Origin of the sequence: Clostridium sp. D46t1_190503_E9, assembly GCF_015555225.1 — a bacterium.
Classification (GTDB): domain Bacteria; phylum Bacillota; class Clostridia; order Clostridiales; family Clostridiaceae; genus Clostridium.
This window is the reverse complement of sequence record NZ_JADNKB010000010.1, coordinates 115,343-173,013: the sequence shown is the minus strand read 5'-3', so window position 1 is coordinate 173,013 and position 57,671 is coordinate 115,343. Positions and strand designations below refer to the sequence as shown.

At 28.8% G+C, this 57,671-nt stretch carries 45 protein-coding genes, 1 other RNA gene and 1 other annotated feature (1 of these 47 cut by a window edge); of the genes, 3 read left to right on the top strand and 43 right to left on the bottom strand.

Annotated features, from left to right (window positions below; translation table 11 throughout):
- Positions 1-35 precede the first annotated feature (35 nt).
- From I2E83_RS12960 to I2E83_RS12940, 5 genes are all read right to left on the bottom strand, one after another.
- On the bottom strand, positions 36-1,889 hold the full coding sequence (locus I2E83_RS12960) for an ABC transporter ATP-binding protein (RefSeq protein WP_195430190.1): 1,854 nt from the start codon (positions 1,887-1,889) through the stop codon (positions 36-38).
- A gap of 2 nt (positions 1,890-1,891) precedes the next feature.
- Positions 1,892-3,610: an ABC transporter ATP-binding protein gene (locus tag I2E83_RS12955; RefSeq protein ID WP_195430188.1), complete on the bottom strand. Its 1,719-nt coding sequence runs from the start codon at positions 3,608-3,610 to the stop codon at positions 1,892-1,894.
- A 160-nt stretch (positions 3,611-3,770) separates the two neighbouring features.
- Positions 3,771-4,211, bottom strand: coding sequence for a DUF5616 domain-containing protein (locus tag I2E83_RS12950; RefSeq protein WP_347708065.1), 441 nt, complete (start codon positions 4,209-4,211; stop codon positions 3,771-3,773).
- 84 nt (positions 4,212-4,295) lie between these two features.
- Entirely contained in the window at positions 4,296-4,751 is a 456-nt protein-coding gene (locus tag I2E83_RS12945) for a HepT-like ribonuclease domain-containing protein (protein WP_195430186.1), read from the bottom strand.
- Complete coding sequence (locus I2E83_RS12940) at positions 4,735-5,166, bottom strand: nucleotidyltransferase domain-containing protein (RefSeq protein ID WP_195430184.1); 432 nt, start codon at positions 5,164-5,166, stop codon at positions 4,735-4,737. Before I2E83_RS12940 ends, I2E83_RS12945 begins: the two co-directional genes overlap by 17 nt.
- 924 nt (positions 5,167-6,090) lie before the next feature.
- Between I2E83_RS12940 and I2E83_RS12935 the strand changes: the two genes are divergently transcribed.
- Positions 6,091-7,482 carry a hypothetical protein gene (locus tag I2E83_RS12935; RefSeq protein ID WP_195430183.1) on the top strand — a complete coding sequence of 464 codons (1,392 nt, stop codon included), beginning with the start codon at positions 6,091-6,093 and terminating at the stop codon, positions 7,480-7,482.
- Positions 7,483-7,707: 225 nt separating this feature from the next.
- Here the strand turns inward: I2E83_RS12935 and I2E83_RS12930 are convergent, their stop codons facing one another.
- The 6 genes from I2E83_RS12930 to I2E83_RS12905 all read right to left on the bottom strand — a co-directional run bounded on the left by I2E83_RS12930 (position 7,708) and on the right by I2E83_RS12905 (position 13,914).
- Positions 7,708-9,576: a DUF3732 domain-containing protein gene (locus I2E83_RS12930; protein ID WP_195430181.1), complete on the bottom strand. Its 1,869-nt coding sequence runs from the start codon at positions 9,574-9,576 to the stop codon at positions 7,708-7,710.
- On the bottom strand, positions 9,573-10,019 hold the full coding sequence (locus tag I2E83_RS12925; protein ID WP_195430179.1) for a three component ABC system middle component: 447 nt from the start codon (positions 10,017-10,019) through the stop codon (positions 9,573-9,575). Before I2E83_RS12925 ends, I2E83_RS12930 begins: the two co-directional genes overlap by 4 nt.
- Positions 10,019-11,266, bottom strand: a complete 1,248-nt coding sequence (locus I2E83_RS12920; RefSeq protein ID WP_195430177.1) for a hypothetical protein — start codon at positions 11,264-11,266, stop codon at positions 10,019-10,021. The genes I2E83_RS12925 and I2E83_RS12920 overlap by 1 nt, the downstream gene beginning before the upstream one ends.
- A 114-nt stretch (positions 11,267-11,380) precedes the next feature.
- Positions 11,381-11,734, bottom strand: a transfer-messenger RNA (tmRNA) gene (gene ssrA / locus I2E83_RS12915).
- A 690-nt stretch (positions 11,735-12,424) separates the two neighbouring features.
- Positions 12,425-12,769 carry an N-acetyltransferase gene (locus I2E83_RS18075; RefSeq protein ID WP_243249641.1) on the bottom strand — a complete coding sequence of 115 codons (345 nt, stop codon included), beginning with the start codon at positions 12,767-12,769 and terminating at the stop codon, positions 12,425-12,427.
- Positions 12,770-12,933: 164 nt separating this feature from the next.
- Positions 12,934-13,914, bottom strand: coding sequence for a Gfo/Idh/MocA family oxidoreductase (locus I2E83_RS12905; protein WP_195430175.1), 981 nt, complete (start codon positions 13,912-13,914; stop codon positions 12,934-12,936).
- 241 nt (positions 13,915-14,155) lie between these two features.
- Here I2E83_RS12905 and I2E83_RS12900 point away from each other — a divergent pair, with 241 nt between their 5' ends.
- Complete coding sequence (locus I2E83_RS12900) at positions 14,156-15,421, top strand: amidase domain-containing protein (protein ID WP_195430173.1); 1,266 nt, start codon at positions 14,156-14,158, stop codon at positions 15,419-15,421.
- A gap of 92 nt (positions 15,422-15,513) precedes the next feature.
- On the opposite strand, the gene I2E83_RS12895 is transcribed toward I2E83_RS12900, so the two are convergent.
- The 28 genes from I2E83_RS12895 to I2E83_RS12760 all read right to left on the bottom strand — a co-directional run bounded on the left by I2E83_RS12895 (position 15,514) and on the right by I2E83_RS12760 (position 51,591).
- On the bottom strand, positions 15,514-15,912 hold the full coding sequence (locus tag I2E83_RS12895) for an Rrf2 family transcriptional regulator (RefSeq protein WP_195262852.1): 399 nt from the start codon (positions 15,910-15,912) through the stop codon (positions 15,514-15,516).
- Positions 15,913-16,231: 319 nt separating this feature from the next.
- The gene (gene gltA, locus I2E83_RS12890) at positions 16,232-17,620 is read right to left on the bottom strand and encodes an NADPH-dependent glutamate synthase (RefSeq protein ID WP_195430172.1); all 1,389 of its coding nucleotides are present in this window, start codon (positions 17,618-17,620) and stop codon (positions 16,232-16,234) included.
- Positions 17,621-17,622: 2 nt separating this feature from the next.
- Positions 17,623-18,510, bottom strand: coding sequence for a sulfide/dihydroorotate dehydrogenase-like FAD/NAD-binding protein (locus I2E83_RS12885; RefSeq protein ID WP_195430170.1), 888 nt, complete (start codon positions 18,508-18,510; stop codon positions 17,623-17,625).
- 270 nt (positions 18,511-18,780) lie between these two features.
- The gene (locus I2E83_RS12880; RefSeq protein WP_195262849.1) at positions 18,781-19,947 is read right to left on the bottom strand and encodes an iron-containing alcohol dehydrogenase; all 1,167 of its coding nucleotides are present in this window, start codon (positions 19,945-19,947) and stop codon (positions 18,781-18,783) included.
- 513 nt (positions 19,948-20,460) lie between these two features.
- A complete protein-coding gene (locus tag I2E83_RS12875; protein WP_195430167.1) occupies positions 20,461-22,362 on the bottom strand; it encodes a sigma 54-interacting transcriptional regulator in 1,902 nt (633 codons plus the stop codon).
- A 150-nt stretch (positions 22,363-22,512) separates the two neighbouring features.
- On the bottom strand, positions 22,513-22,983 hold the full coding sequence (smpB, locus tag I2E83_RS12870; protein ID WP_195262847.1) for an SsrA-binding protein SmpB: 471 nt from the start codon (positions 22,981-22,983) through the stop codon (positions 22,513-22,515).
- A gap of 220 nt (positions 22,984-23,203) precedes the next feature.
- Positions 23,204-25,441 carry a ribonuclease R gene (gene rnr, locus I2E83_RS12865; protein WP_195262846.1) on the bottom strand — a complete coding sequence of 746 codons (2,238 nt, stop codon included), beginning with the start codon at positions 25,439-25,441 and terminating at the stop codon, positions 23,204-23,206.
- 579 nt (positions 25,442-26,020) lie between these two features.
- Complete coding sequence (locus tag I2E83_RS12860) at positions 26,021-26,398, bottom strand: PH domain-containing protein (RefSeq protein ID WP_195262845.1); 378 nt, start codon at positions 26,396-26,398, stop codon at positions 26,021-26,023.
- Between the two features lie 76 nt (positions 26,399-26,474).
- The gene (gene secG, locus I2E83_RS12855) at positions 26,475-26,705 is read right to left on the bottom strand and encodes a preprotein translocase subunit SecG (protein ID WP_195262844.1); all 231 of its coding nucleotides are present in this window, start codon (positions 26,703-26,705) and stop codon (positions 26,475-26,477) included.
- Positions 26,706-26,869: 164 nt separating this feature from the next.
- Positions 26,870-28,165 (bottom strand): phosphopyruvate hydratase, encoded by a 1,296-nt coding sequence (eno, locus tag I2E83_RS12850; protein WP_195262843.1) that lies wholly within the window; start codon positions 28,163-28,165, stop codon positions 26,870-26,872.
- 321 nt (positions 28,166-28,486) lie between these two features.
- On the bottom strand, positions 28,487-29,701 hold the full coding sequence (mmsB, locus tag I2E83_RS12845) for a multiple monosaccharide ABC transporter permease (protein WP_195430165.1): 1,215 nt from the start codon (positions 29,699-29,701) through the stop codon (positions 28,487-28,489).
- An 11-nt stretch (positions 29,702-29,712) separates the two neighbouring features.
- Positions 29,713-31,236 carry a multiple monosaccharide ABC transporter ATP-binding protein gene (mmsA, locus tag I2E83_RS12840; protein WP_195430163.1) on the bottom strand — a complete coding sequence of 508 codons (1,524 nt, stop codon included), beginning with the start codon at positions 31,234-31,236 and terminating at the stop codon, positions 29,713-29,715.
- A gap of 98 nt (positions 31,237-31,334) precedes the next feature.
- Entirely contained in the window at positions 31,335-32,423 is a 1,089-nt protein-coding gene (gene chvE / locus I2E83_RS12835; protein ID WP_195430161.1) for a multiple monosaccharide ABC transporter substrate-binding protein, read from the bottom strand.
- Positions 32,424-32,659: 236 nt separating this feature from the next.
- Entirely contained in the window at positions 32,660-33,250 is a 591-nt protein-coding gene (locus tag I2E83_RS12830) for a protein kinase (protein ID WP_195262836.1), read from the bottom strand.
- A gap of 191 nt (positions 33,251-33,441) precedes the next feature.
- On the bottom strand, positions 33,442-34,269 hold the full coding sequence (locus I2E83_RS12825) for a cysteine ABC transporter substrate-binding protein (RefSeq protein WP_195262835.1): 828 nt from the start codon (positions 34,267-34,269) through the stop codon (positions 33,442-33,444).
- 21 nt (positions 34,270-34,290) lie between these two features.
- Positions 34,291-35,037, bottom strand: a complete 747-nt coding sequence (locus I2E83_RS12820; RefSeq protein WP_279325020.1) for an amino acid ABC transporter ATP-binding protein — start codon at positions 35,035-35,037, stop codon at positions 34,291-34,293.
- A 10-nt stretch (positions 35,038-35,047) separates the two neighbouring features.
- A complete protein-coding gene (locus I2E83_RS12815) occupies positions 35,048-35,722 on the bottom strand; it encodes an amino acid ABC transporter permease (protein WP_195430159.1) in 675 nt (224 codons plus the stop codon).
- Positions 35,703-36,368 carry an amino acid ABC transporter permease gene (locus tag I2E83_RS12810; protein ID WP_195430157.1) on the bottom strand — a complete coding sequence of 222 codons (666 nt, stop codon included), beginning with the start codon at positions 36,366-36,368 and terminating at the stop codon, positions 35,703-35,705. Before I2E83_RS12810 ends, I2E83_RS12815 begins: the two co-directional genes overlap by 20 nt.
- 158 nt (positions 36,369-36,526) lie before the next feature.
- Positions 36,527-36,740: a binding site (T-box leader), on the bottom strand.
- A 311-nt stretch (positions 36,741-37,051) separates the two neighbouring features.
- Positions 37,052-37,918 (bottom strand): DegV family protein, encoded by an 867-nt coding sequence (locus I2E83_RS12805; RefSeq protein ID WP_195430155.1) that lies wholly within the window; start codon positions 37,916-37,918, stop codon positions 37,052-37,054.
- A gap of 265 nt (positions 37,919-38,183) precedes the next feature.
- Positions 38,184-39,572 carry a hypothetical protein gene (locus I2E83_RS12800; protein ID WP_142418740.1) on the bottom strand — a complete coding sequence of 463 codons (1,389 nt, stop codon included), beginning with the start codon at positions 39,570-39,572 and terminating at the stop codon, positions 38,184-38,186.
- Between the two features lie 413 nt (positions 39,573-39,985).
- Entirely contained in the window at positions 39,986-41,512 is a 1,527-nt protein-coding gene (gpmI, locus tag I2E83_RS12795; protein WP_097033113.1) for a 2,3-bisphosphoglycerate-independent phosphoglycerate mutase, read from the bottom strand.
- Positions 41,513-41,802: 290 nt separating this feature from the next.
- Positions 41,803-43,281 carry a glycoside hydrolase family 43 protein gene (locus tag I2E83_RS12790; RefSeq protein ID WP_195430153.1) on the bottom strand — a complete coding sequence of 493 codons (1,479 nt, stop codon included), beginning with the start codon at positions 43,279-43,281 and terminating at the stop codon, positions 41,803-41,805.
- A gap of 85 nt (positions 43,282-43,366) precedes the next feature.
- The gene (locus tag I2E83_RS12785) at positions 43,367-45,691 is read right to left on the bottom strand and encodes a family 43 glycosylhydrolase (RefSeq protein WP_195430151.1); all 2,325 of its coding nucleotides are present in this window, start codon (positions 45,689-45,691) and stop codon (positions 43,367-43,369) included.
- Between the two features lie 372 nt (positions 45,692-46,063).
- Positions 46,064-46,486, bottom strand: a complete 423-nt coding sequence (locus I2E83_RS12780; protein ID WP_195430148.1) for a hypothetical protein — start codon at positions 46,484-46,486, stop codon at positions 46,064-46,066.
- Positions 46,487-46,576: 90 nt separating this feature from the next.
- Complete coding sequence (locus tag I2E83_RS12775) at positions 46,577-48,355, bottom strand: sugar-binding domain-containing protein (protein ID WP_195430145.1); 1,779 nt, start codon at positions 48,353-48,355, stop codon at positions 46,577-46,579.
- A gap of 18 nt (positions 48,356-48,373) precedes the next feature.
- Entirely contained in the window at positions 48,374-49,228 is an 855-nt protein-coding gene (locus tag I2E83_RS12770) for a carbohydrate ABC transporter permease (RefSeq protein WP_195430142.1), read from the bottom strand.
- Between the two features lies 1 nt (position 49,229).
- A complete protein-coding gene (locus I2E83_RS12765) occupies positions 49,230-50,201 on the bottom strand; it encodes a sugar ABC transporter permease (protein ID WP_195430139.1) in 972 nt (323 codons plus the stop codon).
- 136 nt (positions 50,202-50,337) lie between these two features.
- Complete coding sequence (locus I2E83_RS12760; protein ID WP_195430136.1) at positions 50,338-51,591, bottom strand: ABC transporter substrate-binding protein; 1,254 nt, start codon at positions 51,589-51,591, stop codon at positions 50,338-50,340.
- A gap of 342 nt (positions 51,592-51,933) precedes the next feature.
- Here I2E83_RS12760 and I2E83_RS12755 point away from each other — a divergent pair, with 342 nt between their 5' ends.
- Positions 51,934-52,866, top strand: coding sequence for an ArsR family transcriptional regulator (locus I2E83_RS12755; protein ID WP_195430133.1), 933 nt, complete (start codon positions 51,934-51,936; stop codon positions 52,864-52,866).
- Between the two features lie 142 nt (positions 52,867-53,008).
- Here the strand turns inward: I2E83_RS12755 and I2E83_RS12750 are convergent, their stop codons facing one another.
- The 4 genes from I2E83_RS12750 to gap all read right to left on the bottom strand — a co-directional run.
- Positions 53,009-54,058 carry an aldose epimerase family protein gene (locus tag I2E83_RS12750; protein WP_195430130.1) on the bottom strand — a complete coding sequence of 350 codons (1,050 nt, stop codon included), beginning with the start codon at positions 54,056-54,058 and terminating at the stop codon, positions 53,009-53,011.
- A 309-nt stretch (positions 54,059-54,367) separates the two neighbouring features.
- Positions 54,368-55,114 carry a triose-phosphate isomerase gene (tpiA, locus tag I2E83_RS12745; RefSeq protein WP_097033114.1) on the bottom strand — a complete coding sequence of 249 codons (747 nt, stop codon included), beginning with the start codon at positions 55,112-55,114 and terminating at the stop codon, positions 54,368-54,370.
- A 225-nt stretch (positions 55,115-55,339) separates the two neighbouring features.
- Positions 55,340-56,518: a phosphoglycerate kinase gene (locus tag I2E83_RS12740; protein WP_142418739.1), complete on the bottom strand. Its 1,179-nt coding sequence runs from the start codon at positions 56,516-56,518 to the stop codon at positions 55,340-55,342.
- Between the two features lie 181 nt (positions 56,519-56,699).
- On the bottom strand, positions 56,700-57,671 hold the 3' portion of the coding sequence (gene gap, locus I2E83_RS12735) for a type I glyceraldehyde-3-phosphate dehydrogenase (RefSeq protein ID WP_195262830.1). The gene runs 27 nt beyond the window's last position; only the last 972 of its 999 coding nucleotides appear in the window; its start codon lies beyond the right edge, outside the window; the stop codon is at positions 56,700-56,702.

Below are 57,671 nucleotides of genomic sequence, written 5' to 3'. Positions count from 1 at the left end.
TTCTAACTTCTTACTTCTAATTCTCCCTGTATAATTTATTCATTCTCTACATTTAACTTTCCCATCTGGCTCATTACCATTTCGAAGTAATATCCTCTTTTCTCCATTAAAGTTTTATGATCTCCACTTTCAAGTATTTTACCATCACCAATAACCATAATGTTATCAGAATCTCTAATTGTAGAAAGTCTATGAGCAATTAAGAAGCTAGTTCTATTTTTCATTAATCTAACTAAGGCATTTTGAATCTCCTTCTCTGTCTTAGTATCAACACTGCTGGTTGCCTCATCTAAAATAAGAATTGAACTATTACATAAAACTGCTCTAGCAATGGATATAAGCTGGCGCTGTCCCTGACTTAAATTATCAGTGGCTCCAGAAACCTTTGTGTTATATCCCTTTGGCAATTTACTTATAAACTCATGTGCATGTGCTATTTTAGCAGCATTAATCACCTCTTCATCAGATGCAGAACTTTGAGAATATCTTATATTATCCATGATTGTTCCTGTAAATAAACATGTATCTTGAAGAACTACGGAAAAACATTTTCTAAGGCTGTCTCTTTTTAAATTTGTTATTGGCTCATTATCTATAAGAATCTCACCACTGTCACTGTCATAAAAACGTGTAAGAAGATTAACTATTGTTGTCTTACCTGAACCAGTTTCTCCAACTAATGCCACAGTTTCTCCCGCCTTAACCTTAAAACTAATATTCTTTAAAATAGGAGTAGATTTATCATAAGAAAAGCATACATCCTTAAATTCTACATCTCCCTTTGGATCTTCAAGCTCTATTGCTCCTTCTATATCTTCTTTTTCCTCTAATGTATCTAAAACTTCAAAAACTCTTTCAGCCCCAGCAAGAGCGGATTGTATTGTATTAAACATTCCAGCTACAGAGTTTAAAGGCTGGGCAAACTGCTTTGAATAGCTTAAAAAACTAACAACAGTACCTACCGCTAAGCCGTATCCTACAGATAGTATTCCTCCAACAATGGAAACTACAGTAAATATAAAATTATTTATAACATTCATTAAAGGCATCATATAACCAGACCATATTTGAGCCTTATTACTACTTGCATAAAGATTCTCATTAATTTCTTTAAAATTCTCTAAAATATCCTTTTGCTTTCCAAAAGCCTTAACCATTTTTAATCCTAAAATATTTTCTTCAATAACTCCATTTAAAGCACCAAGACTTTTTTGCTGAGCTAGGAAATAGGATCTGCTTCTAGATGCAATTGTTTTAGTTAATAAAACTACCAAAGGAACACATAAAAGCACAACTAAAGTAAGCTGAAGATTTAAGTTTATCATTACTAAAAATGAACCAACCAAAGTTAAAATACTTGATATAAGCTGTGTAGTGGTTTGAGCTATTGTAGAGCTAATATTATCTACATCATTAGTAATTCTGCTCATTGTATCACCATGGGATCTGGTATCATAAAATTCTAAAGGCAAACGTTGCATCTTATTAAAAAACTCAGTTCTTAAAGCATGGACTAGTTTTTGAGATACTTTAAGCATAATTACTCCATTAATGCTTGAAATAATTAAATTAGATAAATGAAGAGCTGCTATAATCATTAAAAGTGTTATAAACATATTACTATCTACAGTTCTAGTGCTTATATTAAGATAGTTAAATGTCTTTCCAACAAAATAAGGAATAGAAACAGTTATTAAAGAAGCCATAGCTGTTAAAATCATGGCTAATAATATGGTTTTTCCCCACCTCATATATATTTTTACAATCCTTCTTAATGTGCCTTTAGCATTTCTCGGCTTTGCCTTAGGAGCAAACCTGCTTGGTCCCCCACCGCCTACTCTTCCCATTGAAGGCATTTGCATTTCTTGTTTCTTATATATTTGTCCCATTATTATGCCTCCTTGCTACTTTCCATTTGAGTTTTATAAATATCTTTATAAATAGGGCAACTTTTCATAAGATCGCTATGGGTTCCAAAACCAACTTTCTCCCCATTATCCATAACAAGTATCTTATCTGAGAACATAGCAGTCCCACAACGCTGTGTAATAGTAATAATAGTTCTATTATCTTCCAAGGAATTAAGATTATCTCTAACTCTAGCTTCAGTAACTGCATCTAAAGCACTAGTAGCATCATCTAAAATAATGATTTTAGATGCCTTAATAATTCCACGTGCAATAGAAATTCTTTGCTTTTGCCCTCCTGATAAGTTAACTCCTCCTCCACCTAAAAGAGTATTAAACCCATCTGACATATTCTCTATAAAAGAAGCTTCTGCTTTTTCCAATGCTAATTTGACTTCTTTATTAGAGGCATTATTATCACCCCATTTAATATTTTCAATAATTGACCCTGAGAATAACATTGGCTTTTGAGGAACAATAGAAACATTATCTCTAAGAGTATCCACTCTTATATCTTTAATATTCTTTCCATTAATTAATATACTTCCTTCGTTAACATCATAAAACCTTAATAATAGCCATGCTATTGTGGACTTTCCACTACCTGTAGGTCCTATTATCGCAAGGTTCTCTCCAGACTTTAATGAAAAAGATAAATCTTTAATAGCAGGCAAACCACTTCCATTAGGATAAGCAAAGGTAACTTTTTTAAATTCCACTGCTCCATTTAACTCTGAATCTTCTCCAATAGAAGGAAAATCCTCTTCACAATTTAAAATTTCTTCAATCCGAGCAGTAGATGCTTTTGTTCTAACAAAGGTATTAAATATATTAGTTATCATTATTAAAGATGTAAGAATTTGAGCCATATAAATTGTAAATGCTGTTATGTCTCCAGGATTCACAAGGTTTAATGAAAAAAGCCCACTTCCAACAAATAGTATAAGTACGGTTCCAATACCAACAATAAATGTCATTAGAGGTGCTGTTAAGGTTATAATCATTTGAGAAGAAATACCCTTCTCCATTAAATTGTCGTTAGTTTCCCCAAACTTCTCCTGTTCCTTATCATAAGTACCAAATGCCTTAACTAATCTAACACCAATAAGATACTCCTGAACAACTGAGTTTACCTTATCCATAGCCTTTTGCAGTTTATAAAAACGTGAATAACTAAGTTTCATGCTAATAACTATAAGAATACCAACTATGGCTACAACCCCATAAATAACTAAAGAAAGCCTAAAATTAAGAATACTTGCAAGGATAATACTTCCTATACAGGTTATTGGAGCCTTTAGGAAAATACGCATAATTCCATTTATAAATTGAACAACCTGAGAAGTATCATTAGTCATACGAGTAATAAGGGAACCACTTTCAATTTTATCAGCTCCATTTTCCGAAAAGTGTAATATCTTTTCAAATAAATCATATCTTAAATCTGCACCAACTCTTTGAGAAACCTTAGATGCAAGAATGTTTCTGGTTATAGCAAAGCAAGCCCCAAGAACTGTAACCATAAGCATTAAAGTCCCCCAGTAATAAACACTTGAAAGACTTCCTCCATCTATTCCTGAATTAATTATATTAGACATAAGGGTTGGTCCCAGCAAATCACATATAGACTCCAAGGTTACACAAATAACAGCAGTTAAAAAAGGAATTTTATATTTTTTGATATATTTATTATATAAATTCACTACTTCATCTCCTTCTTTATTTAATACTTTATATTTTATTTTATATTATACTCCTTAATTTATTCGTATTGCTAAAAATCCAAGAAAAAATACCCATAACATATTCATATAATTCCATATTGCTCGCCGCCTTGTATTATAGTTGTGGTCGGCAAACATACTATAACTTAGTAAAATCTATACAATTTTTATTTGATATCTTCTCTTGAATAATATACATATTTAAATTAATCCAACTAATACAATTATCAAGAATTATTGCATCACTAGATACTACATTTTCCTTTGATTTTAAAACACTATCTACATTATCAATATTCCATACTTCAATTTGAAGTTCTAAACCTTCAAGTACCTCAAGAATTTTCATTTTTAATCTACCTGAATTAGAAACTGGCTTATCTAAATAAAATATAGCTTTTTCAATTTTATGTTTTAATAAAAATTCACCTATCAGCTTAATTGCAACTTCAGTTTTATCTATAACTGAATAAGTACCCCTAAGTCCCGCTAAATCTCTTATGGTTTCATCCATAGACTTAATAATTAAAGAATTACATAAAGCAACCTCTAAAGTTATTATTGTATTAACCCCATCTATATGTACTTCTTCAATGTTTGAAAGATTAGTAATTTCCTTTTAAAAAATAATAAGCTAGTAGCACTCTTCAAAGCGCTACTAGCTTTAATTTTCTTTATATCTTAAAATAACTTTATCTTTACTTTCCTCTAAAAATATATTTAAATAAGCCAGCTTTTTAAAGCAAAATTCCTCTATTAACTTCTCACTTTCTTCTCTTAAATAATAATCATGCGTATATCTATTTCTTAATTTAACAGCCATCACAAGATAACTCTTGAGCTTTTCATCAAAAAATCCCATATCATATGATTTTTCTATTAGTTGAATAGATGATGTTGTACTTTTTAATTTTCCATCATTTATTATTATATAACTTTCACACATATCTACTATATACTCAGAGAAATCTTGAAAAAATGCAAACATTGCTCTTTTTATAATTCTATTATTACTTTTCTTATACTCATTGATAGCTTCCTTAAGATCTTCTAAGTTATCATATGCACTTTGATATTTTTCTAAAAACTTTTCTTTCTTATATCTATAGTAAGGACTCATCAATAATACCTCCAAAATAACTATATTGTTCGTCTATTCTTAACGTTCTCTCTAACTTTTCGTTATTTCTTACAGATTTTAAGACATAATGATTAAAGTCATACCATCTTTCTTCATCTAAAATATATATATTATCACTGTCTACTGCAATACGTGCATATTTATTTGAAAAGTCATTAAACAATAAGAAAGTTAAATGTATTTTATTATATTTATAAAAATCAGTAGCTATTTCTTTTATTCCATCTTCTATATTAAAGGTATCTAAAAAAGTAACATTAGGCTTAGTAACAGCAATTAAATCAATATCACTTCTATCCTTAATCCAATCCTTAGTACCATAACTTCCAAATTCACATAAGGCTACAATTTCTCTATACTTATTTAATTTTTTTATAAATTCTACTTTATCCATATAGAAACTCCTTATATTTATAATTTTAGTTATATTATATACTAAACAGTTATGTTATTAAACATAAAACTCTATAGAAATCTTAAGTTTAAAGCAATAGCACTTTCTATAAATAATTAAATATATATTAGATACTTATTTTAAAATACTTCTTTATCTTATATATATATTATCAATAAGTTTTAATTCATCATCAACCATTTATGCCCCCTTCCTATTAATACCCGTACATAATCTTATACGTAAAAAGTTTGAAAATAGTTTTAAATACTTATATATTAATTATAGATTACTTTTTCACTAGCTTTATATATTAAGTAAAATAAGACCTATAAGTTAAGAAATCTCTTAACTTATAGGTCTTAAACTTTAATTGTTAAAATCTAACCTTAGTATTTTAATTTAATAAACTTCAATTCTCCTCTTATTTACTTCAATATCTACTAGAACATAAATTTGCTATGATACTTCAACTAAATATTCAATATGTACATTTCATATTTCATTTTGTAAATGATTTTGTAGTTACCATATTTTTAGGTGAAGTAACTACATTTATGTATTAGCCTTATATTTGAACTTATGATTCAACTATTTTAGCACTCTATTTTCAAATTTTCATATTCTAAGAATTACTTATAATGTAACCTTATTTTTCTACTTGCAAATCTCTTACGTTATCCCCATGTAACATTCACTGAAATTAATTTATGTTCTTATCAAACTAAATTAGACATCATTGTAATGAATAACTCTTTCTTATCATCTAATACTTAAATATTTTCCTTTTTTAAAATACACTTCTATAAATTTCACTTACCTATATATCTCTCGTAATAAAATAAGATAATTATAATTGTTATTAGCTTATTTCTATTATATTTTTTAATAAATATAGAATACTACTATTAGGAGGTGTGATTTTTGAGAACTGTAAAGATTAGAATAAAAGATAAACATATAATTAACTATCTAAAACATAAAATTTTTCTTACTCAACATTTTGAAAATATGCTAATAATTTTAATCAATCAAGATTTAAATCAGAATAATGGTAAAAACTTCGGATTATTAACTAATGGAAGAGTAATGAGAGCGGTCTTTACAAATAATACAGGTGGTAAATTAAAAGACTATGTTGACTACATTAAGAATTATTATAAAAATAATTCACTTATGAATGATATAATTAATGTTACAAGAGAACTAAAAATACATAACATTGTAGAGCAAATTAAAAATGTTAAAAAAAATTATAAATCTACATATACAAAATCACAGATTGGTGATTTTAAAGCTAATAAACCGTCTACAAAATCATTAGCTTATGCAAATCATATAACATTGTATATGGATGGATATAAATCTATTACATTTAAAAAGAAAAATACTATTGGTATAAATTTAAACGATAAAATGATTTATACACATGTAAAGCATGAACCATTATTAAAAATAGTTAAAAGCTTTGATAATATAAAGAACATTAATTTAAACTATTCAAATGGTTATATCTACATGCTAATAAATTATATTGAACCTAAAACTAATATTAATCCTGTAGAAAAAGTAAAATATGCTGGATTAGACATTGGAATTAAAAATATAGCTTCAATATATATTCACGATACTACAACTAAATCTTTAATAATTAGTGGAAAAAATTTCATTAATTATAATGCCAAATTCAATAGATTTCTTTCCAAATTGGATAACACCATTAACAATCTTGATAATCTTAATAGACTTGGAGATATTAAATATTTAACTGATTATAAAAAATTTCTTCATGAAAAGAAATATAATCACTTTTTTTCAGAATTTCATAAACTATCTAAATATATATTATTATATTTAAAAAGTAACAATGTAACACATTTAGTATTATCAAAGACTATTAATGAATTAAAAAATAATGGTAAGTGTAGAATATCACAAAAAATCAAAAATCATTTTCTCCAAATTCCAATAATAAAATTAATAAATTATCTATGCATAAAAGCCCCAGAATATAATATAAAAATAATTGAAATCGATGAATCATATACTTCAAAAACTTCTTGTTTAAGCGGAAAGATTTTTGAAGTAAAATCACTAGCTTCAAATAATTCAATTTCAATTGATGTTTTCGGAGGAAGACGAGTTAAAAGAGGATTATTTAAAGATTATAGTTTTAATAAAATAATAAATGCCGACTTAAATGCAGCTTGTAATATTTGTAGGTATGGTAGCTTTGAATTAGAAATATTTGAAAAAATTAAAATTCCATACTATAAATTATGTAACCCCATAAAGATATATACGATAGCAATCTAATTTTAGTAGCTTAATCGAATAAGAGGATTTTTCCTAACGTAAATATTTACGGCGAGGGGTCAAAGCAACTATTTATTATTTAAACATAAACATATGTATAATATATATTTTAAAAGTTATACCATTAGTATACAATTAAATATGTAAAAAAGCCGTGAATTTCTTCACGGCTTATTATGGTGGAGGTGATACATTACCTTTAAAACCCACCAATATAATACTTATTTATCTTATCTCTACATCAGAAACTCTTATTAACTTATTATCACCATAAAATTCATCTACTAGATATATATTATTAAACTCTTCTTTATTCCATATTTCTTTTGGGATATGTTCTACTATTATAATTTGAAACTCCTTCGAGTATTCTTCATTCATACGTGTTACAAAATCATTTAATAGTTTTAATGCTTGAGTTATCTTTTCTCTATCTTTCATTTTACTAGTTGCATTATCATAATAAGGTCTACTTGGTTGGTCTAACACTATATAAGGCATAATATACGGTATGTCTTTCAAAATAAATAATTCATGCAACCCTAAAAACATGCATAAATGAAGAAATAATATATTTGAACTACTTCCAACATAATGAGCTACCTTTGTTGTTCTTGGTTCTTGCAATTCTAACCTTTTATTTTTATAATTAACTACAGCTTCATATCCACCATAAGAATCTAAAGAATCCGTTACCTCATCCAAATATATTTGAATTATTTTTTCCAAAAGTCTAATCGTTGCTATTTTCAAATCATCTCTATTAGACAATTTTCCTTCTAATATTTCAATTTCTTCATTTTTTCTTTCTATATCTTTTAAATAATCCTTATTTTCAATTTTTTTATTATTTAAGTATAAGTCAATTTTAGTATTTAATTCCCCCATGACCATAAATAATTCTTTCAATTCTATACTCTTATAGTCTTCAACCGAAATTATATTAATTTTATCATTTAATTCTTGTAGCTTTAATTCCAAAGATTTTATCTCTTTTAAATAATCAAAATCCATTGGTTTTTTTTCTTTTAATTTTCTAGACATAATTGTTAATTGCTCTTCTAGCAATTCAATAAAATCTTTTACTATTGGACTTTCTATAATTTCATTATAATTATCTTTTAAATATTTTATAGGTAAAAGACTATCCTTATTTTTCTCTATTATTTTTTTTGCATATTCATATTCATACTTAAATTCTTTAAGGTTTTTTATTTGTTTTTTTATCTTTATTTTTTCCATTTGCAATTGTTTTAATTTATTATTTTCTTCCTCGAATATCTCATTAATATACTTGGTAGAATTTATATTTTGTTTTATTTTTATTAAACTTTCTCTTGAAATAGGCTCCTTTTTTTCTAATAGATTATACTTCTTAGCTAGTTTCACCAATTCTTCAATTTCACTTTTAAATATCAGTTCTCTATTTTCATTAACTAATTGTTTTTTTTCTAACACTCTAAGTTCATTATTTAATTTTTGAAGCTTTGCTTTTATAGTAACATCTTCTGGTATAGAAATACCTAATGCTAAATCAAATATTCTATCTAATGCTTCTCTATATTTTTCATCAGTTTGTCTATTAAAAAATGTTTCAGTATTTATTATCGTATTCTCATCTTGACTATTAAATAACATAAAATATCTTGCTGATACTTTACTTCCTGCTCTTATTTTTTTCCCACCATAAGGAATAACTACATTTTCATCTATAGATAATTCATAATTTATTAATCCCTTAATTTCTTTTTCATTACTATTAGTAATAGGTCTTATAGGTATATCTCCACTCCCTGAAAAATAATACTCAGCTGAAGGATTTCCATTTGAGTCTAATGCTGCTCTACATATTGTATATAACTTTCCGTTAATATAAAATCTAATTCCATACCAAACTGTATTCTCATTAATTATTCTTTCGGGAATTCTTATATTTTCACTAGAAAAAAAACAATATTCAATTATATTTAAAATTGTTGTTTTTCCAGTGTTACTATCACCTGTAATAATATTGACCTTATTTGCCTTCAAATTCAGCTCTCTTATATTACCATTTTTTGTCCATAATATTATTTTATCAAAATAGAACTTCATAAAATCACCCTCAATTGTAAATATAAACTTTCACTCTGTATCTTCAATATTTCACAAATTCCTTTAACAGACTTTAACATACTATTAGTTCTTTTACTAACATCTAAATCAAATTTTATTTCTTTTTTTATAATTCTAATAATTCCATTTTCTATCTCTATTACTTGCATTTCATTTAGTATTATTAAAGAATTAATACTAATAGGGAGCATTTCCAAATAAAATTCATTAAAATTTGTTAGAACTTGTCCTTTTTTTATTATTAGCTCCTCTATTCCTCTTACTTTTGTATTTGCTCTCCCAAGAAATTTAATCAATTTATCATTTAACATAAGCGGAAGTATCAACATCGCCTTTGAATACTCAATTTCTTCCAACTCTTTTATAACTGAATATATTGCCACTACTCCTATCGCTTCATTATTATAGATATAATTTATCATTACTTGTATTTAACCTCCCAATTTAATTTCCATCCAACCTTTTCCTCATTAGCTAAGGAATAATACTCACCATTACATAATTGTATATCTAATTCCTCTTTATTAACTTTCAATCTCTGTTTTCTAATTTCTGCAATACAAGCACACGCTTTATCATATAGCATATCTATTCTTTCATCTTCATTTAAGGTATTATTTTTTATCTTTCTTTTTATCTTTCTATATGATTCCCTATGTATATTTTCCCATAAACTTATCGCTTCTCTCTCCAAATGTTTGATTTCAGATTTAGTTGTTAGCCCTTCTTGATACATTACTTCTAAAAGCCCGTTAATATTTAACATATTTCTTGTAAACTTTATTGCTTCATTAATGTCATCTTCCTCTATATCTCCTATTTCTATCAATTCCTCTATAAATTTTTGGTTCATTATTCTATCTGGCAAATTTATATGTATTTTTCTGTCTGGAATTCCTTGTGTTTTTATCTTTTCATAACAAGGCCTTATTCTTTTATAAGATTCTTCATAATCTATTATTATTAATCCATTTCCTTTAACCGTCTCAAATTTCCATACCGCAAAATTACCAATTAACTCATTTAAAACATCATCAATTCTTTTTTTATCTATATATGCTTCACTCTCAATTTTGTCTTTAATTTTTTCAATAATATCATCAAATTCTAAATCAAACTTTATTCTTTTTAAAAACACTTCCAAAATATCATTACTTAAATCATAAAATGTTTTCATATACTTAAATAACTTCTCTTTATTATTAGTATTATCCATTAATTCCTTAACATTTTTTTTAATTTCTTCTATTGATATTTTATCTTTCCTAAAATCTTCAATATTAGATACTACTATATTTTCTCCACTTCTCCCTTTATTAGTTACTAATATAAAAGTATATTTCATTAATTTTTCTTTATTATATTTACCTTCGTCAATCTCATTTATCATATTAATCCAATTATACATTGTCTTCCACAAATCTATATCTTTAGTAGTTAAATTAGAAATACTACCATTACTTTTTTGTTTCATGCTATGTTTTAATTGCATTAGTATATATTCACCATTAGATAATTCTAAATGGACATCATCTTTTACTTCATATCCTAATTTATCACCTTTTTTTAAACCAAGTATTTTATATATAAAATAGTAAAACTGGTATTCAAATCCTATAGATGTTTTGTCAGCAGATACATTCTCTTGAAAAGAACTCATTTCTCTCATAATATCTCTCCCTCATATAACCTTATACTTTCTAATTTTACAATATTATCTATAATAAATCCATAAATAACTTAATAATAGAAAAAATCCACGACATTTCTGTCGTGGATTTGTTGGTGGAGGCGACGGGTGTCGAACCCGTGTCCGAAAGCAGACCAGCCTGACTTTCTACGAGCGTAGTTTGTGACTAAAATTTCGGTCCTTAGTTCGCTCACAAACAAACTCCTAATTCCCTAGCTTCATGAATACCCCTTTAGCTCAAAGCTTTGCTAAACTTCGTTTCCCACTTCAATGACACCAGTGATCCAGAGCGTGGGCACCCTGGGCTGATGAGCGGCTATATTAAGCTGCTAATGCAAAATTGTCTTCTGCGTTTATCTTTAATGCATACTTTATTATCGAGGTGACATGCTTGCCTCGGCTCGCTTATCAAACCCATCTTACCCCCGTCGAAGCCAAAACGCCCCCAGGTTAAGAATTAGTTTAACGCGAAATATTCAATTTTGACTACGTGTAAATTATATATTATATAGATTTCTATGTCAACTTAGATTTAATCCTTACTTTCCACAATTTTCTTTTAAAAATTTTAAAATTATAACTATCTTATTAATTTTTCTTCATTAACAAGACTAGCTAACATTTAATGAAAATTAAAGTTTATTACTAATCTAAATTTGACTTTATATAACACACAATTTCTACATACTTATATTATAACAAATTCGACTTAATTTAAACCTAATCTTATTAGCATTAAGGGAAAAAGCTTCTTATATTACTATTTTTATAATTAATTTCTTAATAAAAAGTAGTTACATATAAGTTTGCTTGTTTTGTAACTAGTTTCTAAAGAATATGCTTCACTGTAATAGCAAACCTATATAAATACTATTCCCATTGTCCTGGTAATTTCAATTTTTGCATATGAGGAAATTGCTTATCAAATTCTTCTACCTTTTCTTGATCTAGATTTTCAAATACTTTTGATTCAAAAAATTTTCCATGTACATCTTTAAGTCCATCTTTTATTAATTCTATTCCAATAAATGCAGAAAAGTTTTTAGAATCCTTAGTTGTAATTCCAAAGTTATCACAAGTTTTAAATCCAAACTTCGGATAATATTCAGGTTCCCCGTATATTATAATTGCTTTATGTCATGCTTTTCTTGCTAAATCCATAGTTGTTTCAAGTAAAGCCTTACCTATTCCCTTATTTTGATAACTTGACTCTACACATAATGGTCCAAAAGTCAGCACCTCTGTCTTATTTATCCCATCAGTTACATAAGATTTTGAATACATTATTAATCCAACAATTTCTCCATTAATCTCTGCAACCCTACTTAGCTCCTCGACATAATCATCACTTTTTCTAAGCATATGAACTAAATAATGTTCATCACATCCAGGTATATGCAAATTCCAAAATGCCTTTTTAGTCATATACTCAACATTAAAATAATCATCTTCCCTTTCTTTTCTAATTATTAAATTATCCAAATTATAACCCCAATCTTTTTCACTCTTACTTTCATAATTCAGCTTGTCTGAATTATTTTTTCAACTTTTTCACTCTTTCCCTTTTCACTCTTCACTTTCCATAATTCAGCTCGCCTGAATTATTTCATTAATTATCAATTGTCCATTATCAATTATCCATTGTTCTAGTCCGCAGGATAAACCACTCCAATTTGCTTTCTAGCTTCTTCAATAACCTCAATCACATTCCTAGAAACTTCTAATGAATTAATCTTAGATTCTCTTTCTCCACTTCTAATTAAGTTGGCAAATTCTTCTACTTCATAACACATATTTGCTTCTTTATGTTCTAATGTTAAATCTTCTTCTCTACCATCTCTATATATTATTTTTACATTATTAAATGTATTAATTCTATCTATTATAATGCTCCCCTCTTCCCCTTGAATTTCTGACGAAAGATATGAATTGCTTATTTTTGAGTATATTACAGCTCCCTCCATATCATCATAGCCAAAGACTACGCTACCTTCTCCATCAACTCCAGTTTCTAGCATTATTCCATTTGCTTTTACTGTATTTGGCTTTCCGAAAAGATTTACCATTGGTGCTATACAATAAACTCCTATATCCATAATAGCTCCATTTGAAAGTTCCTTCTTGAATGCATTTAACACTTCTCCAGCCTTATATTTATCATATCTTGAAGAGTATTGACAGTAGCTTGCAAAATACTTTCTAACCTTACCAATCTTATGAAGATTATCTTTAATAACTCTAAAGTTTGGAAGTAATGTAGTTTTCATTGCTTCCATTAAGACAACATCATTTTCCTTTGCTGCTTTTATCATTGCATCAGCTTCCTTTGTATTTGAAGCAAAAGCCTTTTCTCCAAGCACATGCTTTTTATGATTTAAAAATAATATAGCTTGTTCAGCATGCAAAGCATTAGGTGAAGCTATATAAACAGCATCTATTAAATGACTATTAGCCATTTCCTCTAAATCTGTAAATATATTTTCTATATTAAACTTATTGGCAAACTCCCTTGCCCTTTCCTCAGTCCTTGAATAAACTGCAGATATATTTACACCTTCAACTTCCCTTGCTCCAGCTATTAACCATTCAGTTATAAAATTAGTTCCTATAACACCAATATTAATCATTAATCATCCCTCCAACTCATTAGTACCTTTTATTTGCTCATTTCAATTATATATTATATTACTAATATTTTCTATCAAGACTTATGCAATCAATTCTTTCACTTTTTAATTTCTCCTCATATTTTTATTTTAACTGCACATACTACTATTATTAATTCTTGCATTTTTAATATGTATTATTTAAAAATATGAGAAAGCTTGATTGTACTTAAATATGGTCAATACTAGGGAGGTTTTTTATATGAGTAATATCTTTAAAGATAAAAATAAAAAAAAGATATTCAAAGCAAGTAGTTATTTTTTATTTTCAATTTTTCTTATAACTAATTTTTTGTTTTTTATTTCTAAGACCTCAAACTCATCTTTTGTGCCTTCTGTATTTTTTAGTGAAGTTTATGAAGGTGAACCAATTGCACATGCCGGTACTTTTATAACTGATAGTGATGAAAATTTAGAAGCTTCTATAATTTCATTTTTAAATGATCTATATAGTACTCGTAATAAGTCTTTTACTAGTGGTAATGTTGAAGAGCTTTATAAGTTTTATGATACTGCTCAAACCTTTAGTAGCTATTCATTAAAACATGAATTTAAAAGAATTGCTTTCTTAAGAGATTGGGCAAGTGAAAGAAATGTAAGTTTTAAAAATATAGAATCTACACCTAAGATTACATCTATAAAGGAAAATAATAATACATATGATTTAACTTTAAGTGAGGAATATAAATTTGATTACATATATAATGATGCACCTGAAAAAGTAAATAACTTTGGTGTTTCTTTAATACACACTTTGGAGCTTCAGAAATTAGGAAATTCATTTATAGTTACTAAGGATTATTATCAAGATTGCTTTGAAGGTGGCCTTGGTAAATATGATTTTGATTTAACTGAAAAGAATATTCCATTAACTAGATTTAAAGCTTATAATTTAAATTTTAAAATTAATCCTACACCTGAAAATAGTTCTACTTATAATAGAGAAGCTGCTGTAGATTATGCTGATAAGTATTCTGGAATATCTTTTGCAACTAACTTAGATAGTAAATATAATTCAAATTATTATACTTATGTTGCTGGCTCTGGAAATTGTACTAATTTTATATCTCAATGCTTATCTGATAGCCTTGAAGGTGGTGGAATTCCTCAAGATAAAAACTGGTCTTATAAGTTTAATGAATCTAAAGGAGTAATGGCAAGTGAAACTTGGGTTAATTCTGAAAAACTTTTAGATTATCTTTTATCTAGTAATAAAGCATTTATAGCTTTTTCAGGATCTTTTGATGAAATCTTAGATAGTATGTCTAAGTCAAGTAATGAAATAAAACTAGGTGATTTAGTCATATATAAGCAAGGTGATTATATTGAGCATAGTGCTATAATCACAGGATTTGATAATGCTGGGTATCCTTTAGTTAATTCTAATTCTATTGACAAGTATAAAGTACCTTTTGATTTAGGTTGGAATAATGATAATTCTGAATTTTACATAGTATCTTTAAAATAAATTATTAAAATAAAAATAGGCTATAGTTATTTTACTTATAGCCTATTTTTAACCATATAACTTTAAATAACTGGATTTTATACCTTTAAACTTTAGTTAAGTAAGTCTTGTAGGGTATATCTTGAGAACTCATGAAGAAATGCATTTAAAGATTCATTCATTATTCCCTTTAACTTACACCCTGAACTTATAAATGGGCAACAATCTTCCTTATTGAAACATTGTGCAATATTTAAGTTATCTTCTGTTATACGGATAACTTCACCTAAATTTATATCTTGAGGCTCTAAGCCTAATTTTAATCCACCAGTTCTACCTTTCATAGATATAACTAAATCTGTCTTAGCAAGTTTGTGTATTATTTTCTTTAAATGATGTTCTGAAATCTCTAATTTTTTTGCTAATTCTTCTACAGTACATAGCTTGTCTGTATTTTCAGCTAGATATACTAAGGCTCTAAACGAGTAATCAGTAAATTTTGATAAGTACATAATAATTCCTCTCTTTCGTATGATTATTGCCATAACTTAATTTATAATTGCTAGTAACTTTTATATGTACATTAAAATTAAAGATTCTATATTTATACAACATTTAAACTTTATTCTTAATTTTATATAAAATTTACTCTACGGATATTATACTATATACTTACCTAAAATTACTCTAAAGGATATACAATATTTACAATTAATTTACAAAATTGATTTTTTATTAATAATTAGAAGATTAAATATAAAAAAAAGAGTTATTTCTAACCATTTGAGCCACAATTTAAAATAGTAGCAAGTTAAAAATAACTCTATAACATTATTTACTTAAATATTCATCAATAGCTTCTGCAGCAGTTTTACCTGCTCCCATTGCTAAAATAACAGTTGCTGCTCCAGTTACAGCATCTCCCCCAGCATAAACTCCTTCTTTAGTTGTTAGTCCATGCTCATCTGCTATTATACATTTCCACTTATTAGTTTCAAGTCCCTTTGTTGTTGATGATATAAGCGGATTTGGTGAAGTTCCAAGTGACATTATTACAGTATCAACATCCATAACATATTCTGAATCAGCTTTAACTACCGGCTTTCTTCTACCTGATTCATCTGGCTCTCCAAGTTCCATTTGAACACATTTCATTCCCTTTACCCAACCATTTTCATCTACTAAAATTTCTGTTGGGTTAGTTAAAATATCAAAGATTACACCTTCTTCTTTAGCATGGTGTACTTCCTCAACTCTTGCTGGAAGCTCAGATTCACTTCTTCTATAAACAATGTGAGTTTCTGATCCTAGCCTTAAAGCAGTTCTTGCAGCATCCATAGCAACGTTTCCTCCACCTACTACAGCTACTTTCTTTCCCACTTTAACTGGTGTATGATATTCTTCTTTAAATGCCTTCATTAAGTTTACTCTTGTTAAGAATTCATTTGCAGATAAAACTCCATTTGCATTTTCTCCTGGAATACCCATAAACTTAGGAAGACCAGCTCCTGAACCTATAAACACTGCATCAAACTTTTCATCTTCCATAAGCTCATCTATAGTAATAGTTCTTCCTACTATAACATTAGTTTCAATCTTTACTCCAAGCTTCTTTATGTTTTCAATTTCAGCTTTTACTACATCATCCTTAGGTAGTCTAAATTCAGGAATTCCATAAACTAAAACTCCACCTGGTTCATGTAAAGCTTCAAATATAGTTACATCATATCCTTTTTTAGCTAACTCTCCTGCACAAGTTAATCCAGCAGGACCACTACCTATAACAGCTACTTTTTTATTTTTATCTTCTTCTCTTTCTGCTAATTCTATATTATGTGTTCTTGACCAGTCTGCTATAAATCTTTCTAGCTTACCTATTGAAACTGGTTCCCCTTTAATTCCTAATACACATTTACCTTCACATTGACTTTCTTGCGGACATACTCTACCACAAACTGCTGGCAATGCACTATATTTTGCAACTTCTTTAGCTGCCTTTTCAAATTCTCCATTTTTTATATATGCTATGAATCCTGGAATATTTATTGATACTGGACATCCATCAACACATTTTGGATTTTTACAAGTTAAACATCTATTTGCTTCTTTTATTGCTTCTTCATCTATATATCCTAAGCACACTTCTTCAAAGTTTTTTGCTCTTACTTCTGGAGCTTGTTCTGAAACAGGTACTCTTTTCATTCTATCTTGCATATTCATAACTATTCCACCTTGCATCCACAACCACCATGATTATGAGTGTCTCCTTCCTCGATTTTTAGTTGAGCTCTTCCTTCTTCAGTCTTATACATTCCTTGTCTTCTCATTGATTCATCAAAATCAACTAGGTGTCCATCAAACTCTGGACCATCTACACATGCAAATTTCACTTTTCCACCTACAGTAACTCTACATGCCCCACACATTCCAGTTCCATCTACCATTATTGGATTTAAGCTAACTGTTGTAGGAATATTTAATTCCTTAGTCATCATTGACATAAACTTCATCATTATCATAGGTCCAATTACTATTGCATGATCATATTTTTTTCCCTTTTCTTCAATTAAGTACTTTAAACACTCTGTTACTCTACCATTAAATCCATATGTTCCATCATCTGTTGATATATATAAATTGCCTGAAACTTTTCTCATTTCATCTTCTAATATTAATAAGTCCTTTGTTCTACTTCCAACTATTACATCACAAGCAATACCATTTTCATGCATCCATTTAACTTGCGGATATACAGGTGCTGCCCCTACACCACCAGCTATAAATATTATATTTTTCCTTTTAAGCTCTTCTAGGTCTTCATGTATAAACTCACTTGGTTGTCCTAAAGGTCCAACGAAGTCGCTAACATAATCTCCTTCTTCAAAACTAGCTAATTCTTTTGTCTCTCTTCCTACAGCTTGAAATACTATAGTAACAGTTTCATTAACCTTATCATAATCAGCTATTGTTAGAGGAATTCTCTCCCCTTTTTCGTTATTTTTAATAATTATAAATTGTCCTGGCTTAGCAGATTTGGCAACTCTTGGTGCTTCTATATCCATAAGATATATGTTATCAGTAAGTTCTCTTTTTTTCACTATCTTATACATGATTGTTCCCCCCTGGCTTATTTTCATATCAATCTTATATTATCATTTTTCGAATATTCATACAATTAGTAAATGTAAATATTATTCTTTACTACTAAATATTGCTTTTTAGATTTCCTTATTTTTATTATTACTCTATTTTTATTTATCGACTTATTTTTATCTAATTATTTATCTACTTTTTCAAATTAAGGTTACCTCAAAAAGAAAATAATTTCTGTTTAAGATAACCTTAAAATCAATCTATTATTTTAGAAAACTTAAAGTCTTTTAGAAATTAACCTTAGTTCCATAATAAGTGCATTCAAATAATTTAGCCATTGTTGCATCATCAATTTCTCTTGGATTAGATCCAGTACAAGCATCTAAAACTGCATTGTGAGAAATAAATTCTAGATTATCTTTAAAGTCTTCTTCTGTTACTCCATATTCCCTAAGTGTATGTGGAATATTTAATTGTGTGTTTAAATCATTGATCATTTCTATTAATGCATCTGTTAATTCTGCATTATTTTTGCCTTCTAATTTTAATGCTTTAGCTATATCTGCATATCTATCTTCACAATTAACTCTGTTATATTGAATTACATATGGTAAGAAGATTGCATTTGCACATCCATGAGGAATATGGAATACTGCTCCTGTCTTATGAGCCATTGAGTGAACTATTCCAAGTAGTGCATTAGAAAATGCCATTCCTGCTAAACATTGAGCTTCATGCATTAAGTTTCTAGCTTCTTTATTTCCATTATATGAAGCAACTAAGTTCTCTCTAACCATTTCAATAGCCTTCATTGCTAATGGGTCTGAGAAGTTTGATCTTAATGATGCAGTATAAGCTTCGATAGCATGAGTTAATGCATCCATTCCAGTATGTGCTACAAGTTTAGATGGCATAGTTTGTGCAAGATCAGGATCTACTATGGCAATATCCGGAGTTATATTAAAGTCTGCTAGAGGATACTTAATTTTTGCCTTGTAATCTGTTATAACGGAAAATGCTGTTACTTCTGTAGCTGTGCCACTTGTTGATGGGATTGCAACAAATTTAGCTTTTTGTCTAAGCTCTGGTAATCCAAATGGAACAACTGCTTGCTCAAATGTAAAGTCTGGATATTCATAGAAAATCCACATTGCTTTTGCAGCATCTATTGGTGATCCTCCGCCCATTGCAACGATCCAATCTGGTTCAAATCTTCTCATTGCTTCTGCTCCACTCATAACAGTTTCTACTGATGGATCTGGTTCAACTCCCTCAAAAAGTTCAACTTCCATTCCAGCTTCCTTTAAATATGTTTCAACTTTATCTAAGAATCCAAAGCGCTTCATTGAGCCTCCACCAACTACAACAAATGCCTTCTTTCCTTCTAATGTCTTTAATACCTCTAAAGATCCTTCCCCATGATATAAATCTCTTGGTAATGTAAAACGTGCCATAATAAACCTCCTAAAAGTTATATAATTTATTTCTTACTTATTTACATAAATATAATAAGCAAAAATCATGCCAAGTGTTTATAATTTAACAATATTGTTAAATCATTCACCTTCCTGTAAATACTATGCACGCTTTAAAATAAATATGTCCTAAAATAAATCAGTTTAAATATTTTTTACTGCTCTACTTTAGGACACCGTCTTATTATCTTACGTTTTAAAATAAATTGAGAATAAACATAATTATATGTATTAATTCTTCATTTAATTATTTGAAGTAGCAAAATATAAGTTGGCTAAGATAAATAGAATATGTGTAATAAGCATATAGCGAACAATTAGAAGTACTTGGTGAAGGAATAACTACTAGGCCTTAGTGTTGTTGGTTTGTTTGAGCGCAGCGAGTTAACCAAAACTCTTGGCGTAGTAGTTTTTTCGAACCTAGTACTTCTTTGTGCAGCTATTAGCTTATGGAACATATCTAGTTATCTTAGCCTTTACATTAGCAATTTATTAGTTAATATTAATATTGTATTTTTTAACTTTAAGGTAAAGTGTATTTCTGCTTATTCCCAATACTTTCGCTGTTTTAGTCATATTATATTTATTATGCTCTATAGCATTTCTTATAGTTACTTTTTCAATTTCCTCTAAGTTAAAGCATTTTTCCTTTTCTCCGTCAAAAACAATATCTTTGCTATCTATATCTAATATTTCATTTCTTTTTTCTTCTGATTCCTCTAATATATCATCTGATAACTCACCATTTAAATTAACTATATTTTCTATACAGTTTTCTAATTGTCTTATATTCCCTGGCCAATTATATCCAAGTAACCTATTAAATAATTCCTTAGTTATTTCAGGAATTTCTTTTTCTAATTCTATTGATTTCATGCTAAGGAAATATTCAATAAGCTTTCTTATATCCCCTTTTCTTTCTCTAAGAGGTGGTAATTTTATTGGAATTACACATAATCTATAATATAAATCTTCTCTAAAAGTTCCTTTTTTAACTTCTTTCTTTAAATCTTTATTTGTTGCAGCTATCACTCTAATATCTACAGGAATTTCCATGCTTCCTCCAAGTCTAGCAACTCTCCCTTCTTGAAGAACTCTTAGTAGTTTCACTTGCATATCCAATGGCATTTCACCTATTTCATCTAAAAATAATGTTCCACCATTAGCAATTTCAATTTTTCCTATCTTTCCGCCTTTTTTTCCTCCAGTGAAAGTTCCATCTTCATATCCAAAAAGTTCACTTTCAATTATATTAGCAGGTATGGCTCCACAATTTATAGCTATAAATTTATTATTTTTTCTTATACTATAATTATGAATAGATTGCGCTAGTATTTCCTTGCCTGTCCCACTTTCTCCATTAATTAATACCGTTGAAGGACTATTAGCTATAATCTTACAATTTGTTATAACATTTTTTATAGCATCACTTTCTCCTATAATATCATTGAAAGTAAAAAATGCCCCTGTAAAATTACTTTCTTTATTTTTTTCTTTTATCTTTGTTAATGTTGCTACAATCCCTATTATTTTTTCATTACATTTGATTCCTTTAAGAATAATTTCAGTCTTATATTTGCTTGCATGACTTAGCTTTATTTCTTTTGTTATAGTTTCACTATTCTTTGATATTCTGCTTACTATGTTTTTAAAATTGGGGATAATATGATTTATGTCTTCATTAATTAGGTTTTGATTTCTTTTATCTAAAATATTTAATCCTAATTCATTTATGTTTATTATTTTTCCATGTATGTCAATAATCATTATTCCTTTATCAACATTTTCTATAACAGTTTTCATATAATTATAGGTTTGATTTAAGATATAATTAGTTTTTATTCTGTAAAGTTCGTTTTCTATTGCTGTAACTCCAAAAATAACTAATCCTAAGGTGTGAGGGTGTTTCATATTACTTTTTCCTGTTAAATTTAAAGTTCCTATTATTTCGCACTTACTATTATGGATAGGTGCTGCAGAGCAAGTTAATCCTTGAAATATAGTAGCATAATGCTCATTTGCAGTTATTTGAAGACATCTATTTTCTGTTATTGCTGTCCCCATTGCATTAGTACCTATATTTTTCTCATCCATATAGGCTCCAACTTTTAAATTTAGCTTTTCAAGTTCATCCTTTATTGAATCAGCTCCCCTTATATAAAGTATGCATCCATTATTGTCTGTTAAAATTATGATAAAGTCATTATCTTCTACAGACTCAACTACCATATCTATATAGGGTTTTGATATTTCTATTAATTCTTTATTTATCTCTAGTACTTTTTTAAGCGCTTCTCCATTTAACATGGTTCTTGAATGATTGCTACTTTTTTCAACTCCGTAATCTTCACTTCTTTTATGCGAGTTTTCGATTAATAAACTTTTATTATACATAACTCTATACCTCTTAACCATTGTTTTACTTTAATCTTTATACCGTATAATATAAGTTTACTATTAGATTGATAAATTTTCTACAAAATAATATGACTATAATTGTATTTTTATAAAAAATTACAATTATAGTCATTAAAATTTGATTTTTTAGTATCTTGTAGAGTTCTTTAATTGTCTTTCTATATCTCTCTTATGAGCTTTTTCTAACATAGAATCTCTCTTATCATAATTCTTTTTACCTCTACACAATCCAAGTGCAACCTTTACCTTACCATCTTTTAAATATAATGATAATGGTATTAAAGTAAATCCTTGTTGTGCTACAAGTCCCGCAAATCTTGATATTTGCTCCTTATGAAGTAAAAGCTTTCTTTCCCTTAATGGATCAACATTAAATATATTTCCTTGTTCATAAGGACTTATGTGCATACCTTTTATAGTAATTTCACCATTTTCTACATCTGCGTAAGATTCTTTTAAATTACATTTTCCTGCTCTTATTGATTTAACTTCAGTTCCAACTAAAGCTATTCCAGCCTCTATGGTTTCTTCTACAAAATAATCGTGCCTAGCTTTTCTATTTTCAGCTAATGTATTACTATTTTTCTTCCTTACCATATTCTCACCACTCATTTTATTTTTCTTTTAGTATAACAAAATAGTAAAAAAATGTGAACATTTTTTTTAATGGATAATTGATAATGCACAATTGACAATTAAGGAAAAAATCCTAAAGATTTTTAAAATAAAGGTGCTGCACACCAATTTAAGTTTTGCTGTTCAAAACATTCTTAATTATCAATTATCACTTTTCAATTATAAATTGCTTCGCAATTTATTACAGTTCTTCACTATCTTCATTATCATCTTCATTAACTAGTTCATTTTTTATTTCATCTTTTGCTTCTTGAATTTTTTCACTAAGCTTTTCACTAGGTACTATTTCTTCCTTAGGTTGTTCTTCTTCAATTAAATCAAAATAGACTTCTCTGTTGTCTATATCAACTCTAGTACATTTAACTTTGATTTCATCACCTAGTCTATAAACCTTTTTAGTTCTTTCACCGATTAAGCATAAATGAGCTTCATCATAAATATAGTAATCATCATCTAAAGCTGTTATATGAATTAATCCCTCTATTGTATTTGGTAATTCTGCAAATAAACCAAAGGATGTAACTGAAGATATAATAGCTGTAAATTCTTCTCCAATTCTTTCTTGCATATATTCTGCTTTCTTTAAATCATCAACTTCTCTTTCTGCTTCTTGAGCTAATCTTTCCATTTCTGATGATTGTTTTGATGCTATTTCAACTATATTAGTTAATCTTCCTGCTCTCTTTTCATCTATCTTTCCATTTAATTGTTCTTTTATAATCCTATGGATTTGTAAATCTGGATATCTTCTTATTGGTGATGTAAAGTGGCAATAATACTTAGCTGCAAGACCAAAGTGTCCTACACATTCTGGTGAGTATTTAGCTTGCATCATTGAACGTAATAAAAGAGTACTTACTACTGTTTCTTCCTTTTTACCTTTTACTTTTTCTAATATATCTTGAAGAGCTCTTGGATGAGCTTCCTGACCCCATCTTACAATATAACCTAAGTTATATACAAACTCTTTAAACTTTTCTAACTTTTCTTCATCTGGCTCTTCGTGAATTCTATATACAAATGGTAAATTAGTCCAGAACATATGCTCAGCTATTGTTTCATTACATACAAGCATGAATTCTTCTATTATTCTATTTGCAATAGCTCTGTCATAAGGCTTAATATCTACTGGTTTACCTAAGTCATTTAATATAATTTTTGATTCTTCAAAGTTAAAGTCAATAGCGCCTCTTTTCATTCTCTTTTCACGAAGAATGTTGCATAACTCTTCCATAGCCTTAAAATCATCCACTAAGTAATCATATCTTTTAATAAGTTCTTCATCATTATTTTCTAAAATCTTTGTTACATCTGTATATGTCATTCTTTCACTAGTTTTTATAATTGTTTCTTCTATTTCATGTTGAATTACTTTTCCACTCTTATCAATAACCATAAAGCAGCTTAAAGCTAATCTATCTACTTTAGGATTTAATGAACAAATACCATTTGATAACTTCTTAGGTAACATTGGAATTACTCTATCTATTAAATATACTGAAGTACCTCTTTTTAAAGCTTCTTTGTCTAAAGGATTCTTTTCTCTTACATAATGAGATACGTCTGCAATGTGAACTCCTAATCTAAATTTACCATTATCAAGTCTTTCTATTGAAACAGCATCATCTAAGTCCTTAGCATCTTCTCCATCTATTGTTACCATTCTTAAATTTCTAAGATCTTTTCTTCTTGCATATTCCTTAGAATCTATTTCTTCTTCAATGTTTTCTGCATAATTTAGAACCTTTTCTGGGAACTCTTCTGGTAATCCATACTTCTTAATTATTGTAAGAATATCTAACCCCTTATCTCCCTTTTTACCTAAAACTTCTTTTACTATACCTTCAGGACTTCTTCTTTTATCTGCCCATTTAACTATTTCACAAATTACTACATCTCCATCTTGTGCTCCATTTCTATCTTTTTTAGATATAAAGATATCTTGATTTAATCTTGTATCTTCTGGAACAACAAATCCGAAGTTTCTACTATCTTCATATACCCCTATAATTTTAGTATTAGATCTTTCTAAAACTTCTCTTACTTCTCCTTCTCTCTTTTTACCATTTAAATCTTCTCTTGTTATTTGAACTAACACCTTATCTCCATTCATAGCACCACTCATAGATGAACTTGGTATGAAAACATCTTTTTCCCCCTCAGTATCTGGAAGTAAGAATCCAAATCCTTTTTGATGCACTTGTAACTTACCAGTTATTAAACCAAGTCTTTCAGGCACACCAAACTTATCTTTCTTTGTCCTAACAATTAGGCCTTCCCTTTCCATTGATTTTAGAACTTTCTTAAAAGATTTATATTCATCAGGATTTATATCAAATACAGCAACCAACTCTTGAATATCCATTGGTCTGTATGCTTCCTCTCTCATAAAACTTAATAACGTCTGTTTAATTCCCATATATACGTTTCCTCCATATAATTCAATTTATTTAAAAATCTATTTCTAATCTGATTTTATAAGTAAGTTATACATTTATTATATGTATAATTTAAAATCTATATCATTTGTAAAATAAAATAATATATCATTAATTCTTGGCTATTTGTAAATTAATCTACAGTCAGATCCATTTTATAATTCACCCTAGATGAATTATTTGCTAATTCTTTCATTATTAATTATTTTACCCTTAACTTCTTCATCCTTCTCTAGTTTATCCATCTTCCCTTGATATTACACACTTCCGAAACACTTTTATTAATTTCACCCATTTTCCTATTAGGGTTTTATTTACCAATTTATATTTAATCAAAAAAACAGACAATCAACAACCCCATTGTCAATTGTCCACACCAATTACCAACTATTAATTATTCCTTCACTTTTCCATATAATTCATTTTGCTTAAATTATCTATTATGAATTAACATTCTACTCATTTGTAAATTTATTCTACAAACAGCTGACTTTCTATAATTTAACGCAAGCGAATTATTTCCTAAACTTTTTCATTTTTCATTCTTTCACTTATCCCATTTATCTTAAGCAATATTCAGCTAATACAGTTTGTAACTCATAAATATTTAAGCTGCTGTTGAACTGCTTTTCTATTGGAAGGGCTGTTCCAGAAATCCATATTTTTAATTCTGCATCTAAGTCAAAATGTCCAGCAGTCTCAATGCTAAAATGAGTTATTGATTTATATGGGATTGAATGATATTCTGTTTTCTTTCCAGTAACACCTTGCTTATCAACTAAAATAAGTCTTTTATTTGTGAAAATAAACGTATCTCTTACTAGTTTATAAGCTTTTTCTATAGTTTCTGATGATGCTAATATTTTTCCATATTCTTTTTTTAAAGCTTCTAAATTAACTTCTGAAGCATTTCCCATTAATCCATTAAATATACCCATAAAAACACTCCCTTTATTTTAAGATAAAATAGTATAAAAGAGCTACCTATTATAAAAAGCAGCTCTTGTTATAACATTATATTAAGTTTAATACTACTGTATTCACAGCAAATAAAGTCATTGTTACAATTGTTACTTTTAATAGCATAGCTTCCTTTGTTCTAGCTTTATTCTTTGAAAAGAAAGTTTCATTTTTACTTCCTTGAATAAGTCCACTTAATGCATCTGTTTTACTTGGTTGTAATAATACTGATATTATGATTGCTAACCCTAAGATCACTTCTAATACTAATAAAACATCTTTCATTCTTATACCTCCCATGATTACTCAAAACGGTCATATTTACATAACTTTATATTATCATATTAAATGCTACATTACAAGTCAATAGTTACAAAATTATCCCTTATAATCCCTTATAAAAATAAGGATAAGATTATAAAATCTTATCCTTATATATTAAAATTTAATTATTTCTTGATGTTGAAGAATGCTTTTCTTCCTCTGTATTCAGCTACATCGTCTAATTCTTCTTCAATTCTTATTAATTGGTTGTACTTAGCAACTCTTTCAGATCTTGCAGGAGCACCAGTCTTGATTTGACCAGCGTTAACAGCTACAACTAAATCAGCAATTGTAGTATCTTCTGTTTCACCAGATCTGTGAGAAATAACTGCTGTATAACCAGCTCTGTTAGCCATTTCGATAGCATTTAAAGTTTCTGTTAAAGTACCGATTTGGTTTAACTTGATTAGGATTGAGTTACCAACTCCCATGTCGATTCCTCTTTCTAATCTTTCAGTGTTAGTAACGAATAAGTCATCACCAACTAATTGAACTTTCTTACCTAATCTTTCAGTTATTAGCTTCCAACCTTCCCAGTCTTCTTCAGCCATACCATCTTCGATTGAGATAATTGGGTATTTGTTAACCCAGTTTTCTAAGAAGTCAACCATTTCAGCTGCAGTTAAAGTTTTTCCTTCATGTTCTAATACATACTTTCCATCTTTGTAGTATTCTGATGAAGCAGCATCGATAGCGATGAACATATCTTCTCCAGCTTTGTAACCAGCTTTAGTTATAGCTTCTATAATAACTTCAATCGCTTCTTCGTTTGACTTAAGGTTTGGAGCAAATCCACCTTCATCACCGATAGCTGTTGAATATCCTTTATCATGTAAAGTTTTCTTTAATGTATGATAAACTTCAGCACACATCTTTAATGCATCGCTAAATGTTTTAGCTCCAACTGGCATAACCATGAATTCTTGTAAATCAACTGAGTTATCAGCATGTGATCCACCATTGATTATGTTCATCATAGGTACTGGTAAAACTTTTGCATTTACTCCACCTACATATTGGTATAATGGTAAATCTAATGATTTTGCAGCTGCATTAGCAACAGCAAGTGAAACACCTAATATAGCGTTAGCACCTAATTTTGCTTTGTTTGGAGTTCCATCTAATTCGATAAGCATTTTATCTATATATGGTTGATCATATACGTTGCATCCAATTAATTCTTCTGCAATTGTATCATTTACGTTTTGAACAGCCTTTAAAACACCTTTTCCTAGGTAGTTATCTTTATCTCCATCTCTTAATTCAACTGCTTCATACATACCAGTTGATGCTCCTGATGGAACTGCTGCTCTTCCTACAGTACCATCTTCTAAGTATACTTCAACTTCTACTGTAGGGAAACATCTTGAGTCAAGAATTTGTCTTGCTACAACGTCTACTATTTCACAATAATTTTTCATTACTTTTTCCTCCTTATATTTGAAATGTATAATTTCTTTCGCCTATATCCATACCTTTATATTATTTCTTATGAGTAATAATTTATTCATAAAAAGATATACATCTAGATTTTTCTGAAAGAAATAACATTTTTTAGCAAATAATAATCATTATCACATTTTCAATATCATTATACCACTTTGACCATAATTTTCAATATTTATTTGTGGCTGTAATCATTTAAAAGGAATTTTTTTATTATAATATTTATGATAAGTGTTACAAATTAAAAAAAGCTCAGACTCGTCTGAACTTTTTATTAATAGAACTTCTATTAGTTCCTATGAATTTATAGTTTTCACTTTCTTATTAATACTAATATTATCTTTTTCTTTTTTTGTTTCATTATTTACATTAGTTGCCTTTGATTTAGTATATACATCAAAAGCTACTGCAATTAAAAGCACCAGTCCTTTAATTGCTTGTTGCCAATCTACTCCTATTCCTAAAATTGACATACCATTATTTAGAACTCCCATTACAAATCCACCTATAATAGCTCCAAATACACTTCCTATTCCACCCATTGCTGATGCTCCACCTATATAACAAGCTGCAATGGCATCTAACTCAAAATTAGCTCCTGCTTTTGGTGTTGCTGCATTTAATCTACCAGCAAATATCATCCCAGCTAAAGCTGCTATTATCCCCATATTTATATAAACTAAAAATAAAGTTTTCCTTGTGTTTACTCCTGATAATTCTGCTGCTTTTTGATTTCCACCTAACGCATATATATGCCTACCAATTATAGTCTTATTCGCAATAAATGAATATCCTATAATTAATACTGTAAGTAAAACTAAAACTGTAGGTATTCCATTATATGCAGCAAGCCAATACATAAATATATTTATTACTCCTATAGTAAGTAAACATTTAATTATAAAAAGGGTAACAGACTGAACATCAAAACCATTTTTCATTTTACTATTTCTATCCTTTATCTGAAGCAATACAAATATTATTGAAATCGAAATTCCAACTATTATAGCTGTAAATTTTCCTGGTATAAATCCAGAACTTATACTTTGAAATAATTCTGGAAAAGGGGCTAAAGTTTGTCCTTGCAATATTACAAGAGTTAATCCTCTAAAAATTAACATTCCTGCAAGTGTTACTATAAAGGCTGGAATTTTTACATATGCTATCCAAAAGCCTTGCCATGCCCCAATTGCTGCACCAATTATTAAGCAAATTATCATGGCTGGAATAGCCGATATTTTATAGTTAATCATAAGCATCGCTCCTATAGCTCCTACAAAAGCAGCGATAGAACCAACTGATAAATCAATATTTCCTGTTACTATAACTAATAACATACCTATAGCAAGAATTAATATATAGCTATTTTGTAATATTAAATTTGTAATATTTAATGGTTTTAATAATATTCCATTTGTTAAAATTTCAAATAATATCATTATTGATATAAGTGCAATACCCATTCCATACTTTCTAATATTTCCACTAAATAGTGTTTTTACCTTCTCCATATGATTCCCCCCTAACTATTAACTATACATCTCATTATATTTTCTTGTGAAGCTTCCTCTTTATCTAATTCTCCGACTATCCTCCCATCGTTCATAACATATATCCTATCACTTAATCCAAGAACTTCAGGTAATTCAGATGATATTATTAAAATGGATTTGCCCGATTCAGCTAACTCATTAATGAGAGTATAAATCTCATATTTGGCTCCAACATCAATTCCTCTAGTTGGTTCATCCAAAATAAGTACATCAGGTTCTGAGAATATCCATTTACTAAGCACAACTTTTTGTTGATTTCCTCCAGAAAGGTCTCCTGTATTTTGTAATATACTAGAAGATTTAATATTCATTTTACTTCTAAAACTTTCTGCTACTTTTATTTCATCATTATTATTAACAACATTATTTTTACTTATTTTATTTAAGCTTGCTAAAGTAATATTATTTTTTATATTATCTATTAAAATTAGTCCGCAATTTTTTCTATCCTCCGTTACATATGCAACTCCACTTTTTATAGCTTCTTTTACATTTTTAAAGGATACCTCTTTATTATCTTTTAATATTACACCTGATATCTTGCTTCCAAAGCTTCTTCCAAATATACTCATTGCAAGTTCAGTTCTTCCTGCCCCCATAAGACCGGCTATCCCTACAACTTCTCCTCTTCTTATATTCAAGTTAATATTTTTTATTATTTGTCTTTGTGTATCTAATGTATCATAAACATTCCAATTTTTTACTTCAAAAGAAACTTCACCAATTTTACTGTTTCTTTTTGGAAATCTATCAATTAAGTCCCTACCTACCATTCCTTTTATTATTCTATCTTCATTTATTCCATCGACTTTTTTATCTAGAGTTTCTATCGTTGATCCATCTCTTATTATTGTAATTCTATCTGCAATATCAGATATTTCATTCAATTTATGTGAAATTAATATTGATGATACACCCTGAGCTTTTAATTCTATAAGAAGATCTAACAACACCTTACTATCTTCATCATTTAATGCTGCTGTGGGTTCATCTAAAATTAGTAATGAAACATTTTTAGAAAGGGCCTTGGCAATTTCGACTAACTGTTGCTTACCTACTCCTATATTCGCTATTAGTTTATCTGGTGATTCATCTAATCTAACTCGTTTTAAAAGCTCTTTTGATTTATTGATTGTGGTATTCCAATTAATAACTCCATTCTTACTTTTCTCATTTCCTAAAAATATATTTTCAGCTATAGATAAATATGGTATTAAAGCTAGCTCTTGATGTATTATAACTATTCCTAATTTTTCACTATCTTTAATATTTTTAAAAGAGCATAATTTTCCTTTAAAGTATATCTCACCACTATAACTTCCATAAGGATATATCCCACTCAATACATTCATAAGAGTTGACTTTCCAGCACCATTTTCACCTACTAATGCATGAATTTCATTTTCTTTAACTTCTAGATTTACATTATCTAATGCCTTTACTCCTGGAAATAGCTTAGTAATTCCCTTCATTTTTAGAATGATATTTTCCATATCCCAACCTCCCTCTAAATAAGTAAAGTAGTTATTCAAAATTAATGTTAGAATATATCCTACAAAAGCCTTATAAGACATATTCTAACTTTTAATTTTTACTTCAATTGCTCTTCTGTGTAATATCCTGAATCAATTAAAGCTTCTTTGTAATTATTTATGTCTACAGAAACTGGTTCACAAAGATATGAAGGGACTATCTTTTTACCATTATCATAAGTTTTTGTATCGTTTACAGGGGCTTCCTTACCTTCTAATACAGCTTCAACTATCGCTACAGTCTTTTCCGCAAGTACTCTAGTATCTTTAAATACTGTTTGTGTTTGCTCCTCTGAAATTATTGATTTTATAGAAGGAATCTCTGCATCTTGTCCTGTTACTATCGGTAGCTTTTTATCTCCATTGCCATATCCGACACTCTTTAATGAAGATAGTACTCCTATACTAATGCCATCATATGGTGATAAAACAGCATCTATTTCTTCACTTGAATAATATGTGCTTAACAAATTATCCATTCTTGATTGTGCTGTTGCTCCATCCCATCTTAATGTTGATACCTTGTCCATTCCCATTTGTCCACTTTTAACAACCAAAACTTTCGAATCAATATAAGGTTTTAATACAGATATTGCTCCATCATAAAAGAAGTATGCATTATTATCATCTGGGGATCCTCCAAATAACTCTATATTAAATGGACCTTTTTCACCTTTATCTAGTCCTAACTTTTCAATTATATAATTTCCTTGTAATACTCCAACTTTAAAATTATCAAATGTTGCATAATAAGATATATTTTCTGAACCCCGTATTAACCTGTCATATGCTATTACAGGAATTTTTTGTTCTGCTGCTTTATTTATAACATCAAATAATGCTTCTCCATCAATAGAAGCAATAACTAATACATCTACTCCTTTTGTAATCATATTTTCTATTTGAGAAACTTGGTTTTCTACGACATCTTCAGCATATTGCATATCTACTTTATATCCAAGCTCTTCAAATTTTTCTTTCATATTGTTTCCATCATCAATCCACCTTTGCGATGATTTAGTTGGCAGTGCAATACCTATTGTTTTATTTTTGCTATTTGCCGAAGAATTTTCATTTGTATTCGATTTACAACTCATAAGTGTTAAAGACATAGTTAAAGCTAAAACAGATGATAATAATTTTTTCATACAAGCTCTCCTCTACAATATAATTTTTATAAATGATTCAAATTATATAATCCTTAATTTATTCACCTCCAAAAACAACTTTGTAAAGTACGTACACTTTGAATACACCTTATTAATCTTACGTACAATTATATTCTACCAAAATGTGTATTTATTGTAAATATTTTTAATAATTTTTATGCATTTTAGGATAAAATTCTTTTACAAAATAAAAAAGAGCCTGTCTAGACTCTTTTTTACTCTAATTCACCATTTTGTAAGTATTGCTTATATTTCTTTTCCCACTCTCTTGCAACTTTTTTATCAATTAATCTAATATCCTCTAAAAAACTTTCCAACACTCCAATTTTATCAAGTCCCTTCATTAGATGCCTTGGATAATGTACCTTTCTTTTATAACATTGCTTTGGATCTATAACCATAACCTTATTATCACTTGTTATGTAAATATCTCTACATCTAGCATCTAATTTAGTGAATTTAAGTCTTTTAAATTCTTCTATTAAATAATATAGATTTTCTGAAATTTCATAATTAAAGCCTTTCTTCTTGATGTAATGGTCTAACCTATGTCCTTCAACCTTATCTCTTACTATATAAAACTTACCTAAATTATATACCCTTGGAAAATATTTAGACCTACTTACTTTTTTAAGTATCTCCCCTTCTTCCTTACAACATTTTGCTTCTTGAAATATCTTTACTGCTTTATTACCGGGTAACTCATAAACAATACCATTATGACCTTCACCAAGAAAAACGGCTTCCTTAAAAAGCTCTTCAGTTTCAGCATCAAAATCTGCTGAATAAGAATAAGTCCTAGCCATATAACTCTCCCATAAAAATATTATTATTATATATTATTACTTATACGTAGATATTATCACAAGTTTCTGCTTTTATTTATAAAGAAAAAGTTTCTTTCACTATTTTACTTCTCCACATTAATTAAATAACAAATATAAATTGGCAAGGATAAATGGAACATATCAATTTATCTTTGCCGTTATATTCATATTTAATTAAATATTACTGTTTCTGGTTTTACAGTATCTCCGTATATTGGTGCTAGAGTTGTATCATAAGCTTCCTTAAAAAATCCTTCTTTAGTAAGCTCATCTATTTCTTTATTAAGCCATTCTAATAACTCTGTGTCTCCTTTTTTAACAGCTGGTGCTATTGCATCCTCTTCGCCTAAACTTGAAATATAAGTATCATAACCTTCATTTTCTCTTGCCCAAGCAAATAATAAAGTATTGTCGTGTGCTAATGCAGCACCTCTTCCATCCTTTAATGCAGCAAATGTTTCAGTATTTTGTTCAAATTTAACTAGTTCAATATCAGGATAGTTTTTTGTAAAATAGCTTTCAGCTGTAGTTCCCTTATTAACTAATAGTTTCTTTCCCTTTAGGTCATCTACTGATTTTATTGGTGCCCCATCTGGTGAAACTACTCCTAATGAAACTTTCATATATGGAGTTGCAAAATCTACTTTTTCTTTTCTTTCTGCTGTAACTGTAAAGTTAGCTAAGATTATATCAACTTTATTTGATTGTAAGTATTCTACTCTGTTTGCTGCTTCAACTAATACAAATTCAACTTTACTTTCATCTCCTAATAAATCCTTAGCCAATCTTTTTGCTAAATAAACATCATAACCTTGGTTTGCTCCTTTTTCATCCACAAAGCCAAATGGTGGCTTATCACTAAATACTCCAATTCTTATTTTTCCTACCTTTTTAATTGCATCTATTGATGACTTACTCTCTTCTGATTTACTTCCACATCCAACTAATGCCCCCAATGCTATTACTAATGTTAAAATTAATGATAAAAGTTTTTTCATTTTTACCTGCCCCTTCCTTTTTTATTTATATAAATCAAATGATGATAAAAAGCTTTTTGCTCTTTCAGTTTTTGGATTTTCAAAAAATTCTTTTGGAGAAGATTCTTCTACTATTTTCCCTTCCTCCATAAACACAATTTTATCTGCCACATGTTTTGCAAATTCTAATTCATGAGTAACTACAACCATAGTCATTCCATTTTGTGCAAGTTCTAATAATACCATTAAAACTTCTCTAACCATTTCTGGATCTAATGCTGCTGTAACTTCATCAAAAAGCATTATCTCCGGATTCATGCACAAAGCTCTAACTATTGCAATTCTCTGTTTTTGACCTCCTGAAAGTTCTCTTGGATATGCATATTTTCTATTAAATAATCCTACTCTTTTTAAAAGTTCATCAGCTTGTTTTTCAACCTCTTCTTTACTTCTATTTTGAGCCTTAGTCGGCCCAAGCAAAATATTATTTATAACATTCATATGAGGAAATAATTCATAGCTTTGAAACACCATTCCTATTGTTCCTCTTACCTTCTCAAATTCTACCTCTTTACCTAAAATCCCATAATTGTTTAAGATGATTTCTCCTCCAGATATATCTTCTAAGCCATTTAAGCATCTTAAAAATGTACTTTTACCACAACCTGAAGGTCCCAAAATTACTACTACTTCGCCTTTTTTAACTTCTAAGTCTATCCCTTTTAATGCTTCTATTTCTCCATATTTTTTCTTTATATTTTTTACATTAAGCAATATTTCTTCACTCATAAAATCCCCCCTAGTTTAGTTTTTTCTCTAATGCCTTTGCTCCCAATGATATTGGGAAACAAATTAAAAAGTATATTATAAGCAATAGTCCATAAATCCAAAAAGATGCTAGTGGCTCTGTTAAGACTGTTCTTTCTATAATTTGCTGTCCAACTTTTACTAAATCAACTGCACCTATTAAAGTCATTAATGTTGTAGTTTTAATCATTCTAGTGCTTAAATTAATAATACCTGGCAGAACTCTTCTAATACTAATTGGAATAATAATGTACTTATAAGTTTGTATCTTATTCAAAGATAATGCCTTTGATGATTCATAATATATTTTAGGAATAGAAGTAATTGCCCCTCTTACTAGATCTCCAATTTCTGCTGTTCCCCATAAAGTAAAAACAATATATCCAACTATTGCAGATTCTAAATGAACATTTAAAAATGTAGGTACTCCAAAGTAAAAAATAAATAACCACACCATTAATGGAATTATTCTTATACTCTCTAAATATATAGTTGATATTACCTTTACAAACTTTCTTTTACTTGTCATAATTATTCCAAATATAACTCCTAATATAGTTGATAAAACAACAGATACAATAGCTACATTTAATGTTACCAATAACCCCTCCATGAGTCTTTTCATGTTATCTATATTAAAAATTATATTATCTGCCAAATTCTCCATATCTTAACCTCCTCTCTAATATCCTACTGATTATTGAAATAGGAAGTAATATTATAAGATAAAATATCACAACTAATATTAATGCTTCATTTGTTTTATAGTACATTCCTATAACATCCTTAGTAACAAACATAAGCTCTGCAACAGCTATTGACCCTATAATAGATGTTTCTTTTACTAAGAAGATACAATTAGCTACTATGGATGGAATTGATATAGAAAAGCTCATTGGCATCACTATATATGTTAAAATCTGTGTTTTCCTTAAGCCTAAAGCTTGTCCACTTTCTATTTGTGCTTTGGCAACTGCATCTATTCCACCTCTAAAGGATTCTGCCATATAAGCTCCACCTAAAAATGATAAACCTATTACTCCACAAGTAAATCCACTTAAGGTTACTCCTATCTTAGTTAATCCATAATAAAGAAAAAATACTTGTATTAATAATGGTGTATTTCTTGAAAACTCTATATATACTTTTGATATTATATTTAGCAATTTTATATTAAAATATCTAGCCACTTCTATTATTAATCCAATTAGAATAGACAATATAATCGATATAATTGCTAATTTTATAGTGACGATTGTTGCCTGAAAAAAATGTGGTAAACTACTGATAATAAAATTGAAATCTAACTCCATAAAATCCCCCTAAATCTTATAACTCAATATGCACTTTCTAAACGATAAAGCAACTTAAACATATTAAAACCTTAACCCTATCAAAATTTATATTAAATTTAAATATAATATTCCTAATGTAATTTATATAAATAAAAAACTTCCTCCCTTACAACTTTATAAGAGACGAAGTCATACTCCGCGGTTCCACTCTAATTGAACATAGTTCCACCTTAAAAATTCGCTATAAACGGCGATCCGTTAAAATACTACTTATATTTCACATTTTAAACTCCGAAGTGCAATTCATATATTACTTTGCTAAAGGATCTCAGCAATTCCTTCTCTCTGTAAGCATTATTAATATACTACTTTCTTCATCTTAGCTTTTCCTACTATTCCGATATGTTTAATTAAATTATACCCTCTTGGTTTTATTTGTCAATACGTATTATTTATTTCTACCATTTTATTTTTAACATTTTACCCCATTATTTTTTGTTTCTATATTTTTATTACTAATATTTTATTTCAATGTATGTTTATATAATTAAATTGTTCACGTGTATAGAATAAAAATTATAAAAAGCTATTTAAAGAAAAACTTTTTATAACTTAAACCCAAAATAAAAGAGCTGCCAAAAGGCAACTCTTTATTTTAAATTAATTGTTTTTATGGGATTAAAAATAAATCGATTAATCTTTTATCTTTTATTTCCTATAAATACTACTCCTAGAGTTCCTGGTCCACCATGAGTCCCTATTACTGCACCTATAGAATTAATGATAATATCTTTAACCTTAACTTCATCAAGTATCATTCTTTTTACATCTTCAGCATCTTCTAAACAATCTGCATGACATATAAATACTACTTGATCCTCCGGGTTTATTGCTTTTTCTTTTAATTGCTGAACTAAAGATTTTAAAGCTTTCTTTCTTCCCTTTATTTTATCTCCTGGTATAACTTTTCCATCATCATCTATTTTTAAAGTTGGTTTTATTCCAAGTAATCCTCCTACTGCTGCTACTGTACCTGAAATTCGTCCACCTCTTTTTAAGTGATTTAAATCATCTACAGTAATTGCATGAATAACTTTCTTTTTAATAGATTCTATATACTCTACAATTTCATTAATATCTATATTATTTTTTATCATTTCATTTGCTTTATAAACTAAAGAACCTTCTCCAAGAGATACACTTAATGAATCAATAACTTTTATATTCGCCTCTGGATATTCTTCTAAAATCATCTCTTTAGCAGTATAAGCACTATTATAAGTTCCACTTAGTGCCGAAGATAATCCTATATAAATTATCGACTCTCCTTGCTCTACATACTTCTTAAATACTTCTAAAAAAGTTCCAACATTTACTTGAGTCGTAGATGGCATTGCACCTTCTTTTATCATTTTATAAAAATCTTGGTGCTTTAAAGTTTGTCCTAGATCATCAGGTATAAATTCTCCATTTATATTAACCATAAGTGGTACTACTTCTATATTGTTTTGTTTAATATAATCTAAAGGCAAATCACATGCTGAATCAGTTATAAGTCTAACTTTCATAATATTCAACTCCTACAATTACTTTCGTTTTAGTAATTGATATTATACATTCAAATTTTTTCATTGTCAAATCCTTTGAATATCAAAATATTCTATAGATATATATTACCTTTATTGTCAACCCAAAAGTAAGTCAGTAAAGGATGATATACATCTCTAATATACTAAACAATATAATTCGTTAGCCCTTAAATTTGCAAATTTCTTATGTATTTTAAATTAAATAAACTATGCATACATAATAACAATAATTAATAAAAATTTTTTAATTACTAAACAGTTCCTTACTTAGATTAGTGCTAAAATTCGTCCCATGTTGTCTTAACTTATTACTAAACATTATAATTTTCTTTTCTGGTTCAGTATAAGGAATTCTAAAAGGATGATTATAATGCATATAATTTACTATATTTGTTCCAGCTAAAGATTCTTGAGTAATATCTATTTTATAGAAAATATACCCTCTTTGTTTTTGAGATTTATAAGGATAATTTATAGCACCTGTAATTTTTTCTTCTTGCCTTTCATCTCCAAATATATCCCTACTTGTAACCATTCCACCATTTAACCTAGGTATTTCAGCTGAATAATTAACCCCATCTTTTTCATATAATAATCTTCCATTTATAACTTTTAAAGGTCTTGTGTTACTTATATCAAAACCATCTTGCCAATAAGGTCCTTCTTCCCCCCAGTTAAAATATTCAATTGCATACATTTCATTACCATAAAGTTCAAAAAATATAGTTGTTACTTGAACATCAATTCCAAAATCATTTAAAATAGAATTAAATTTTAAATCTTCACTAAAAGTTTCAATATTTATTAAATTTTTAAGTTTACTAATATCCTCGTCTTCTATATCCTTAACAATTTCTATTGGGACGCCTTTATCAATCAGCGTATTTCTAAATCCAAATTCCTTAACAGAAATAACCTCACTTGAATCTAGACTAATATGATTAGAAAATACACAACAAACTCCAACTACAAAAGTAGAAAATAGCATATATGTATAAGTAAGCTTTTTCTTATTAAGTATTTCAATCTTCCTCGAATCTATGTAAATAATAGCTTCAATGTCGTAACTTAATTTATATAAGGATTTAAATATATAAAAGTAATAAATAATTATTGGAATAGATATAACCCAAATTTGTCCTAATTCTGTTAATGCACAAATAATAATTACAATTCTCCAAATAATTATCCTTAAAATAATATCTTTTTTTAAGATAACTCCTGATTCCTGAAAAATTTTCTTTAAACCTAATCTAAAAATAACAAGAAAACTTAATTGAAAAACTGTAGATACAAATGCTAATATACCAATACCTTTAACGTTAACATTTAATGGTGTATTTAAATATATCAAATTTAACACTCGAAATATCATATTTATTATGGAAAAGATCCAAGCTAAGTTAAGAGATTTATTTTCCTTTCGCAAGTTGTGAAATCCAATATATAAAAGTACTGCTCCTATACACGGTAAAATATATTGTAAATAAAAAAAATCAAAAGTAATTAAAGTAAACATGAAGCCAATTGTAATATTTTTCATAGATTCATACCAGAAGCTTTTTAAATTTGATTCTTCTAAAACTATTGATTCACCCTTAAAATATTGCTCTATAAATTTCGTTTTTCCCATCTCCTTTATTTCTAAATTTCATGATTAATATAATTCCAAATAGTATTCTTTTAGAATCTATCACTCAAAATTAATTATATCATATTTATACCAAATATTGTTTTATTATCCAGATAACTTACTTATTTATATTTAATTATGTATAAATTTAAATTGTTTTTGCTAATAGAAATTTAGAATGCAGGGATACTTTCATATAATAATTAATAATGGAAAATATCATAGAGCTTTTAAAAGATATGGTTACAAAAATTAACGTAACTGATTCAATAATTGATTCCACCTTAAGACTACCTACTGAAGAAATACCTTTTTATTGCTTTGATAACACTCTATAAATTTGACTTCTTAAATTTTAACAAAAGTAAAAGGACACTCCTTTATAGTGAGTGTCCTTTTACTTTTTATTCTTATTACTTATTTACTATTAAACATTCTCCAGTCATTTCTTCTGGTTTTGAAAGACCCATTTCATTTAACATAGTAGGAGCTATATCTGCTAGCTTACCTTCTTTTAATGTTCTTCCTTCAGTTCTGTTTGAAACCCAAATGAATGGAACTGGATCTGTAGTATGTGCTGTAAATGGATTTCCTGTTGAGAAATCTATCATAGTTTCTGCATTACCGTGGTCAGCAGTTATAAATAAAGTTCCGTCTTTTTCTAGAATCTTATTTGCAACCTTTCCTAAGCATTCATCTACAACTTCAATAGCTTTTACAGCTGCTTCCATTACTCCTGTATGTCCAACCATATCTGGGTTAGCATAGTTTAGAATAATCATATCATACTTATCTTCATTAATTCTATTAATTAATTCTTCTGTTACTTCATAAGCACTCATTTCTGGTTTTAAGTCATAAGTAGCAACCTTAGGTGATGCTATAAGAGCTCTATCTTCACCTGGATTTTCCTTTTCAACTCCACCATTAAAGAAAAATGTAACGTGAGCATATTTTTCTGTTTCTGCAATTCTTAATTGATTTAAGCCATGATTTGAAACATATTCTCCTAAAGTATTGTTGATGCTTTCTGGTCTATATGCAACATTAACTCCTTCTAAAGTTTTATCATATTGAGTCATTGTTACAAATGTTAAGTTTAAAGTTTCTCTTTTAAATCCTGCAAACTCTTTATCATTTATTGCTCTAGTTATTTCTCTAGCTCTATCTGGTCTAAAGTTAAAGAATATTACTGAATCTCCATTTTTAATCATTCCATTTGAATCTACAACAGCAGGTAATACAAACTCATCTGTTTTATTATCGTGGTATGATTTTTCTATTGCTTCTACTGCTGAAGCTGCAATTTCACCTTTTCCAAGTACCATTGCATTGTAAGCAAGTTCAACTCTTTCCCATCTATTATCTCTATCCATTGCATAGTATCTTCCTGCAACAGTAGCTATCTTACCTACACCAATTTCCTTCATGTAGTTTTCTAGTTCTATTATAAAATCTTTTCCTGATGATGGTGGAACGTCTCTTCCATCCATGAAGCAGTGAACATATACATTTTGTAATCCAGCTTCTTTAGCTAGCTTTAATAATCCTTTTAAGTGATCTATATGTGAGTGAACTCCACCATCTGATAATAATCCCATTAAGTGAAGTGCTGCATTATTTTCTTTAGCATTGTTAACAGCAAGAGTTAATGCATCATTTTTGAAGAATCCACCTTCACTAATTTCTTTAGTTATTCTAGTTAATTCTTGGTATATAATTCTTCCTGCACCTATATTTAAATGACCAACTTCTGAGTTACCCATTTGTCCATCTGGTAATCCAACATATAATCCACTAGCTTGTAATTGAGTGTGTGGATATTTTTCCATTAATCCACTAAAGTTTGGTTTATTAGCTGCTTCAACAGCATTTCCATCTGACTTTGGAGCTATTCCAAAGCCATCTAATATCATTAACATTACAGGTTTCTTCGCCATAATTCCCTCCAAATTTTTATCAAAATCTATATTTGACAATATTCTAATATTATCTTTCTTAATTTATATCTATATTATACTATAATTAGTGACTTTAAACAATAAAAGCACCGACTAGGTAAACCTTTGCAGAAAATTATTTTAATCCGTAAAAAGCATATTATAGAAAACTTTCTAAAAATTTAAAATTTTGTTGCTATATAATATTTTATTCTCTTTATATTAGATAGAGAGTTATTTACTTTTAATGAAATCCGTATTTATATTAATGATATAGAGATATATTACATTTATTTCCCCATTATTATAAGCTCTGAAATTGCAAATTCCTCTTTATTATTAAACTCTATAATAATTTCCTTTGTATTAGCCTCATCAAAAGAAATTATAGTAGCTTCTCCAGGTAATTTGGATAAATTAGAATCTATCCCTTTAAAAACTTTATCTTTTGAAACCTCTATTTTCTTTATATCCGGTCTTTTGCTTTCTTCAATATTACCATATATAAGTATATCTGTAGCTTTTATTTCCTCTTTCAATTTTATAATTAGTTTACTTTTTCCCTTACCGGTCCATTCATAATTTTCAAAATTCTTATGGTAAACTATTTCTCCATCGTATAATAGTTTTACATCTTTTTCTGATTGACCTTCTACTTCTATAGATTCTATTAAATCATTTAGATTATTGCTGCTTCCAGTTCCTGATGGTAAAGGTTGAGGTGTTACGCTTGGACCATTGATATACATTGTTCCATCATCTCTAAATCCTATTTTATCTATATTTATTGTTCTTCTACTACCTCCAGCTTCTGGATCCATATGTGTATGATACACTGAATATATTTCCTTCTCATCTTTTGATTTTATAACAGAATTATGACCTGAACCTGAAACATGAGTCCACTCTATTTCGCTTGTTAATACTGGATTATTTTCATATTTTTCAAATGGTCCTAATGGATTATCAGAAACAGCATACCCTAAAGAATATAATTTATCCCAGTATGGATAAGCAGAGTACATTAAATAATATTTATTATTTTCTTTTAAAATTGTTGGCCCTTCATTCCAAGCCCATTCTCCAGGGATATCTTCCCACACCTGCTCTGGAGTAGTTAGTGATACTGGGTCTCCTTTAAAAGTTACCATATCATCATTTAATTCTGCGCCATATATTTGACTAACATTTTTACCATTTACGACATTTGTTGAACAATCTTTAACATAATAAAGATACATTTTATTATCATCCATAAGTATATTAGCATCAATAACAGCAAATTCTTCCCCTATTATAGGTCTATTTGTTATATCTTCAAAAGGTCCATATGGTTTATCACTAACAGCAACCCCTAATCCAAGATTTTTTGTTTCCTTATCTCTAGCAGTATAGTACAAATAATACTTACCATTTTTATAATATACCTCAGGAGCCCAATAATCTCTATTGGACCAACTTTCCCTCTTAGCCATATATGCAACTCCAACTTCTTTCCAAGTAATTAAATCATCTGATTCCCAAGTTAGATATCCAGATGCTTGAATTCTATCACTTGTTCCGTATGCATAATATTTTCCCTCTTCAGTCCTTAACACAAAAGGATCTGCTATTAAATCTATATTTTGTGGATTTGTATAAAACTTACTTTTGTCATAATTATCAACTGTAACCTGTGTAAACTCATTACTGCTTTTTTCACAACTAATTAAATTTCCAAACATTCCTCCAATCATACAAGTTACTAATATTTTTCTATATTTTTTCATTTTTACCTCCACAACTATTATTTATATATGTTAAGCTATATAAATATTGCTTCTCTCACCCTTAAGAGATACTGTAAAAATTCTATTATTTAATTTTTAAGTTTTTAATATAAATCTTTGAGCTATCTCCTCTAAATCCGATTTTTCCGTGAGTATATATATCCATATCATCATAAGATAGCACTTCCTTATCATTAAGCTTAACAATTATTGTATTTTCTTTAATGGATATTTCAAAGTTGTTGAATTCTTTTGGATTTATTTTAACTTCCTTGCTTATCAATTCTCCTCTTCCGTAATTTAATTTATACAATGTTAATTTTTCTTCTTGAACTTGTAGATAATATCCAAATAAAGAATCACTCACTTGCTCTTTATATACAGATTCATTTGTTGCATTAAAGTAAATTCCAACATCATTAATTACATTCCCTAGAGCAAAATCAACAGATAATGACTGAATTTTATATTCATCATTTCCATAAAAAGCTCTATTTATTTCATCTCCCATGTTTTCAGTTGCATCATTTAAACTTGTCCATCCCGATATTAAATTCCATTCAGTATCGCTTGGTACTTTGTATAAATTATTTTCATACTTTACCTTTGTATTAACCTTGTAAATATCTAGACTTTCAATATTTAGTGCACCTTCTCTTAACTTTAACTCTATTTGATGATAACCCTTAGTTAATTTCATTTCTCCTAAATTTCTTTTAAACCACTCATTGCCATTTTCATTTCCATCTATAGTACCTGTTAAGGCTTTTTTCCCGTCAACTAGTACATCTACTTTCCCATTTATATCAGCGCTCTTTACGATTGCATCCACTCCGTAGTTGTAACCTTCTTTTATATTTACGTTATATATTACTGATTTACCTTTTTCATTTAATGTAATTGCCGAAATATTATCTTTATAGTCTACTGTAGGTATTTCATAATCACTTCCATTATAGTGCACTGTATCTATAACACCTGGAATAGGTTTAACAGTCTTACTATCACTTGTCCCAAATGATTCATTAGTAAATGCTAAAAATGAATAATTTGCTGAATCATTTTCGTATTTATACCCGATTGCACCTTCTTTAAATCCACTATTAGTAGTTAATACCTTTATATTATCTATAAGTATTTCCATTTTATCTTCTTTATTTTTTATCCTTATAGTATGCATTTTACTGAAATCAAATTTATATGGTAACGTATTCTCACTAATCAATGATTCATTGCCATTTTCTATTGATTTCATATACACTTTATTAGCCTTGATATCTATATTAATTTCTCCATAATTTTTACTGTCTTTATATGACGTAACTATACACACATTGCCATCTTTTACATCTGAAAAAGAAAATTCAGCTGTAAATGTATCACCGGTTTCATCATTTGAAACAATAAATTTTTCTTCTCCTTCATTTATATTTTTCATTTTATTATCTATATCATTATTTACCCATGTATAAAATTGAGGCATATTAGGACTTGGTTGTTTAAAATTCGTAGGTCCAAAAACAGACATTTTCTCACCATTAAAAGCTAACCTATCTATATTCAACTTTCTTAGTGGAAAGCCTTTTTGACCCACTAAATTATGATATGCTATATAATAAGAATCTAAATCTGGACCTAAAACACTCGAGCTGTGTCCTAATGCATTAAATTCTTCTGAAGTATTAATTAATATAGGATTATTAATTCCTTCTTTATAGCCAGTAACAGGAGATTCCATTGATGTTGAGTAATTAACTCTATATCCAGTACTTTTAACATGATTCCCTGTATAAGTCATATAATATATGTCATCTCTTTTTATAACACTAGGGCCCTCTGTCCACCAATTCATAAATGTATTATCAACGACTTTATTTTCTTCTACTTCAGTTGGAGATTTCATAGGTGCTGCTATTATACCCTTAGGTGATGCATAATAAAAATACCACTTAGCATCATCATCTATAAAAACACTACCGTCTATACTCATACCAATATTATCTGATATTAATTTAAATGGACCTGTAGGCGAATCACTTTGTAATACATAATGTCCTTTACCAGCTGGAGAAGTATACATATAAAAATATCCATCCCAATATATCACTTCTGGAGCATATGCACCTAAAGTTTTCTTTTCATTTGTGACTAGTCCCTCATAGTTCCAATCCACTAAATTATCCGAACTCCAACATTTTACTCCTACATTATAATCATGAGTCGATACGTATAAATAATATCTTCCATCATACCTTAAGATATATGGATCCCCTATTCCATACTCATCTTCCCATTCATCCTCTAAAGTAAAACTATTTAAATATTCATTTTCTACGTTAATATTATTCTTATTATCTGCATATTTTGATGTACATCCTGTCATTAGCACTGTTGTAATCAACAAACTCATAGTTAACCTCCTCATAATCTCCTCCATATAAACTATTATTTTTCATCTATATTTTTAAGAATAATAAGAACACTAATGCTACTAGTAGTAGGAATTCAGATCACTCTGAAAATCTCCTTAATAAAATAGCATTAACTATTATTCATATCAATATAATCACTCTTACCACTTCCACTTTGATAGCTATTTCAGAAATACAAAAAGCCAGATATGTTTTAAATACATCTTTCAATATATTTTTATACACTCTAGCTATGACTTTAAGTAAAAAGTCTCAAAAACTGATTATTATGAGCTATTATAATTAAAATTACTAATATCCATATAAATAAATCTATACTTTTATATCTCATAGTTGCTCTTAATTACTTTTTAGTTTACTGATCCATTATTAATTTTTAAAATAGCTTTATTTTTAGATAACATAATTACTCCTGAAACCATAAATATAATTGCTGAAATGAAATCCATAAAGAAGTAAGAAATTATTGAACAAACAATAAACCAAATTCCTTTCCCTTTTTCAATCATATTATTTTTAGTTTTTTTATAAATACACAAATTTATTAATCCCATAGCTATAAATAGAAATCCTATAGTAGTTGTCACTATATAAACATTATCTAATAGTAATTGAATAGATGTAATATCCATTTGCGAAATATCTTCTAGTCCTACTCCTTTAGTTTTTATATACGTTGCATAAATAAATATAGTAGTTATTCCAGATAGTATTTGCCATATTGAACCTATAAGAATCATATTTCTTTCAAGATTTCTATTTAATACTTTCATAATTATGCCTCCAATTTCCAATATATAGATTAGTGTAATTAGTATTTATAAACACTAATTACACTAACTTATCTTAAATAGATATTAACTTTACTTAATATCAGGTGTCCATTTCCCTTCATTTATTGCCTTTATAATACTTAAGTCTACTTTTGGCTCTCTAGCATAAGTTAGTAAGCCATTTATTTCTTGTTCTACATCAGTTACTTGAGTATAACAAAATCCTTGAATTAATTTCGATTTTAGCATTGGAGATATTACGTTATAATATCTTAAAATGAAATCTTCATCGGATGTTGCTGCGGAATATCCCCAGCCTTCCCATTCACTTTTTTGATAAGAAATTCCACCCATTTCTGAAATAATTATAGGTTGTCCTTCATATCCCCATTCTTTAGCAAACATACCTCTTCCAGAGTGTTTTGTCTTTAGGATATTATCTAAGCAAGAATATCTCTCTGTTAAAACTTCATTTCTATATTCATAATCATGAATTGTAAGAAGATCTGTTTTTGTATGTTCCCATCCATCATTAGAAATAACAGCTCTTGTTTGATCTAAAGACTTTGTTAACCAATACATAGCAGCTGAATGAGCCTGCTGATCTTTATTATTCATTATTGAATCTACACCCCAAGACTCATTTAGAGGAGTCCATGCAACTATTGAAGGATGATTATAATCTCTTTCTATCATTTCAATCCACTCATTATTTAACATCTTAACATATCTTCTTGAATAAACATATGCATTAGCCATTTCTCCCCAAACTAGTAAACCTAATTTATCTGCCCAATATAAAAATCTTGGATCTTCTATCTTTTGATGTTTTCTCACACCATTGAATCCCATTTCCTTGCATAATTTGATATCTTTAACGAAATCTTCATCTGTTGGTGCTGTAAGTAATGATTCTTCCCAATATCCTTGATCTAGTAATAATTTTTGGTAATAAGGTCTATTATTTAGCATAAAGACCCCATCTACTATCTCTACTTTTCTTAATCCAAAATATGATTTAACTGTATCAATGATAGCATTTTTCTTGTAAACACTAAACTTAATATCAAATAATATTGGGTTTTCTGGACTCCAAGCCAAGGATTCATGATGATTCCAATCTAATGTTAATTCTTGATTTAATCCAAAAGCTCTCTTTTCTCTTCTACTCATTAAAGCTATTCTATCATTAACTACTACTGTGTCTTTAACTGATATTTCTACCCCTAATGAAGTTTCAGTAATATCACCTTCAAATTCATATTCAACTAAAACTGTCTTTTTATCTAAATCAGGAGTAAGCCACACTTTTTTCAAATACGTTTCACTTACAGGCTCTATCCAAACAGATTGCCAAACTCCTGTTGTTCTAGTATAGAATATTCCATGTGATTCTTTTCTCCAAAATTGTTTTCCTCTTGGTAGTTCTAAATCAGTTGCATAATCCTCAACTCTTAGAACAATTAAATTATCTTTTTCTTTTATAACACTTGTTATATCTACCGAAAAAGGTACATGTCCACCTTCATGTGTAAATAAATGCTCACCATTTACCCATAAATCTGTTTTATAATCAACAGCGCCAAAATGTAATATATTACTTTTATTTTTCATAACTTCATCTAAGTCAAAACTTTTTGAATACCATACTATATCATGAAATTCCTTAATATTTATTCCTGAAAGCTCAGTCTGATAAGCGTAAGGAACTAATATACTCTTACCTAGTTTGGGATTCTTGTGCCACTCATCCTTTATTCCTATATTATTATCATCAAAATCAAATCCCCACTCCCCATTTAAATTGATCCAATCTTCTCTTACGAATTGTGGACGTGGATATTCATTTCTTGGTATATTAACTGTCATATCTATTCCTCCTAAATTTTAACCTTTAACTCCTGATTGTAAAGACAATCCTTCCATAAAATACTTTTGTGCTACTAAATATAATAATAAAGTAGGTAAAATTGCTAATACTGTTACAGCCATTAAATGAGCTACTTTTATACTAAATCCTACTTGTAATGTTCTTAATCCTGCAGTCAATGTTAATTTCGCTGTATCATTCATAATAATTGTTGGCCATAAGAAATCATTCCATGAACCTGTAAATGAGAATAATCCAACTATTATTAATATTGGCTTACATAATGGCAATATAATCCTAGTATAGATTTTCCATGTACTTGCACCATCAACTCTTGCTGACTCATCATATTCTTTTGGAATACCCATCATAAATTGCCTAATTAAAAATATATTAACGACACCTCCAAGTCCAGGAAATATTAATGCCCATAATGTATTTACCCAATTTAAGGTATCCATTATTTTATATAAAGGAATCAAATTTACAACTGATGGAAACATCATTGTCATTAATAAAAATCCAAAAATCGCATTTTTCCCTTTAAATTCTAATCTTGAATATGCATAAGCTGCCATTGAGCTAATTAACACTGCCAAAATTGTATGTGTTACAGAAACAAAAAGTGAGTTACCAAACCACTTAATTATTGGTGTAACTGTTGTATCTGATAATACATCAATATAGTTTTCAACTACCCACTTTGCAGGTAAGAGACTAAATCCAGTTGTTTGTACTTCTACTTCAGACTTAAATGATGTCAAAATAGACCAAACTAATGGCGTAATCCATACTATAGCAAGCACTAAAACTAATAAAAAGCATGCTATTTTTCTATAATTAAACTTTTTCTTTTTTAGTTTATGCTCCATATTATTTTCCTCCTTCACTTAAGTTATAGGTAGCACTGGCAGTTTTCCTTTTAGCTTTATTTAATTTCTTATTCATTTTTCTTTGCTTTTTAGCTAAAACTTCATCTTTATCTCTTGATATAATTGATTGTAAAATACAAATAAATAAAATACATATACCAAGCATTACAGCCATTGCTGAAGCCATACCTGCTAATGAACTTCCTTGTCCAAATCCTAATTCTCTTATGTACATTAATAGAACTCTATTAGCTCCATTTGGTCCACCATTATTGAACATAAGAGGTTGTCCATATATATTAAATTGTGCAATAGTTGTCATAACTAACGTATATAAAATTTGATTTTTTATTGATGGAAGAGTAATTTTAAAGAATTGTTTTAAGGTTCCAGCTCCATCTATAGATGCTGCCTCATAATAATCAGTAGGTACACTTGCAATAGCTGCTTGATATATTACCATATTACTACCAATACACCACCAAACAGTTATTATAATTAGTGCTATCCAATACCAAGGGAAAGTACTCCCCCAGTTTACATCTGATTTAGTAATATTATTAACTAGTCCAAAAGTTTTATTAAACATAAAATTCCATGCTAACATTACTGCTGAAATAGAAAGTAATCCTGGAACATAAAATACAGATTGAAAAAATTTATAACCTTTAGGCTTAGTATTTAAAAGAACAGCGAATAATAATGGAATTGCTATACAGAAAGGAATTGTTAAAACTGAAAAAGTAAAAGTATTTTTCAATCCATTCCAAAACTGTTCATAAAAAACAGAGTCGCTATTCACTAATATTTCATAGTAATTCTTGAAACCTACCCATTGCGGTGCTGAGTATATATCCCATTTAGTAAATGAAACATATATTCCAACCACAGCTGGAATTAAAAAGAATAGAACAAAAAGAATTAAATGTGGTGCTATAAATGAATATGGTGCTAAATCTCTCTTTTTACTCATATTTACCTCCTTTAGGATATTTTATTTAGGATCTTTAGTTATAATATTAGCTAAAGATCCTAATTGTTTAACTATTATGCACTTTTAATTAAGTAATACATTTTTAATAACTTATAATTGTACCCTAATTATTTAACTATTGTGCCATCTGAATCTTTTCACTAGCTTCTTTTTGCATTGCTGCAGCAGCTTCCTCAGGAGTCATTCTTCCAAAGCAAGCTTCAAATACAACCTTGTCTAAAGCTTCAACAACGTTTCCATAGTATTTATAATCATATATCTTTAATTTATTTGCGTCTTCTAATACAAATGCTTGAGGCATAGCTTTGAATTCTTCATTTTCTCTAATCGCATAATTAGCTGGTACTTGTCCTGCTTTAGCCCATTCTAAACTATTTTCACCAATCCAATTTATAAACTCCATAGCTCCCTTTGCTTTTTCATCTGTCATTTTATCATTCTTAAGCATTACAAATTGATGTGAAGAACTCCAATCTTTTGGATTATTTTGATCCATTGTTACCATATGTGTCATTCCCCAGTCTATATCTATACCCTTAAGTGAATTTTGCATCCATATTCCTTCTGGCCAAAATACCAACTGGCCTGCTCTAAATAATTGACCTGGATCATCCCCATCTTGGCTAGCTATTTTATCATTTACTAAACCATTTAACTCTGTAAATATTTTTTTAGCTTCTGGAGAATCAAGATTAACTTCTTTTCCATCTTTTGATATATCTCCATTTAATTGAGCTAAATAAGATAAATATTGAACTCTCATCCAAGTTAAACCTAAAGTTGGTATATTGTCAGCTGCTGATTTTTTTCCAACTTCTTTTACTTCATCAAGAGTTATAATTCCATCATCTAATACATTAGGCCCATACTTAGCCAAAAGATCTTTATTATAATAAGTAACAAATGAATGTACATCTAGAGGAATACTATATTGTTCATTATTTATAGTTCCCATTTGCCATGCATTTTCAACATAATTTGATTCTTTTATTACTCCACTTGCCTCAATATATTTATCTAACGGTTGAAGTAAATTTTGTTCTGCGAATAAAGCAAGTCTCTCAGCATGAACTATAGTTACATCAGGTACATCCTTACCTGATCCAACTACTGTTGGTATTTTTGTATATAAGTCATCTCCTTCAACAGGCATATGTTTTACTTTATATTCAGGATTTGTTTTATTATACTCATCTATCATTCTAGTCATATTTTCTCCATCAGCTCCAGTGAAAACTGACCAGAATACTATTTCTTTTTTCCCACCAGAATTACTATTTGATGAGCTTCCTTTTGAATTACCACAAGATATTAAACCCAATGATAAGATTCCAGCTAAAATAACACTTAAAACCTTTTTCCTTTTCATAAAATCCTCTCCCTTTTAAAACATTTTTTTTGTTTAATTTCAAATTTATTATATCATTCAATTTATACGTTTTCAATAACTTTTAGAAGTTTTTTCTATTATTTTTGTTTCAATAACTCTTTTTTTATTCCATTTTCAACTCTTTTAAAGTATTTAAAACATTTTTTCTGTTTTAAATTGCTTATAATCATAATTTAATTGTAATTTATTTCAGATTATTTGTTTTAATGCATTTGTTTAATTTCACTTGACATGATATAATTTATATAGATATTCTCATATATCTTCAACAAGATTTTACTCTTTATATAACATTTTTATAATCAAGAAAGGAATTTTAAAATGAAAAGCTTATCTATAAATTTTAATGATATTGATAAAATGGCTTCTTACGCCAAAGCTCTATCATCGGAAGATAGAATAAAAATCTTAAAAATAACCGCTAATAGCAATCCCACAGTTAACGAACTTGCAGAAGCACTATCAATCCCAATTTCAACCACCGCAATGCATGTAAAAGTTTTAGAAGAATGTGGGCTAATATTAACAAGATTGGAACCAGCTGTAAGAGGAACTAAAAAAGTTTGTTTTAGAAATGTAGATGATATTTTTATAGATCTCAATCTTCAAGCTGAGGAAAATAAGCACAGATGCCACTATATAAATATGCCAATAGGTTCTTATGTAAACTGTGAAATTAATGGAACTTGCGGCATGGCTAATGAAAATTCTCATATCGGAATTTTAGATAATCCTCAAACCTTCTATTATCCAGATCGCTATACAGCACAAATTATCTGGTTTGAGCAAGGATTCTTAGAATACCGTTTTCCATTAGATATATTATCTTTCGGAGATTTAACCAGTTTTGATTTGTCTTTTGAATGTTGTTCTGAAGCTCCATCTTACAATTCATACTGGCCATCTGATATAACCGTATGGATGAATGATATAGAATTACATACCTGGACTTCCCCAGGTGATTTTGGAGGAAGATCAGGAAAGTTAAACCCAGGATGGTGGCCTCATAGTTCTACACAATATGGACTTTTAAGATCTTACAAAATAGATAATTCAGGAACATATTGTGATGAAACTTTAGTTTCATCAGTTACTTTAAAAGATTTAGAAGTTACTAAAACCCCTTACTTAACAGTAAAAATAGGAATAAAAGAAGATGCCGAAAACTCAAGAGGAATAAATCTATTTGGAGAAAAATTTGGAGATCATCCTCAATCTATATTATTAGGAATTGAATACGACTCTAAAATATAATTCTAAATATACTCCTAAATATAATATAAATAAAACCGTAGTTAAAGAATTGCAGAATACTTTAACTACGGTTTCTTATTTATAACAAATTAAGTAATATTTAAATACATTATCTTTTTTATAATTCCCTCTATCATTTCATCTATTCAACTACAAATTTATAACTAGTTTCACTAGAATACGTTTCACCAACTTTAAGAATAGAATCTTCTATAAATAAATTAGATTTCCCAATAGGAATATTCTGTGTTTCAAGGCAAACAGCATCTTTAACTTCAATATCTCTACCTATAGATAACTTACCTTTGCTAATATAATTACCACTATAAACTACAACCCCACTGCAATTAGTAGAAACTAAAAGACCTCTACCAGATTCTTCATCATAAAGCTCTACTCTATTTTCTGTTTTTACACCATCTTTGAATTTGAAAAAATGGTCATATCCCTTTGTAATATTAAGTTGATAATAGTCTCCATAAATATCTTGTCCAATTTTCTTAGGTGTAGTAAAGTCAAATGGTGTATTCATAACATTAATCATTTTTCCAGTAACTATAGATTCATCATCTAGCTCAGTAAATTCTTCAGCCTGTATTTGCAAAATATGATCAGTAATCTTCCTTTTACAATTACCACTTAAATTAAAATAGCTATGATTAGTCATATTTAATATTGTGGTTTTATCAGATATTCCTTTATAATAGAGTTTAAGTTCATTATCATTATTTAACAAATAGCAAACTTCAATATCAACCTTGCCAGGAAATCCCGCTTCACCATCTTCGCTTATAAAATAAAATTTAACACCAATAAATTCTTCTTCCTTAATTGTTTCAAACTCAAACTTTTTAATATTAAAACCATTATATCCACCATGAAGAGTATTATTACCATCATTTTTATCTAATTCATATTCTACTTCATCAATCTTAACTTCAGCTCCACCTATTCTTCCAGAGTTTCTACCTATAACCGCTCCAAGATAAGCAGTAGTATTTAGATATGTATCATAATCTTCATATCTCAAAACTACATTTTCATATTTACCATGCCTATCAGGAACATTTATTTGTGTAATTACGCAACCTAAATCAATACATCTAACCTCTACACCATTATCATTAATTAAAACAATTTCTTTGTATGTATTCTTACCTTTTGTTTCTATAAAATTAGTTTTAATCTCCACTTCAATCCTTCTCCTTCACATATTATTAATTAAAATAACACTAATACCCTTTTATCGAATAATTTAAATTATCATTATTGTTTTTAAACATTATTTATGTTTTAATTATAATCTAAATTGCACTTTTTTAAAATATATTAATTTGTATTTTTCATACTTTATTTTAATCCAATAATTAGGTATTGAAACTATTATGAATCTTTAACTAATAATATAATAAAAAGTATATATATAAAAATATATAAAAAAAAGAGTTATGTAATGATTTATAAAATAAATATTACATAACTCTTATTGAAAATTTATATATTAATAATTAACTATTTGTGAGAAGTCAGCAGCTACTAAGCTAGCTCCACCAACTAAAGCACCATCTATGTCAGACATAGCCATTTGATCTTTAATTGTGTTTGGCTTAACTGATCCACCGTATTGGATTCTTACTTTGTCAGCAACTTCTTTACCAAACATTTCAGCAACAACGCTTCTGATAGCCATTATTGTTTCATTAGCTTGCTCATTAGTAGCAGTTTTACCTGTTCCTATTGCCCAGATTGGTTCATAAGCAATAACTACTTTTTCTGCTAATTCATTTGATAAACCTTCTAAATCAGCTTTAATTTGAGCTCCAACAACTTCATTAGTTGTTCCATTTTCTCTTTGCTCTAAAGATTCTCCACAGCAAAGGATTGGAGTTAAGTTGTGAGCAAATGCAGCTTTTACTTTCTTGTTTAAAGCTTCATCAGTTTCATTGAAGTATTCTCTTCTTTCACTATGTCCTAAAACAACATAGCTAACTCCCATAGCTTCTAACATTCCTGGAGCAACTTCACCTGTGAAAGCTCCTTTTTCTTCAAAGTGCATGTTTTGAGCAGCAACCTTAATGTTTGATCCTTCTACTGCTTTTAAAACAGCATCTAAACAAACAAAAGTAGGACAAACTACTACGTCACATGTAGCATCTTTTACTAATGGCTTTAATTCTTCTATAACTTTTACAGCTTCTGCTGGAGTGTAGTGCATCTTCCAGTTTCCTGCTATTATCGCTTTTCTCATTTAAATCACCTCGTATTATAATTAATAATTGATAATTGATAATTGATAAATTATTCAACAAAGTTGAATAATAAAAATTAAAATCCATAACTCCACCTAAGTGGAGTTATTTCATTAATTATGCATTATAATTGTTCATTTAACAAATATTTCTGTTTAATGAAGCTCCTCCTCAGATTCCTTCGGATGAGTAAGTTCGCTTTACTAAATCAAAGATTTAGAAGCTTACTTATTATTAAGCGCTTCTATTCCTGGTAATGCTTTTCCTTCTAAGAATTCTAATGAAGCTCCACCACCTGTTGAGATGTGAGTCATCTTATCTCCGAATCCTAAGATATTAACAGCTGCAGCTGAGTCTCCTCCACCGATAACTGTTGTAGCATCTGCATCAGCCATAGCTTTAGCAACTGCAATTGTTCCTTTGTTGAAGTTTTCGAATTCGAATACTCCCATTGGTCCGTTCCATATAACTGTTTTAGCATCTTTAATTGCATCAGCATATAAAGTTTCTGTTTTTGGTCCGATATCTAATCCCATGTTTCCTGCTGGAATGTTTTGATCTTCTGTAACTACTGGTTCAACATCTTTGAATTCTGCAGCAACTCTGTGGTCAACTGGTAATAAGAATTTAACTCCTTTTGAAGCTGCCTTTTCGATCATTTCTTTAGCATATTCAACTCTATCAGCTTCTACTAATGATGATCCTACTTCATATCCTTGAGCTTTTAAGAATGTGTAAGCCATTCCACCACCGATGATTAGTGTATCAACTTTTTCTAATAAGTTGTTGATAACAGCTATCTTATCTGAAACCTTAGCTCCACCTAATATAGCAACGAATGGTCTAACTGGATTGTTTACTGCTTCTCCTAAGAATTTTAATTCTTTTTGAATTAAGTATCCACATACAGCTGTATCTAAGAATTCAGTAACACCAACTGTTGAACAGTGAGCTCTGTGAGCTGTACCAAATGCATCATTTACAAATATGTCAGCTAATGAAGCTAATTCTTTTGAGAATTCTTCAACGTTCTTAGTTTCTTCTTTTCTGCATCTTGTATTTTCTAATAATACAACATCTCCATCTTTCATTTCTGCAACAGCAGCTCTAGCATTTGCTCCTACAACTTCTTCGTCTCTTGCAAAAACTACTTCTTTATCTAGCATTTCGCTTAATCTCTTAGCAACTGGAGCTAATGACTTTGATGCATCTTTTCCTAAGTGTGAGCAAAGTATAACTCTAGCTCCATTATTAACTAAATATTTGATTGTTGGTAGTGCACCATTTAATCTATTTTCATCAGTTATAACGCCATCTTTTAGTGGCACATTGAAGTCACATCTTACTAAAACCTTTTTACCTTTAACGTCTATATCTTCGATAGTTTTCTTATTAAAGCTCATTGATTTCACCTCTTAAATTTATTTTGATTAATCTACACAAAACTTATAAATATAAATTTAAATATAAACTTAAATATAAACTTATAATTCTTGCTTAATTTAAAATTGGCCTGGCCTCATAGATTTTCTATAAAACCAGACCAATAATTATATTTCTTTAATTATACATTTAACTATTTAATTATCTAGTTACGAAGTATTTTAAAGTTCTGATTAATTGGTTAGTGTATGACATTTCATTGTCGTACCAAGCAGCAACTTTAACTAATTGCTCATCTCCAACTGTCATAACCTTAGTTTGAGTTGCATCGAATAATGAACCGTAAGTGATTCCGATTACGTCTGATGAAACTATTTCATCTTCAGTGTAACCAAATGATTCGTTAGCAGCAGCAGCCATAGCAGCGTTGATTTCTTCTACAGTTACTTTCTTGTCTAAAGTTACAACTAATTCAGTTAATGAACCTGTAGTAACTGGAACTCTTTGAGCACCACCATCTAATTTTCCTTTTAATTCTGGAATAACTAAACCAATTGCTTTAGCAGCTCCAGTTGAGTTTGGAACGATGTTAGCAGCAGCAGCTCTACCTCTTCTTAAATCGCCTTTTCCGTGAGGACCATCTAATGTGTTTTGGTCGTTAGTGTAAGCGTGGATTGTAGTCATGAATCCTTTTTGAACGCCAAACTTGTCGTTTAATACTTTAGCCATTGGAGCTAAGCAGTTTGTAGTACATGAAGCACCTGAAATAACTGTTTCAGTACCATCTAATATATCATTATTTACGTTGTAAACAACAGTCTTGATGTCTCCAGTTGCAGGAGCTGAAATAACAACCTTCTTAGCACCAGCTTCTAAGTGTAAACCAGCTTTTTCTTGAGAAGTGAAGAATCCAGTACATTCTAAAACTACGTCAACGTTTAATTCTTTCCATGGTAAGTCAGCAGGATTTCTTTCAGCTGTAACTTTTATTTCTTTTCCGTTAACAACGAAAGCTCCTTCTTTAACTTCGATTTCTCCGTTGAATCTTCCTTGTGAAGAGTCATATTTAAATAAGTGAGCTAAAGTCTTAGCATCAGTTAAATCGTTGATTGCTACCACGTTAAATTCTGGGTTTGCGATCATTAATCTTAATGCTAATCTTCCTATTCTTCC

Coding starts and splice junctions, on each gene's coding strand:
- gpmI (WP_097033113.1), bottom strand. CDS start 41,512: ATGGCGAAGAAACCTGTAATGTTAATGATATTAGATGGCTTTGGAATA.
- mmsA (WP_195430163.1), bottom strand. CDS start 31,236: ATGGAAAATATCATTCTAAAAATGAAGGGAATTACTAAGCTATTTCCA.
- I2E83_RS12920 (WP_195430177.1), bottom strand. CDS start 11,266: ATGAGAGAAATGAGTTCTTTTCAAGAGAATGTATCTGCTGACAAAACA.
- I2E83_RS12765 (WP_195430139.1), bottom strand. CDS start 50,201: ATGAGTAAAAAGAGAGATTTAGCACCATATTCATTTATAGCACCACAT.
- I2E83_RS12925 (WP_195430179.1), bottom strand. CDS start 10,019: ATGATAAATTATATCTATAATAATGAAGCGATAGGAGTAGTGGCAATA.
- I2E83_RS12825 (WP_195262835.1), bottom strand. CDS start 34,269: ATGAAAAAACTTTTATCATTAATTTTAACATTAGTAATAGCATTGGGG.
- I2E83_RS12880 (WP_195262849.1), bottom strand. CDS start 19,947: ATGGCACGTTTTACATTACCAAGAGATTTATATCATGGGGAAGGATCT.
- I2E83_RS12930 (WP_195430181.1), bottom strand. CDS start 9,576: ATGAAGTTCTATTTTGATAAAATAATATTATGGACAAAAAATGGTAAT.
- rnr (WP_195262846.1), bottom strand. CDS start 25,441: ATGGGAATTAAACAGACGTTATTAAGTTTTATGAGAGAGGAAGCATAC.
- I2E83_RS12860 (WP_195262845.1), bottom strand. CDS start 26,398: ATGGGTATATTTAATGGATTAATGGGAAATGCTTCAGAAGTTAATTTA.
- I2E83_RS12805 (WP_195430155.1), bottom strand. CDS start 37,918: ATGAAAGTTAGACTTATAACTGATTCAGCATGTGATTTGCCTTTAGAT.
- I2E83_RS12740 (WP_142418739.1), bottom strand. CDS start 56,518: ATGAGCTTTAATAAGAAAACTATCGAAGATATAGACGTTAAAGGTAAA.
- I2E83_RS12770 (WP_195430142.1), bottom strand. CDS start 49,228: ATGGAGCATAAACTAAAAAAGAAAAAGTTTAATTATAGAAAAATAGCA.
- tpiA (WP_097033114.1), bottom strand. CDS start 55,114: ATGAGAAAAGCGATAATAGCAGGAAACTGGAAGATGCACTACACTCCA.
- I2E83_RS12945 (WP_195430186.1), bottom strand. CDS start 4,751: ATGAGTCCTTACTATAGATATAAGAAAGAAAAGTTTTTAGAAAAATAT.
- I2E83_RS12810 (WP_195430157.1), bottom strand. CDS start 36,368: ATGGAGTTAGATTTCAATTTTATTATCAGTAGTTTACCACATTTTTTT.
- chvE (WP_195430161.1), bottom strand. CDS start 32,423: ATGAAAAAATTATTATCATCTGTTTTAGCTTTAACTATGTCTTTAACA.
- eno (WP_195262843.1), bottom strand. CDS start 28,165: ATGAAAAATTATTGTGAAATAGTAGACGTTGTAGCAAGACAAATTCTT.
- I2E83_RS12785 (WP_195430151.1), bottom strand. CDS start 45,691: ATGAGTTTGTTGATTACAACAGTGCTAATGACAGGATGTACATCAAAA.
- I2E83_RS12875 (WP_195430167.1), bottom strand. CDS start 22,362: ATGTATAATAAAAGTTTATTAATCGAAAACTCGCATAAAAGAAGTGAA.
- I2E83_RS12895 (WP_195262852.1), bottom strand. CDS start 15,912: ATGTACTTATCAAAATTTACTGATTACTCGTTTAGAGCCTTAGTATAT.
- I2E83_RS12885 (WP_195430170.1), bottom strand. CDS start 18,510: ATGTATAAGATAGTGAAAAAAAGAGAACTTACTGATAACATATATCTT.
- I2E83_RS12775 (WP_195430145.1), bottom strand. CDS start 48,355: ATGACAGTTAATATACCAAGAAATGAATATCCACGTCCACAATTCGTA.
- I2E83_RS12830 (WP_195262836.1), bottom strand. CDS start 33,250: ATGGCTAGGACTTATTCTTATTCAGCAGATTTTGATGCTGAAACTGAA.
- I2E83_RS12960 (WP_195430190.1), bottom strand. CDS start 1,889: ATGGGACAAATATATAAGAAACAAGAAATGCAAATGCCTTCAATGGGA.
- mmsB (WP_195430165.1), bottom strand. CDS start 29,701: ATGGAGAAGGTAAAAACACTATTTAGTGGAAATATTAGAAAGTATGGA.
- I2E83_RS12940 (WP_195430184.1), bottom strand. CDS start 5,166: ATGGATAAAGTAGAATTTATAAAAAAATTAAATAAGTATAGAGAAATT.
- I2E83_RS12900 (WP_195430173.1), top strand. CDS start 14,156: ATGAGTAATATCTTTAAAGATAAAAATAAAAAAAAGATATTCAAAGCA.
- I2E83_RS12815 (WP_195430159.1), bottom strand. CDS start 35,722: ATGGAGAATTTGGCAGATAATATAATTTTTAATATAGATAACATGAAA.
- I2E83_RS12780 (WP_195430148.1), bottom strand. CDS start 46,486: ATGAAAGTATTAAATAGAAATCTTGAAAGAAATATGATTCTTATAGGT.
- I2E83_RS12755 (WP_195430133.1), top strand. CDS start 51,934: ATGAAAAGCTTATCTATAAATTTTAATGATATTGATAAAATGGCTTCT.
- I2E83_RS12820 (WP_279325020.1), bottom strand. CDS start 35,037: ATGAGTGAAGAAATATTGCTTAATGTAAAAAATATAAAGAAAAAATAT.
- secG (WP_195262844.1), bottom strand. CDS start 26,705: ATGAAAGATGTTTTATTAGTATTAGAAGTGATCTTAGGGTTAGCAATC.
- gltA (WP_195430172.1), bottom strand. CDS start 17,620: ATGAATATGCAAGATAGAATGAAAAGAGTACCTGTTTCAGAACAAGCT.
- I2E83_RS12800 (WP_142418740.1), bottom strand. CDS start 39,572: ATGGGAAAAACGAAATTTATAGAGCAATATTTTAAGGGTGAATCAATA.
- I2E83_RS12905 (WP_195430175.1), bottom strand. CDS start 13,914: ATGATTAATATTGGTGTTATAGGAACTAATTTTATAACTGAATGGTTA.
- I2E83_RS12760 (WP_195430136.1), bottom strand. CDS start 51,591: ATGAAAAGGAAAAAGGTTTTAAGTGTTATTTTAGCTGGAATCTTATCA.
- smpB (WP_195262847.1), bottom strand. CDS start 22,983: ATGGTAAGGAAGAAAAATAGTAATACATTAGCTGAAAATAGAAAAGCT.
- I2E83_RS12790 (WP_195430153.1), bottom strand. CDS start 43,281: ATGAAAAAATATAGAAAAATATTAGTAACTTGTATGATTGGAGGAATG.